Source organism: bacterium, from assembly GCA_035527515.1.
Classification (GTDB): domain Bacteria; phylum B130-G9; class B130-G9; order B130-G9; family B130-G9; genus B130-G9.
This window is the reverse complement of sequence record DATLAJ010000114.1, coordinates 1-57,671: the sequence shown is the minus strand read 5'-3', so window position 1 is coordinate 57,671 and position 57,671 is coordinate 1. Positions and strand designations below refer to the sequence as shown.

The window sequence follows — 57,671 nt, the reverse complement described above, 5'->3', positions numbered from 1 at the left end:
GTCGAGAGCACTATCATCGATGGCGGCCAGAGCGGCCCAGTTGTTGCCTTTTACGGCACGGAGGACGAGGCGTGTTTGCTTTCGGGTTTTACGATCACAAACGGGAAGAACGGCTACGGCGGTGGAATCTGCGGCGCCCGCAAATGGAACGCGCCTCATACGAAAGCCTCGATTACAGGCTGCGTGATCACGCAGAACACTGCGGCTGGGGCCGTTGGCGCGTCAGGCGGCGGCCTGATGTGGTGCAGCGGGACAATAGAGAACTGCACAATCAGGGATAACACAGCGGGATGGGGCGGAGGTCTCGCCGAGTGTTTTGGTGGCAGCCTTGAAAACTGCCTCATAATCGGAAACACGGCGGATGGCAGCGGTGGCGGGCTCTTCAGGTTCGAGGGCAGCATGGTGGCGTGCACAGTTAAACAGAACTCCGCGAGCCATGACGGTGGAGGTCTCCATGATTGCAGTGCAGAGATCGCCCGGTGCTCCATACTCTCGAACTGGACAGAATACGGAGACGGGGGTGGGCTATCCGAAAGCACTGGGAGCATCGATAATTGTGTAATCAGCGACAACGGCATCCAGGGAGCAGGGGGCGGTCTTTACCAATGGAGAGGCAATATCGCCAATAGCCGGATTACCGGCAACGCAGCCGTTTTTACAGGAGGGGGGATGTATGATTGTGAAGGAGACATTCTAAACTGCCTTATAGACGATAACTGGACAGGAAACTTCTCTAGCACGGACGGTGCCGGGATACACGTATGGGTGGGAAACATAGAATACTGCACAATAAGCAACAACACTGGCTCCGGCCTTTGCGATTGCCATGGAATTATCAAGGGCTGCACGATTTCCGGTAACGTGTCGTGGATGGGAGCGGGCTTGGACTCTTGCTCTGGAACGCTTGAAGACTGCGTCATCAGGGACAACTTCGCAGACATGGGTTGTGGAGGCGGTATATACGACTTCGACGGACAGATCAAGAACTGTTTGATAATCAATAATGTTGCTGACTACAACGCGGGAGGTGGCCTGGGCCATTGCCAGGGGATGGTCCAGAACTGCACAATAGCTCACAACTCGGCAGCAGAAAACGGCGGCGGCGTTTACTTCCATACAGGCGCCATCACCAACTGCATTATCTGGGGCAACGGCGATGCAGGGGAAGTGGGGCCGGACCGTTGCACGCCATCTTACAGCTGCATTCAAAACTGGACGCAAGGCGGCGTTGGCAACATCAGCCAAGACCCGGTCTTCGCAACTGGGCCACTGGGTGACTACTATCTGTCCTCCCTGACGGCGGGTCAGGATGCGGATAGCCCCTGCATCGACGCCGGCAGCGACACGGCCGAGAACCTCGGCCTGGACAAGCTCACCACCCGGAGCGACGGAGGCGCCGACAAAGGAACCGTCGATATGGGATACCACTATCCCATCTTCGCCGTGACCATCCAGACCTCCCTTAATGACAACGAATTCGGCCCAGGGGATGACCTCGAAGCATACCTGAGCGTGGAGAACCATGGCTCTGAAGTCGTAGTGGACGTTTATATAGGGTTGATTCTGCCCGACGGGAGCGTCCTCTGTATTGGGCCGGATGGTGCCTATTTCGGCATCTTCCCCTTCGCAACGTCGGTCTTTCTTGACTGCAACGCCACCATAGACCCTCTGAAGATACTGGACCTAACCGTGCCCGGCAATGCTCCCCCAGGAGACTGCGCTTATGCCGCCGCGGTCTCCCAAACGGGGGAGCAGGCCTTCTTACGCACGTCAGTGAGTTCGTTTACGATTAGTGGCGGTTGAGTTCACGCAAACCTAAGAGATAGGAGCAATTCACTATGAAAGCACTTATTCAAATCACTGTGCTTTGCTTATCTCTCCTTCTTGCTTATCCCACACTTGCGGCCGAGTATCACGTCAATCAGGACGGCACGGGCGACTTCACGGTTATTCAGAACGCGATCGATGCCGCCGTGGATGGCGACACCATCATCGTCCACCCGGGCACCTACTATGAGAACGTGGGGTTCAAGGGCAAGAATATCGTCCTGAGATCGATGGATTCTGAGGATTGGGACGTAGTTGAGGCGACGATCATCGACGGTCGGCAGCTCGGCTCAGTGGTCGAGTTCTCGGGCGCGGAGGACGAGGCGTGTTTGCTTTCGGGTTTTACGATGACAAACGGCTCAGCGACCAATGGCGGTGGGATATTCGGCGGATTGGAGGATGGACCCCATTCAATGGCTTCGATCTACAATTGTATCATCTACGGCAACACTGCAAGTTCGGGTGGCGGGTTTTGTGGCTGCGACGGTCGAATCAAGGGCTGCTGGATTGCCGGGAATCAGGCATCAGGCGGTGGGGCCCTCTATGATTGTCGGGGTGAGATCGTTCGTTGCGTCATCTCCGGCAATATCGGCGCGTATGGTGGTGCGATTCGCGCCTGCGATGGCCTATTTGCCAACTGCCTCATCTGCGATAACTCCGCGCCAGAGGGGGGTGCGATTTGGAGTTACGAGAGATCGCCCACAATCAGGAACTGCACCATAGCTGGCAACTTGGCCGAGGAAGGAGGGGGGATTTACGAGTTTAGCGGGAAGATATTCAACAGCATCGTCTGGGGTAACTGGGCCCCTGAAGGCCCCGATGTTTACCCAGATGACTCATCGTTCACATCGTTCAACAGCTGCATTGGCCATTGGGAGGCTTCGGGCGCGGGCAACATCTCCGACGACTCGCTGTTCGTCGATGCTGTTGACGGCGATTACCATCTTTCCGCTTATTCGCCGTGCATTGACACGGGAAGTAATTCTTATGTCGCAGGCCTCAGGGACGTTGAGGGTGGTCCGAGAATAGCCAACCGGATTGTTGACATGGGGGCCTATGAGTACCCTGTCGGCTGCTACGTCTATGTAGAAGCCGACAGGCAGACCTACGGAACTGGCGAGACCGCCAAGCTATCGATCCACGCGGGAAGCTCGGACACTGAGCGGCAGGTTGACGTCTATGCGGCGATCGAAGTTCCCGGCGGACAACTGTTTTTCATCCCATCGCTATCTGCTGATATGACCCCCTGGATTGCCGACGTATCCCTTGGGCCGGAGAGTGCTTTTGTCGATACGTTCGGCTACGAATTGAGTGACACAGCCCTTGAAGGCAACTATACGGTTTATTCGGCGGTTTATGAGCACGGCTCGATGGATTCAAGCGCTATGCTCACCGATCTCTCTCAGACCTCGTTCATATGCCACAGCGACAGGCCGATCACATACGAGGTCAAGGAAAACGGGTCCGGAGATTTCAAGAGCATCCAGAAAGCCATCGACGCCGCCCGTGATGGCGATACTGTCATCGTCCACCCGGGGACGTATTATGAGAACATCCAGTTCGGAGGACGAAATGTGACGCTGAGATCAACGGACCCTAGCGATTCCGACATCGTATCCGCTACGATCATCGATGGACAAGAACTGGGGCCAGTTGTCGCATTCGATGGCACAGAGGATGAGACTTGCCAGCTCGCTGGAATGACGATTACCAACGGTTGGAGCGAATATGGGGGAGGAGTATGGGGCGCCTCCAAGTGGACGCATCACGCGAAGGCCTCGATTCTCAATTGCGCGATAGAATCTAATTCCGCTGAATGCGGCGCCGGTATCGCAGCGTGCGACGGCCTTATCACAGAGTGCGCGATCAGCAATAACTGCGCCGGCGAGTACGGTGGAGGTCTTTACGGCTGCCAGGGCATCATACAACGCTGCAGCGTCTTCATTAACACCGGGCACGACGGCGGAGGGCTAGCGGGTTGTCACGGTGAGATCATATCCTGCGAGATAATCGGCAACGGCGCCTTGTTCGATGGGGGCGGATTCTATCAATGCAGCGGCAGGATCGCGGGCTGCACGATTGATGACAACTGGACCTATGCCGGGGCGGACACCGATGTTGGCGGAGGCGGGCTTGCACGTTGCCATGGTCTGATCGAGGATTGCATCATCTCAAACAACTCGGCAGAAGGGGACGGCGGAGCCTTGTTTGTCTGCAAGGCCACGGTCCTCAACTGTACCATTACCGGCAACCGCGCCGACTTTGGCGCCGGGCTCTATCGGTGCAATGGGACGATCAGCAACTGCATTATTTGGGCCGACAACGCGACTCCAGGCCACGAGATGTACTCCTGTGACGCCACTATTACGTATTCCTGCATTAGGAACTGGACCGGCGAGGGCAACATCTCGGATGACCCGATGTTCGTTCCCGGCCCGTTCGGCGACTACTACCTGCACCCCAACAGCCCCTGCATCGATGCCGGCAGCCAATCGGCGGAGGAGGCGGGCGTATCCGATAGGACGACGCAAGCTGACGGGACGCCCGACAGCGGGACTGTCGATATGGGCTACCACTATCCGATTCCAGGCGTGCCAATTGAGGCGGAGGTGTTCTGCTCGCTGAACGCGGACGAGTTCGCGGCGGGTGATGTCTTGCAGGGCTTTATGAGCGTTGAGAACCGAGGCGCGGATGTTGTGGTGGACATCTTCGCCGCAATCGTGCTGCCGGACGGTTCGATGGTCTCGCTCACCCAAGACGGTTTCGGAGTTGGCATCTGGCCCTGGTATTCCGATCTGATCCTGCCTTCTGGCTTCGCCGCAGGGCCTGAGATGGTCTTCGAACTAGTTATCCCAGCCGAGGCTGCACCTGGCAGCTATACGTTCCTCACCGCGGTCTCCCGCGCGGGCACAGGCTCCTTAGGCATCCTCTCCGTTGACCAGTGCCCGTTTCAGATCTACGAGGCGGTCGGCTCCCACTATTACGTCGATGGCCAGCTGGGTGACGACTCTTATGACGGGTCCGAAGGCTCCCCCTGGAAGACGATAAACCGCAGCCTTCGCTATGGGGGAGCCGAGGCGGATCCGATCACGATCCACGTCGCGGCCGGCTCCTACGCTGCCTCGACCAACGGCGAGATCTTCCCACTCAACATGAAGAGCTGGGTGTCCGTCGTCGGCGATAGTGCGGAAAATACTATTCTCGACGGAGAGATGTACTCCAGACATATATTCTACTGTATCAATGTGACCGGCGCAACAATTGAACGATTGACCATTACGGGAGGCACAGGGAGTCATTGGGACTATGAACATGAAGAAAACGGCGGCGGCGGCATATATTCCTGCAACAGCGATCTCAAAATACTAGACAATATAATAACGGAAAACGGTGCAAGTGAGACGTCATTCAGTTCCGGTGGGGGGATATACTGTAGGTATAGCGCCACTGAGGTCAGAAACAATGTGATTGAGAATAATCATGCTCAATTCGGGGGAGGCATCTCGTCTATAGGAGCAGAGAGCAGAATCGTTATCGAAGCTAACATCATACGTGGCAACAGGGTACAATCTCAGGGAGCGGGGATCAATGCAGCCAATCCGATTATTGAGAACAACCTGATTATTGGCAACAATGTGGGCTGGGGCAAAGCTGGTGGGATATACTGTGGCAGTTTTGGTGGTTTTAGCACAGTAATTGATAACTGCACATTTAAGGGGAATTACTCAGGGTGGGGCGCAGATGCAATAGAGAACGAAGATGGCCGCATTGATGTCCGGGATTGCATCTTCATAGGTCAAACCAATCATAACATCGGAACGCCGACGTATTGCTGCGTCTGGCAGGGATACGGCCTTTATTCCGGCGAGGGGAATATCGAATGCGATCCGATGTTCACGACCGGACCGTTTGGTGATTACTACCTCGACCCGGAGAGTCCTTGTATAGACGCCGGCAGCATGTCGGCAGAAGAGGCCGGGCTCTCCGACCGGACGACGCAGGACGACTGCACCCCGGACACCGGCACGGTCGATATGGGCTATCACTACCCTATCCCGGCAGGCGAACGACCGATCGCACATATCGATTCGATATTGCCCAATCCGGCTACACAACACATGGACACGATTCGATTCGTCGGGCACGGGACCGATACTGACGGGGCCGTGCAGAGGCACGAATGGTCCTCCGACCTCGAAGGGATTCTCAGCACCAACAACCGCTTCAGCTACCCCGCATCGTGGCTGGAATTGGGCTCGCACATCATCTCCTACAAAGTGCGGGACAATTTGGGCGTCTGGTCAGAAGCGGCTACCGAAAAGCTCGTCATTGAGGCTCAGTTTCCGAGACCGGTGGCCTACATCGATTCGATATCGCCGAATCCCGCGATATACGGCAGGGACACAATTGAATTCCGCGGCCATGGCACCGACAAGGATGGGGGAATCGAGGCTTACCAATGGAGTTCCAACCTGGACGGCGTTTTATCTTCTGAGAAGAGCTTTCAAAAACCAGCAGCCGGTCTTTCGCTAGGCACGCAAACTATTTCATTGCGGGTTCAGGACGATGATTCTCAGTGGTCGGAGCCGGCCACTGAAAGGCTTGTGATTTGGGCTGAGGGTACGCAGCACCTCTACGTGAATGGCCAGGCCTGCGATGATTTGGGCGATGGCTCCCTCAACGCACCGTTCAAGACTATTAGCTGCGCCCTGGGTTTAGCCGTGGTCTCCCAAACGAGTCCGGCGGTCATCCACGTTGCGGCCGGCACGTATTCGGCGACCACGAACGGCGAGATCTACCCTCTCACGATGAGAAGCCTCGTGTCCATCTCAGGCGCCGGCGCCGACACAACCATTCTCGACGGGGAGTACTCCGCCTATCATATAATTCGCTGCATTGATGTGGAGAACGTCATTGTGGAGGACCTCACGATGACCGGCGGCTCGGCCTATGGTGAGTCGGAGGCTGATCAGTCCGGCGGGGCAGTGTATTGCGTCAACAGCTCTTTGCGAATCCAGAGCAACATAATAACGGATAACCACGCGGTCAACGGCGGTGCCATATACTGCCGCGACAGCGCACCAGACATCATAAGCAACACAATCAGCGACAACGCATCGCGCGACTACGGCGCCGGCATCTGCTGCGTCGAGAGCTCTCCAACCATCCTCTATAACACCATCTCTTTCAATGACGTGTACGGGTCGGGAGGCGGAGTCTATTGCGAGGGGGACAGCTCGCCCCTTATTGAACAGAACACCATATTAAACAACTGGGCATATCAGTTCGGCGCCGGGGTGTACTGTGAGCAGAGCTCCCCCATAATCTCAAGTAACACCATCACATATAACATTGTTTATCCACCCGGAACGGATATTGGTGGTGGTGGAGGGATATGCTGCAAGTACTCCTCGCCGACAATCATGGATAACACGATCGCCAACAATCACGGGTGCACGTTCGGCGGAGGCATACTCTGCGATGAGAGCTCACCTCTGATCTCCGGCAACATCATCAGCACAAATGACACCGATGCTGGCGGAATTGGTGGAGGTATTTGCTGCGAAAATGATAGTTCGCCGACGATCGAGGCCAACACGATAACGGGTAACTCCTCATGGGGCAACGGTGGAGGCATTTACTGCGAGCACAGTTCCCCGACGATCGTGGAAAACGAAATAAGGAGCAACTCCGTATGGGACGACGGCGGCGGTATGTATCTGAGCCAGAGTTCGCCAACGATCTCGGGCAACACGATCACCGATAACAGAGCGGACAAGCATGGAGGCGGAATACACTGCGCACTCAGTTCGCCAACCATTTCAAACAACTTGATTATCGGGAATGAGGTGTACGGGCGGTTTGGTTTCGATGGCGGAGGTATATACTGCAGCTCTCATAGCTCGCCAAGCATCACTAATAACACTATAGTTGGTAACTCGGCAGCGGAATCCGGCGCAGGCGGTGGTATCTATTCTGAGAGGGAAGGCAATCCAACCATTGAAGCCTGCATCATCTGGGGCAATGATGACGACCTATCCGGATGCTCCACGAGCTACTGCTGCATCAAGGATGGTAACGAGGGCGAGGGGAATATCTATGGCGACCCGATGTTTGTCCCCGGCCCATTCGGGGACTATTACCTGCACCCGAATAGCCCTTGCATCGATGGAGGCGACAGATGGTCTCACGAGGCGGGCGTGGCCGACAGGACGACTCAGGCTGACGGGACGCCCGACACCGGGACTGTCGATATGGGATTCCATTATCCGATTCCGGGGGCGCCGATTGAGGCGGAGGTGTTCTGCTCGCTGAACGCGGACGAGTTCGCGGCCGGCGATCTGATGCAGGCCTATCTTGAAGTCGTGAACGAGGGTCCCGAGATGACGGTGGACGCGTTCGTCGGCTTTATCCTGCCGGATGGCTCAATTATCTGCCTCGTCGAGGAGGGTTTCGGCTTCGGGCTCTGGCCGTGGGCTGTGGATTGGGTTCTGCCCACGGGCTTCAGCTTCGGGCCTGAGATGGTCTTCGAGCTGAGCGTCCCGCACGTTGAGCCGGGCTCTTACATCTACGCCGCGGCGCTCGCCGAATCCGGCGCAATAGGCTCCAACTTCATATCCGTCGATTCAGTGCCTTTCACAATCACTGGCACGGTGAGATAACGCTACATTTTGCTGCAACCAGAGCGGATGGCCGTTGTTGCGTGTTGGCTTCCGACCCTACTGTGGCCGTTCGCACGGCAGGAGCTTGAGAGCGGCGAGCTTCTTGGCGATCTCCCGCGCTATCAGACTGTGCCCGAAAGCAGTCGGATGGCAGATTGAGCATAGAAGCCTCTTCTGACGGTCTAAAGCGTCTTCCTCGGGCCCTGAATTCGTGAATTCAAAGAAGGCAGGGAACATGTCAACGAACGGGACCCGATGCTCCTCGCAGAAGGAGACCATCAGGCCGTGATATTTCGGGACCTTCACATACGGGGGCTTTAACGACTTCTGAGGCAGGATGATCACAAGAGGCGTGATCCCTCGGCTTTTACAGAATTCGACCGATTTGGCCAGCAGCTCCCGATATTCGGTCTCTCCCACCCTGTGGTCTTTGACAACCATCCCTCCTAGCTGAACAGTCCCGAACTCCTCGCACATCTGTTCAGAGTTCTCAATAACACGAGGCGGCGGCTCCTGCGAGAAGAGACGACCGGCCCTGAGCAGTAACTTCTCGTAGAGCAGAAACACTCTGCTATTCCGCAAGAACTCCTTACACCTTCCCAACCAACTGTGGCCGTTCGCGTAATAGACCGAATCGGGATGCTCCGCTGGGAGAACATCGTTGAAGCCGAATGCGAAAGTCACGACATCAGGTTGGAACTGAGGCGCGTGCAGATTCAGAGATATCCAACCCTGGAATAACGTATATCCCATTATGCCCAGATTAAGGACCTCAACGTCTCTATCTCCTTGACATTGTTCATCGAGCAATCGTTCGAGCTTCTGAGAGTAGCTGTCCTCGTCAGAGACACCCAAACCGAATGTTCGGGAATCCCCCAGAGAAGCTATTCGGAATGTCGAGGCGGGCTTCTCTGCGGTGAATTCCGGGCCGCGGAAGCCCCTGGAATTCATTGACACTGGTATGTCGCGTCCGACGACTCCCGTCCAGTTGGTGTTCGGTCGGCCTTTCCAGAAGAGGTCGTTATCCCGTTGGTAAATATACTTGAAGGCGCCCTTATGGTCTAGATTGCCAGCGACGAAAGTCTCGTAGTCCAGCCGCAAGGCGGGCTCGATCTCCCAGGGACCGATGCGCAAGACCGCCTCCCCACAGAGAAACAGAACGACCGGCAGCGACAGCGTGGCAACCCACAGCCATAGTTTTTTTCTGGCAGCGGGCTCTTCTTTGGGGTCACTCTTGAGGGTCATATATAGGCCGTAGGCAGCCAGAACCATGATTGCTGGCATTAGTTTCATGCTGTGTCGCCCCGCCGCCTCCAAAAAGGTCTCAGCCAGTGTCAGCACGACGACAGCGACGAATATCGGGACGGCCTGTCTCCGCCAGCGGCCCTTGTAGCGGAACACCGCGATGAAGGCGAAGAATAGGAGAAATAGGTTAGGGAATAGAAGAGCATAATTGACATTGTGGTTACGGCTTGTGGTCGGATAGTAAAGGAAGTATCGCGAGGACCAATCAGTCGCATTGAGCCACATCTTGTTGATCTTACCGGGCGCGCCGCTAAGCCATACGAGCGGGTTCTTCAGGGCATATTTGACTGCTTCCCGGACCAGGACATCATTTTTGCTTATGTCGTCTAGGTCTTTAACACGCGCGATAACCTCCGGAGGCATGAGAGGCGCTATGCCTAATTTGGGATCGACCGTGGACATGTAAAGGCCGGTGAGCATCACACGGCCGGTTAGCGTTGTGCCTGGAATGAAACGGCCCAGCACCACAGCGTTCCGTATGACCCATGGTGAGATTGCCAGCCAGAAGCAAACTAGTATCGCTAAAGATGACCAAACCGCACGCCTCCAGCTCTGCTTGCCCTTCCTGAGAACGAAGAGAAGCACAATTGGGATGGCCACACTAAGGGCAAGCGCATCAGGCCGAACAAGCGCACACGAGCCAAGTAGGAGGCCCGACAAGGCGAATAACCAGACCCTGTTGTTTGAGAGGGCCACGATAAGGGCAAGGAAGAAGAGAGTCATCAGAACGGTCCCGAGGCTCTCGCTCATTAGGACGATATTCTGCTGAAAGAACGGAGGGTAGCATGCGACGAAGCCGGCTGCCAATAGAGCGACTTCGGCACGCTGGAATAGGCGACTCGCAATCGCGAAGGCGGCGAGCATCGTTACGACGTCGAACAGACACTGCAGAAGAAAGATGATTCTGTATCGCTCGCCAAATAGCGAATAAACGAGAGAAATGAGCAGCGGATAAAGCGGCGGCCTTCTTGCCGTTGGCGTCTTCAGACGCTCACCGAGATTCGTCATGGGGTGTTCCTTTATCCCCACGAAGCGGTAGCCCTCTCCCGAGGCGAGGTTCTTGGCCAATTGGTTGTACTCGGAGGGGTCTGCCTGCTGAGTCACTGGAACGAAATAGGGCATGGCGAACATCCACACGACTCTTGCGATGAGGCCCAACGCTATAATTCCTATCAGCCACGCACGATGTCTTGAGGAGAGGTCCGAGAAAATCCTCACGTCATCTCTTTACTGTAGGCATAGACTCTCGCTTGAGCACACAGGCTGTACCGCTCGGCTTGCGTGACTATCGCCAGCTTCCTCTCGACATTTAACGGCATGCAGGACTTACATATATGCATCGTACCAAACTGCAAAATTGAGAAGTCCCCACAGTGGGCGAGCATTGTTGCGGCGATTAGCTCTATGGTCCTCGATCAGGTTCTCCACGAAGCCCCAATCGAAAAGGTTTGCCTCCCTGAGCTTCTGCGTCCTGAAGGCGTCCATCATGAAGTCATAAAACTCGCGCTTCAGCCATTTGCTGAACGGCATATCGAAGCCGACTTTTTTCTTCTTGACGATCGCTTTCGGAAAAACCTCTCGCAAAGCCCTTCGCAGTAGGAACTTCCTCTGAAGGCCCCTTATCTTCACGTTCCCCGGCACGCTGCTCAGGAAAGAAACGAGGTCTGGATCGGTCATAGGCACCCGCGCCTCAATGCTATGAGCCATGCTCATCCTGTCGTTCTTTACGAAGAGGTCGTCAGGCAAAAAGACCTTGCTGTCTATGTAAAGAAGCCGGTTGAGAGGGTCCTCTGCGTGACATGATTCGAAGAGCTGCGCGAAAATCCTGTCAGAGGTGGCCAGCCCTTTTTCGTCTCTCAATGCGGGAGAGTAGAGGCTCAGCTTCTCGGCCTCGGACAGAACAATACGCCAGAAGAGATGCGCCTGGGGAATTGGCAGCGAGACGCCTCTAATGAACCTCTTGGCTTTGAATTCAAAACTGATCTTCTTATGGGATACTGGTAAAAGGTCGATCAACGGGCGCAGAATGTGCTCTCTGAAGGCTTTCGGGACCTTTCGAAAGGCCGAGGCGAACCGGTAGGCCGCATGTGTGTCGTATCCCGCGAATATCTCGTCCCCTCCCTCGCCTGAAAGAACCACTGTGACCTTCTCACTTGCAATCTTGCAGGCGTAATAAGTCGGAATTGCTGCTCCGTCCGCGTAAGGTTCATCTATAAAGCCGACATGAGAGGGCAGCACGTCGAGGACATCCTTTGCGCTAACTACCATCTCGTGGTGCTCTGTGCCCAACTCCTGTGCCACTATTCTGGCATAGGGAAGCTCATTGAATGAAGAGTCCTCAAAGCCAATTGAGAAAGTCTTAATCCTCTCCGAGGCGTGTGCAACCATGTAAGCCGCGATCGCACTCGAATCCATCCCACCAGAGAGCAGGACACCAACAGGAACCTCACTCATGAGCTGTCTGCGAACCGCTTCGGATAGGAGCTCCCGTACACGCTCCTCGTAGTAATGCAGGGGCTTCGGTTCGACATCGGGATTATAGGACAGGTCCCAATAACGAGTGGTTCGCATGTCCCCTTGCTCGAAAACAGCTATGCATCCCTGCTGGACCTCTCGGACCCCCTTGAAGATCGTCTGTTCTCCGGGGATGTAGTCAAAAGTGAAGTAATCGTGCATGGCCTGCAGATCAAGTTCCCGCGGAACGCTCGGGTCACAGATAATCGATTTTATCTCGGATGCAAAGACGACGCGGTCTGTCAATTGCATATAGAAGAGCGGTTTGATGCCCATGCGGTCTCGGCATAGAACAAGTCGATGCCGTTTCTCATCCCAGATGGCGAATGCGAACATGCCGTTCAATACTTCGGCGAAATCTGGACCTCTCTCCTCATAGAGGTGCAGGATGACCTCTATGTCTGTGTCAGTTGAGAAGTTGTGGCCCCGGCCTATCAGATCACTCTTGAGAGTCCTGTAGTTGTAGATCTCTCCGTTGGCCACGAGAACGCACGTCCCCTCTTCATTCGATATCGGTTGGTGCCCATTTGAGAGGCCAATTATGCTCAGTCTTCTCGCACCGAGCCCGACGTTGCCCGCAGCATTGATCCAGATGCCGCGATCATCCGGCCCTCTATGCCGCATCAGGTCGGTCATATCATCCATTAGCGCCGGATCAACCTTGCATCCTGAGTCCTTGACAATGCCGCAGATACCACACATGGGGAGGGGATTACTTCCTTCGCCTTTCGAGGAACAGGGCCAGCTCCGCCAAGAAGCCCAGACCCCATATCTGGATGGCGGATAGTATCAGCAGCACGGAGGTTGATGATAGTCTATCATAGATCAGATAGTCCGTGGACAACTTCGCCGCGCCCACAAGAAATATAACGAGCCCAATAGGTAGGAAGAACTTGAGCGGATTGAAGAACATCACGGTTCTGATGATGAGTATCAAGAATGAGAAGGCGTCGCTGGGGACTATCTTGGACTTGCCGGCCCGCCTGTGATAGTCGATGGGCATGTACTCCACCGACTTCCCGTCCCCGAGCATCAGAAGCGTTATGGTCGAGGTGAATGAGAACCTGTCCGGCAGGACCCGCAGATAGGGCAGGGCAACATCCCTTCTGAAGGCTCGCAGCCCGGAGTTGAGGTCAGGAATCTTCACCCCTGAGAGAAAGCCCGCAAGCTTCGTCAGAAGCCATTTGGCCGGCCTCCTCGTGATCGGCACGCAGGCCCCGGCCCGCACTCTCGCCCCGACGACCATGTCGGCAGATTCAAGCCCCCGTGCGAGCGCAGGAATCACCTCCGCCGGATACGTGCCGTCCCCATCGATTATCGCGATTGTCCGTCCCCTGGCCGCCTTGATCCCAGTCTTTAGCGCCGCACCATAGCCACGCCTCAAGCCATGCGAGATGACCCTCGCCCCGGCATCCTCGGCCAACTGGGCACTGTTGTCAGCAGAGCCGTCATCGACCGCTACTATCTCGTAGCCTCCCTCGTGGCAATCGAGCGCGGCCTTGACGGAGCTTATGACCGAGCCAATAGAATCTGCCTCGTCCTGAACCGGGATGACGATGGACAGGGCGGGAAGGTCCCTATCAGGCATCAGGCGCCTCCAACGTGAAACTCATGGCGCCTCTTCTAGCCAGCGCTCCTTGCGACGGACCCGCTTTATGGCCTTCATGGCACTGCCCATTAAAGTTCATTCGCAGCTCACCTGCCCGGAGGCATTTAGCCCATCATGGACGCTCTCAAGATACCTGAACGCCTCGCTCTCGATCTCCTGAAGAGACCTTATGCGCTGGACTGCCCTTCCGCAGGAATCACCATCGGCCATCGTCTCCTCCGTGAAGTCCGTCGAGAGCAGCATCTCAAACGACTCCGAGAAGCGCTTTCTGGCTCTCCCCACGTCAGGCCCAAGCTCCCGGCCAAGCTCCGTCTCAACCCACCTGAGGAAGCGTTCCAGAGAGATGCGGGAATCTATCAACGTCTTCCGCAACTGCTCATGCGCCGCAAGGTCGTTTGCCGATGCTCTCTCCGCCAAAAGCTCAGCCCATGCGCTCAAAGCTAGCGGTCCGGTAAGCGGCCCGCTGCCCGCATCGTCGCAGATGCCACGCCCGATCTCCAGACCAACCTCGATCGCTTTGGCTATCATCTCCAATCGTGGGGGGACGCTCTTTTCTTGACCGAGCACTATGATCTTGGATGGCCACAACTCATTCCGGTCATAGGGCTGAATGCGGTCAATCAAGCCGCTCGAAGACGTCTTGTTGTGGATACTCCGACACAGCAGCCGACCGTCCGAAAAACCCGCTATTACGTCCCACTGAGGCCCCTTAAAACATGTGAACCCAAGACACGGCCGCCTCGACTCGAGGCTCTCCACGACCTCCTTGCCAAATGCCTTATAGAAGTGTGCCTCGGGGTCGCGCGCAAACAACGTCTCTTCCGTATCGACGAGCCTCAGCTCCAGACCGACAGCATCCGAGACGATGTGCAACCATCGCTCCCGCATCGCCTCGCACCATTTGGCCGCAACCGGCTCCTTGGGGTTGACGTAGAACAGGAAGCCAGCCCCGGACATACCCATCAAGTAGTCGTAGTCAACCTTCTGCCCAAGGTATCTTAGAACTGTCTGAATCGCCAGAACAAGTGTGCAACGGCCCCGGTCGACCGACATCATAGGCACTCGCTCTAGCACGACCGATCGCCCTTCAGGTTTCAATCGCAACCCCTCGTCGTTTCTTGATGTAAGGACAGAGCTTGGCAACAGGGCAGAGAGCGCACCTGGGGTTTTGTGCCTTGCACGTCTCGCGCCCAAAATCGGAGAAGATGTGCGCCAGATGGGACCATCTGTTCTCTGGCAGCATTCTCATCAGCTCCCGTTCAGTTCTGTCACGATCCGTTCCGCTCGAAAGATCCAACCGCTCACAGATGCGCAAGACATGAGTATCGACAACGATTGCAGGCTGGCCGAAGGCGTTTGAAAGCACCAAGTTGGCTGTCTTTCGGCCAACTCCCTTGAGCGCAGTCAGCGCACCGACATCGGCAGGCACCTTGCCGCCATGCTCCGCCACCAGGGACTCGCACGCTGCCTTGATGCTCCGGGCCTTACGCCTGAACATGGGAAGGCTACCGAGCTCCGCCTCGAGCGTCTCGACGTCGGCGTCCGCGTAGTCCTTAGCCGTCCTATAATCCGCAAACAGCGACGCGGTCGTCCTGTTGACAACTTCGTCCCTGCACCGGGCAGCCAGTATGGATGCCACCAGCAGGTCCAGCGGAGTTCTGAAATCGAGCCGCAGCCTCGCGTCAGGATATCGCGCCTCAAGGATTGCATAGACCTCTCCAAGACGCTCGGCCTTCATTTTGCTGCTCTCGCTCATTGCCCCTCGCCAGTTAAAGTCTCATTGAGCACACTATCCGATGCCTCAAAAGCTTGGATTGGGCGAGCAAAAAGTCAAGTGTGCCCCCTCGCGGAAAGTTTTCGTAATCGTACCCGGACCTGCTCGACTGACGACGTTCTTCCTGCATGCCCTTGCGGGGATTCGCAGCGCCTATCAAGCCCCGTGAAACGAAAGCGATGCCATGAACCATTCCAAGACAGAATGGGGAAACTCATCATGCTTGTTTTCTCGATCTTCTTTGTGTGAATTGTCTGGGGTAGTCGAGCTCGGCACGGTGCTGCTACCGGCCAAGGAAATGTGCGGCGACTTTCTTGACAGTGTCGAGTGGGGCAATCCTCAACCGGTCTCGCAGGAAGCGAAGGTTATACGTGAGCTTCTGTTTTTTGACCATCATCGACATGACCTCATTGACAGCCTTGGTGGCAGTCTCGTAATCGATGTTCCTTGTGAACTCTGAATCGACGGGGAACCTCTTGTTCAGGCCGATCTTGTAGTTTTGCCACAGGTTGGGCGAGATGATGTCATCCATGTGGTGCATCTCCCAGACCCTCGTGCCGGGGTACGGGACCAAATAAAGTATCTCAAAGTATGCCAGCCGCTCGAAGTTTCGGCGAATGAACTCCACGGTCATTCTGCTCTCTTCGGCAGTCTCGGTTGGCACTCCGGTCAGAAATGTCGCGAGCGCCCGGACATTGAGGCGTTCCAGCCGGTCGAGCGTGGCCTCGTTGTCTTCAGGGGTTACGCCCTTGCCTTTGAGGAACTGAAGCACTCGTTTTGAGGCGCTCTCGAAGCCGAACTCCATCTGGGCCATGCCCGCCTTCTTGAGGAGGTTGATGAAGGAATCCTCGCACCTGCTGACGATGTTGGCCCGTCCGTAACACGGCCACTTGAGCCGTCGTGCGATTCCTGTCTGGAGCATTAGCTCGGCGATGCGCGAGGCCCGCTTCCCGTCAAAGATGAAGGTGTCGTCGATTATACAAAGCCCCTCAAGGTTGTAGTCCCGAACCAAGCTCTGCATCTCCTCTATGACGTATTCGGGCGAGTGTTCGCGAAGCTGGCGCCGATGCACTGAGATGCAGTATATGCACCTAAACGGACAGCCTCGCGACGTCATTAGCGTCGTGTTTCTGGTGATCATGCTCCGGATAGCGGCGTTGCGATGGAGGTAGTGCGTAAGGTCGAGCAGAGACCTGTCTGGGAAGGGGATCGTATCGAGGTCATCGATGAACTTCGGCGGCTCAGTGAGCACAATCTCATCGTCAGACCTGAACGCTATGCCCGGAATCTGCCGCAGCACGCCGCTGTCGAGCGCAAAGCCCGAGGCGGCAAGAGCATCGACCAGGTGTGTGAAGGAGCGCTCCGCCTCGGAGACGACAGCGATATCGAAGAAGCCCTCCTTGATGACCTGCTCTGGCAGAGCAGTCGGATGCAGCCCGCCGATGACGAGAGGTGCATTTGAGAACCTTCGCATTTTTCTGGCCAGCCGGGTGGCTCTGTGATACTGGGCTGTCGCGCTCGAAAAGCCGATAATATCAGGCTCAAACTGTCTCGCCACCTTGATCGGATTGTGTCCAGCGTATTCATCGGCGAGAACAGTCTTGTATGTGTTGGTCCCATACTTTTTAAGATAGGAACTCAAGTAGCAGACACCCAACGGCGGCATGTCGTAGATACCCCGGCCGGGGTTCACAAAAAGTATCCTAATATCGCGATTCTTCACCTGTCTAGTCTCATCTTTAAGTGCTCTGATGTGTGCTTGCGAGAGCAGTTTATAGCGAGTCGGCAAGAATGTGTCAACCTGGCATCTGGGATGAGTTTTCGTAATCGTGCCCGGGCCTGCTCAACTGACGGCGTTCTTCCCGCATCCCCGCAAGGGGATGAACGTGAGTAGCCGTAGGTGAAACCTACGGATCAGGGTCAGAGGAAGAAAGGAAAATAGCCCTGAAAGGGCTAAACATAGCCCTGTGGACGGGCTGTTCGACCCATTCGGGGTCGCGAGGATACCGGCGTGGTCGCTAATGCAGGAAAATGTACCTCAAAAGGAATATGCCGGCCAACACATAGACCAGCCAGTGGACTTCTTTTGACCTGCCGGCCGCCACTTTGACGAGGGGATAGCTGATGAACCCGAGCGCGAGTCCGTTGGCGATGCTGAACGTTAGCGGCATGAGTATGATCGTGAGGAAGGCTGGGATTGCCTCGGTGAAGTCCTCCCACCTGATCTTCTTGATGTTCTGCATCATTAGGCAGCCGACTATGATCAGCGCAGGCGCCGTAACGCAGCCGGTTGCGAACGCTTTTGCTAAAGGCGTGAAGAACATGGCGACGAGGAATAGAAGCGCGGTCATCACGGACGCAAGCCCGGTCCTGCCGCCCTCGATGACGCCTGCGGCGCTCTCGATGTAGCTCGTTACCGTTGACGTTCCGCAGGCCGCACCGGCCATGGTGCCGACCGAGTCGGACAGCAAAGCTCGGTTGATTCTGGGCAGCTTGTCGTTCTTGACGAAGCCGCACTGCTCGCTCACGCCGATGAGCGTTCCGATGGTGTCGAACATATCGAAAAACAGAAGGACGATGATGGGGACGACATAGTCGAGACTGAGTGCCCCAAGGATGTCGAGTTTGAACATTACTGAGCTGAAGTCCGGCGTGCTGATGACGCCCTCAAACGTCGTGATGCCCGAGATGACGGCGACAACGCCGGTTGCGAGCAGGCCGAAGAGAATCCCGCCCTTGACCTTCCTTGCGACGAGCATAGCTGTCAGAACAAGGCCGAACAATGCAACGAGGGCCGGCGCCTTGGAAATGTCCCCAAAGGTAACGAAAGTGTTCGGGTTCCGGGCGACGATGCCGGCGTGTTGTAGGCCGACGAACGCGATAAACAGGCCGATGCCCGCGGCCGTGGCGAGCTTCAGACCTGCGGGAATCGCATCGACGAGCATCTCTCTCACCTTGAGCAGGGTCAGGATGGTGAAGGTCAGGCCCGACAGGAACACGATACCCAGCGCTATTTGCCACGGGACGCCCATTGCCCCGCAGATTATGTAGCTGAAATAGGCGTTCAGGCCCATGCCGGGCGCAAGTGCAATCGGATAGCGGGCGACAAAGGCCATCATCAAGGTCGCGAAGAATGAGGCGATGCAGGTCGCAACCAAGACGCCTGAGAAACTCATCCCAGCGCCATGGGGGTCGGATAGTATGGTCGGATTGACGAACACGATGTAGGCCATTGTCATGAACGTAACCAAGCCGGCCGTAATCTCGGTCTTGACCGTGGTGTTGTTCTCCTTCAGTCGGAAGTAGCTCTCTAGCACTTGCGACTCCTGTTACTCATCCCATACAAATCGGTAGGCTCTCCGGCGCCTCGGATGAAGCGGGGAGTGCGATTTTATGTAGTCTGCCAGAATGTCGTTCAGGGTCTTGCCCGTCAGGATGCGATTCTTGGCCCGAGCGAGCTCCATGTAGCCGTCGCCGCCCCCAGCGAGGTAGTCGATCGTGGCAATGAGGTAGTTCTCACGCTCGTCCAGCGGCTTGCCACCTACCGACACGCTCACGATTCTCTCCCCCGGCCTGACGGGCTTGCCTTCCCTCCCGACCAACACGGGCCGCCTGGCGAGCCGAACCGTAACCTCAAGCCCACTTAGTTGAAGGAACCCACCGCTCGGCCGTGGCAGCGCCTGGACAGAGCGCTCGAGCATCGATTCGAGCTCCGAGCCTGAGACCCAGACAAGCACGATCTGGTTGCGAAATGGCAGTATCTCGTCAATTCGGGACCTGGTTATCGGGCCTGCTGGCTGAAAATCCCCTCGGATGCCGCCCGAGTTCACGGCGACGACGGCCGCGGTTGGGAATTGCTCCGCAATGGCGTCGCAGACAAGGGTGCCGACTGTTGAATCCGTGGCCAGAAGCTCCGCTCCGAAGAGCTTGAGATCGGCCTCTATGATGCCGACCTGCTCCTCGTCGGCGGGCCGAAACGGCTCGAGGAAGGACGCTACTCGCACATCGTCCTCGACGCTCTCATCTACGTTCAGAAGCGACCATTGATATGACGCGATGCCATCAGGGGAGCACTCAAGTTGAAGCTTGCCGACGAACCTGCCGTAGCAACCGGACTGGACAATCAGCGTCCGTTTTCCGGCCGGATTCGTAACTTCGATCGGCTTTTCTAGCGCGTCGTGTGAGTGGCCGCCGAAGATGACGTCGATGCCGCTGACGGAACGGGCGAGCTTGACATCCTGACGAAGGCCGATGTGCGTCAGAGCAAACACCAGGTCGGCCCTTGGCCTCAGGTATGAGACCATCTCTACGACCTTGGCCACGAGATCGCTGTCAACCTTCACCTGCTTACTGGGGCTGGAAATATCGTGCAGATTAGGCGTGATGAGGCCGAATATGCCGACTGTGTGACCGCCCACGCTCTTGATTACGTAGCTTTGGACCTTTCCGGCAAGCGGCAAAGACTGGCTGACGTCCATGTTCGCAGACAAAAACGGGAACTCGGCCAGATCCAGCGCCTCGCCAAGCTGCCCGTCGCCGAGGTCAAACTCGTGATTGCCGACCGCCGAGCAATCGTAGCCGATCAGGTTCATGGCGCCGATTTCGGGCCGGGCACGCCAACGGTTGAGTGAATAGGGGTAGAAAATGTCGCCCGCGTCGAGCAGCAGAACGTTCCGCTCGCGTTCCCGGACCTGGCTCACGACTGTGGCGATGCGCGCAAGCCCGCCGACCTTGACTGCTGTTGACGACTTAGGCTTATATGTCCAGGGGAACAGATGGCTGTGAACGTCGTTCGTCTCCAGCACAGTGATCGTGCCTGCCCGGTAATGCCGGCCAGTGCCAGTGAGAGAGCAGCCACAGGAAACGACGAGAGCCAGCAGTATCAGCGCGACCGCTGTCCAGACTGTTGGCCGAGACCAAAGCCTTCTACTCAACCTGATACTCCCTATTGCCCACGTGATACTCGGTGAGGCCAGTCATGCCGACTCGCACGTTCAGCAGGCTTAGAACTGGCCTGCCTAGATGATGAAATATGTTGTAGTGCTCGACGTTTGAAAAGCTCCAGACGTCCTCATCACTCCGGGCCCTGTTCTTCTGCACAAACCGGCGAGCTCTAAGCAATTTCGGCAGCTTGCCGAGGACGAAGGCGACGGCACGGGCGTGAAGCAGAAACGCCCTGAAGTCATGTCCTTTCATGGAGGCGACGGCGGACTTCGCGATGTAGCGATAGAAGGCGTAGGGGAAATGGCGGATGAGGCTTTTCAGCGAGTAGTTCTTCAGAAAGACGTAAAGGTAGTTTCGCATGAAGAAATAGTGCTGCCACCTCTCGTGAAACGCAGACTTTGCTGTCGAGCGGTACTTATGCCTGACGACCGCTTGAGGGGCGGTGACGAAGTGGTAGCCAAGTATGTTGGCTCGATAGCACAGATCGAAATCCTCACAGTAGGAGAACATCGTCTCGTCAAACATGCCAATCTTCAGGAACATATCTCGCCGGAGCAAGACCGCCGGGAAGATTGACCCGAACACGCGCTCGGAGTGTGAGAACTGGCCCAGGTCTATCTGGCCGACACGGGCGTCGCGCCAGTGGCAGTGGGCGTGCCAGGTCGTGCCAATGGCGTTTATGATATGGGGGTCGGAATGAAATACTACCTTGGGGAAACACCCAATGCAGCGCTCGCCCTGCTCTCGCAGGGCTTTGACCATCTGCTCAACGCAGCCTGGCGCGATGATGGTGTCGTTGTTGAGCAGAAAGAGCAGCTCGCCGGACGCCTCGCGCGCCCCCTGGTTGTTGCTTGCACAATAGCCACGATTTACATCGTTTTCTATCAACTTGATTTCGGGGAAGTCCGCACCAATCAGCTCGACCGAGCCATCAATCGAGGCGTTATCGACCAGCACCGTCTCGATACTTGGGTATGTCTGGGCCTCGATGCTCGCCAGACACTCCTCAAGATGAGAGGTCCCGTTCCAGTTGGCGATGATGACGGAGACAAGGGGCTTATCTGCCATTGCTGGGCAATTGTGCATCAGAAGGCCAATCGCTGTCAAACGCCGCGGCTGAAACGGTCTCGTAGCTATAGCGCCTGATGATCGCCACCTGAGACGTTCAGCCCGGCCGTCCCGTTTATTTGCTCTTGAGCTTGTCCAAAAGCTCCTTCGCCCTCGTCCTGGTCTGCTCTTCGCTAGCCTTCGAGGCGAGCTCGAGATATCTAGTGCAGTCCGCTCTGAGCGAGGGCTCCCAACTGAGCTTCTCCACCAGGTCCAAGTCGTAGGCCTTCGGCAGGTGCCCCTGCTCGCTATCCTCGGTTGACGCTCGGAGCCAATAAACAGCCTTGTAGAGGTCGCCTTGCTCCTGCGCGACCAGGCCAAGCAGCGTTGCGCAGTGGTTGCGCATGGACGCCACACCCTCTCTGTATGCGATGCTGGCGAGCTTGTCGTCCGAGATGATCGCCTGATATTGGGCCCAGACGTCCAAAAGCATCTTTCGGGCTTTCTCCAGGTCCCCCTCTGAGAGCAACTTTCTTGCATCCTCGCACTTGGTGGCGATGTTGATTAACCGCTTGGGGACGGTCGCCTCAAAGGAAACGTCCGGCAGGTCCTTCTTCGTGATACCCGGGCTGAGAGCCTTGAGCATCGCAAACGCCTCGTCCTTCATCTTGTCGGTTCCGAGGACGCTCGCCGCCTTGAGATAATCGATGGACTCGGGCTTCAAGGCTGGCACGGAAACCGCCTTCTCGACCAGCCGCATGTCGTAGCCCTTATACTCCATGAACATGTCGAACGTGAGCGATGCCTTCAGCCAGCGCCTCGCCTCCTGAGGATCTCCCTGCTTGAGGGCAATCAGGCCGAGGCTGGTAGCACAGCGGTTGCGAGAGAGGTCAACGATGGGCACGCCCGCGAATCCGAGCTCTTCCTTCTTCTTCTGAAGACGGTCAAGCGCGTCCCACGCCTTCAGCAGTTCCGAACGCGACTCGTCAATTTTGCCCTCTTTCAGATGTATGTCGCCCATGCGCTGGGCCTTTGTCGCCTCGGCCGATATGGCCCACATCTCGCTCGTGGGGCTCTTGTCCTCATCTTTGATCACATCAGCCGCGCCGGCGAGGTCCTTCATCTCCGTCCGCAGCTTGATGACGGCATTTCGGATGATAACGTCCTTCGGGCACAAGGTGTAGGCATCCTCAATGGCAGCCTTGGCGGCCTTCTTCTCTCCCAAAGCGAGCCGCAAGTTGTAGGTGTCGTAGTGCCGGATGGCGGCATACTTGAAGCTCGTGCCAGGATTTTCGATCAACCTCAAAATTATGCCACAGAACCACTTATCTACCGGCTCCATTCTGCTCGCGGTGAGGCCGATCTCAATGTTGTCCGGGTTCTGTGTCATCGTCTGCTCAGCGGCCTTGAGCGCGATCATGAGCAGCCTAGCTCGCGTTCCAGCATCCTCTTCCCTATCCGCCAAGAAACAAGCCGAGTTGAAGAGGCGCGACGAATCGAACCAGTCCTTTGTCTCGACCTTTCCGTCAATGTAGCGCTGGTCTATAAACTTCGTGATCTCCTCGTCTGTGAAATCGTCGAACGACTTGACGCCGCCTTCGCGGGCGATGTCGTACCAAGTGGTCGATGCACAGGAGACTGGCGTCTCATCCCATTTGCAGTCTTGCGTTTCAGCGAGGGCCGAGGGTCCGGTCATCGCCAGCAACACCAACACAATCAGGAATCCGGCTTTTCGATACATTCTCATCTCCTCCTAAAGCTCATAGCATCCCCAGCACGAACAAGTTGTGACAGGTGCCGTCGCGATCATGGCCTACCTATCGCGACTCATATTCTCCCAATAGGGAACGCATTTCAAGCCGGCGCTCATCTTTTGACAAGACCGCAGTATCGCCGCCCAATTCTACCTACCCGCTCTTTGAGGCGCGCGACTTCGCGAGCTTCCGCCGCACCAGGTAAACCACACCGATGGCCGCCAGAACGAAGGGGATAGCATATATCGATTTGTCAGGCCAAAAAAGAGGAATCTCGAACGTCTTCCACGTAAACGGGAAAAACCAGAAGTAGGCAGAGGTGAGATGCCGCTGAAGCATGTCCAGGAAAATGTGGACCGAGGCGCCGACTAGGAGGTTCCTGAAAACCGTGGTTCTGATTGGCGGCTCAAAGAGAAAGGTTATCAGATATGCGCCGAGCACAACACCCATGGGGGTGTGTCCTGGACTGATGAACCAATAGGACTTCTTGTAGAAAACCATAGGCAGCCGGCCGAGCAGGTCTGGCAGGATGAGCCCGACGAAAAACAGCTCGCGGTAGCGACTCGGCCGCGTCGTGAAGTAGCCCACAAGGGCATGGGTCAAGAGGTCTGGCATTGCCGCCTCTCCTCGAAACGAAGCCGGCGCGGATTGAACCTGAAACGGCGTAGGAAGAACAGGGCCACGCCGACGAGGGCGACTGCGGAGACGATGAGCTTCAAGGTGTCCGAGCTATAGATGTGCCATTTCTTGCCCAGAACCAGGTAGCCGGGCTTTTTGAAAAGGGCCTCGAACGAGATGAAACAGCCGCTCTGCCCGGGCGGTATGGTTCCAGCAACCTCGATCCTGTTGCCCCAGATGTCCTGCACGGTGAATCTGTTGGGGCCGTCGTAGCGCTTGATCTGGGTGAACTGAACTAGGAGGCTTGTCCCGTCGAACCGAGAAGGGTCCCTCAGGTAGTCCGCGAATCTCGGCATGCGCTTTGGGCCGGCGGTGGCAGAATAGATGCACATCGCGAGCAGCAAGGCGCCGGGCAGGCCGATCTTGAGCCACCTGTGCCTGTCTGAGAAGAGCGCAGGGACTTTACTGGGCAACGCGCGTCGGGACCCCGCTACCCTACAAGCCCTCTAATTGTCCCGACTAAATAGGCGAACATCAGAACGAATACCGCGGCTCCCAGAGCTCCCACCAGGATGAATGGCAAGATAACGGCAAAGAACGACCTTCCGCCAGAAATCTCATAATAATTTTTGACGGCAATTATCTGCAAGACAAAGCTCCACACCCACAGCCCAATGGCACACAATGTCCAGACCGCGGTCGCAGCGGCCGACGGGAGTCCATAAACCAGAAGTGTAATCGGGGCGAAGAATATGCCCGGCAGAAAGCAGACCGCGATCAGCAAGAAGAGCACCCTGACGTCGCCGAGTTTGAACTCGTTTGTAGCGGCGAAATGATAGATGCTCGCGGCTGCGATCGCGAAGATGACTGTAATGAAAAACTGTGCTATGCAGAGCAGCGCAAACAGCGAGCCAGCGCCGAATACAAGGGGACTGGATGGCGAGAGAAGTCCAGCTGTCATTCTGCTCAACACGGAGAGAACTATGACGAAGAACGCAAGCCAGTAGGGCCTTCTCTCGGAGAGCGCTTGAACGGCTTTCTTGGGCGAGACCAGCTGGTTGTAGAGTATCGTAAGCGCCCCCTCAGGCTTCTCCAGCGGACTCATATTATCGTAGGGCAGCGCGAATTCACTTTGCATCGCATACCTCCTACTGTTGGCTATTAGTCGGATAGGCAAATGCCGCCTGGGCAGAGCCGATGTTGGCCCGATACTGTATCGGAGAGTCGCACTCGCCCATCACCATGTCCTTGAGCGATGGGGTCTTTCCGAACTTGGCGTCGATAAACTTGAAGAACCGCTCAAATGGCTCGATCGTGGGCCTAATGATACTTGGCTTGCCCTTGATCTCAGCGAGCTCGGCGGCGAGGTTGATCGCGTCATCGAGCGTGCCGAGGCTGTCGATAAGCTGATTGTCAAGCGCCTGCGTGCCCGAGAAGATGCGCCCGTCAGCAAGCGGCAGCAGCTTCTCTATCGGGATGTTTCGGCCCTCCGAGACAGCGGTTACGAACTGCTGGTAGCAGTCCATGACAAGCGTCTGGAGCAGATTACGCTCCTCGTCAGTCATGTCTCGCCAGTAGGCAAGTATGTCCTTATGCTCTCCGCTCTTGAGCACGTTGAACTTGATACCGATGATGTCGAACAGCTTCTGCAAGTCCGCCCCGACGATGATCACGCCGATGCTGCCCGTCAACGAGCCAGGGTTGGCCACGATCTTGTCGCAGGCCGACGCGATGTAGTAGCCGCCCGAGAAAGCCATGTCGGCGACGGAAGCGATCACCTTCTTGCCCGCCTTCTGAGCCATCTTTATCTCGTGGCATATCTCTTGAACGCTTCCCACCGTCCCGCCGGGGCTATTGATCTCGATTACGATCGCCTTCACGCTGGGGTTTTCCCTGAGCTGTCTAATCGCACGGATAGTCCGCAGCGCGCCTCGTGGGTAGGCCTCGAACATGCCCTGAGACTCCGTGAACGTTATCGCGCCAAAGATGCGGACAAGGCCCACGCTCGGCCCTCTTCTGGGCTCAAACTTGGCAAATCTCCTCTCAAATGTGCTTGCCAGACGGTCTAGCGCGCTCATCCGGGGACGAGCGCTCTCCTTTCGCAAGAGCATTATCCCCACCACGACCGACGCAATACACAGCAGCAAGATCAGCAGCATAAAAAATGACTTCTTCACCGAAACACCCTCCCGCAGAAGTGCTCATCTCCAAATCAATCTATACTCTGGCATTGTTGCCACCGATGAGGCAGAAACGCAAGTCGCGATCGCACGCGAGAATGACATCTCCGCTGGGCGTGTTCAGGCAGCCCCTAAATAACGGCGAATAACATTTGCCCGCAAGAGCATACCACTGGTAGCCGCAGGCGCAGCCTGACGGTGCGAGGAGACCGAGGACCCAATCCCTCCTCTCCGTTTCCGTTGCGTTGCACGCACGGCTACCCGTCGTACCCCCTTGCGGGGGTTGCAGCGCGTCCGTTGATGTTCATTCGTGGCCGCGTCACTGGGTGGCTTGCGGGGCCTGTCTCCGCCCGTCCATTCTTATGTGGCAGCAGCCGCGTGGGCGCGATGCGACCGGGGTCTCCGACATCGACTTGGCAGTTGTTTCAAGAGGCGAGGTTAGCCCGCTCGATGAGATCGACAGGATGATAGATATTGTTGCCGATCTGAATCTTGAGCACAACGTCTTGATGTCGGTCTATCCTGTTTCTGAGGACAATTATTCATCGCTGAATAGCCCAATCCTCTTGAACCTGCGGCGCGAGGGGGTGCCTGTATGATCGAGGTCCATTGAAGAGGATAGAGGGGAGGTCTCGGTGTGCCGCACATCCCCCATCTGAAGATGGGGGTTAATGAAAATGGTAACCGTCTGCATCGCCTCGGCTGAAGCCGGGCGATGTGGCCTCAAGTGTCGGTTGCGCCGGGCGATGATGTGCTCGCGCGTGTCGGTTGCGCCGGGCGATGTGGCCTCAAGTGTCGGTTGCGCCGGGCGATGAGGTAGCCCTCACATGCCGCTTACTCCGGGTGGATGAGCTAGCCAGCGTGACCTCCGCGAAGGAAAGGCAGGCTAGAAAGCCCGCCCCACACCTCCCGCTGGCCTAATCACTGCGTTTTAACGCGGTGATACAGATGGCTCTCATTGTATTAGCACCCGACTTCAGTCGGGTGATCTGAGGAGGCCGAGGCGCCCCCCTCCCTCTCCTTCCTTCCCGGAATCCTCATCTGAATGGGATAGAGGCGAGGTCTTTGTGTGCCGCACATCCCCCATCTGAAGATGGGGGTTAATCAAAATGGTAGCCGGCTGCATCGCCACCGCTTGCGCCGGGCGATGATGTGGCCTCTCTCTCTCATCCCCATTGACCATGCCCAGCCGGGGCTATAGATTAAGGCTGCTAACTGATTTTAGTCGAAAGCCATAGAGCCGGGACATGCGAAAACTCAAGATATTCTCTGACGTTCTCAAGTCAAAACTGCTGCACAAGCCGTTCTACGTGCACTACTACATAACACGCCGGTGCCTCTTCAAGTGCAAGATGTGCTCAATATGGAAATACGGCAACGTGGCCGAGGAGCCGCCGGTCGAGAGCGTCGCCAAGATCGCAAGCCGCTTGCGCAGAATCGGTGTGCCGAACGTCGTCTTCACCGGTGGCGAGCCCTTCGTGCGCGAGGAGTTGCCCCAGATTACGAGGGCGTTCACTGAGGCGGGCATCGCGGTTCGCGTCCAGACGACGGGAGCCAAGACCGTAACGCCTGCGCGGATCGATGCCGTGATAGATGCTGGCGCAGAGCATTTTACCGTCTCACTCGACACGCTCGACGCTGCAAAGCAGGACGAAATATGTGGCTCCAACGGCCTGTGGGATTCCGCCGTGAGCACCATCAGGCACGTCGTCAAGCGGCTGCCCAACTCGGTCAACGTCGTCAACACTGTCGTCTCGAGGCAGAATATCAAAGAGCTGCCTCAGATCGTCGAGTTTGTCGATGGGCTTGGCGCGTATTCGAGCCTTGTGCCAGTGCATCTGCTCCCGTCAGACAAGCAGGAGAACCTCATCCGCAGCTATGCCGAGGAGATGACCTTCGGGCGGGATGACGCCCCACTCATCGATGAGGCGTACGACGCGGTGATCGAGATGAAGCGGCGAGGCAAGCGCGTGGGCGCCTCAATGAAGTTCCTCGAGGCTTCAAGAGAGGCGTTAAAGACGGGGGACTATAGCTTCGCGTGCGACGCTGGATGGCTCTACTTCGTGGTCTTTCCGGACGGGTCGCTCTCGCCGTGCGATGAGATTGAGCCATTCTGTAACGTGCTCGACGACGATTTTTTGACGTTCTTCGGTTCCAAGGAATACAGCCGAAAGGTTGCCGAGCTTGTCAGGCCGTGCCGGGGCTGCATTTATGGGTGCTGGCGGGATACGTCATATCTTGTGCGAGACAGCCGAGTGCTGCTAGAACGGATACTGTCATTCATAAGATGAGCTCCAGGTTCAAGGTTCCAGATTCAAAGTTGATTGATAAGAGCTCGTCTGTGCGCTGTTGGCGTCGCTTCGTGGCCCTTCGTGTTCTTCGTGGACAATTCTTGCTGCTGCTTCTCGCCTTGGTCCTGAGGGTGGGGTTCGTCATAGCTCTGCCATCGAACGAATTCATCCCCGGACCGGACCAGCTTCTGCACGATTCGCTTGCGCGGAGCTTCCTCGCTGGACGGGGCCTCTCGATATCCGCGGACCTCCTATATCCGCCGGACGGTCAGCCGGAGTGGGTCAAGAAGAAGTTCGAGCTGTATCGCGAGCTCGGCGGGCTTTGGGGCCTAGTCCGTCCGGGGATACCGCAGGTTACCGTCCCCCCACTGAACCCGCTTATTCTCGCCCTCTCCTACTACCTCCTTGGCCCCGGCAACCTCCTCGTCTATCGTCTCATCATGGCGCTTCTGGGCGTGGCAACCTGCTGGCTCGTGTTCGACGTGGCAAGAGGCATCTTTGGAAAGAGAGCCGCTCTCCTTGCGCTGTTGGTTCTCGCGGTCTATCCGGCGCTTATCTATTTTTCTGGCGTGGTGCTCACCGAGACGCTGTTTCTGTTCCTCTTCGCTGCATTCATCAACTTGATCATTCGCTTCAGGGAACGGCCCCAGTTGTGGCTTGCCGCGCTTGCAGGCGCGGTCTGGACGCTCGGATTTCTGACCAAATCGACTATGGCGGGGATGCTTCCGGTCGGCATCGTGGCGATTCTCTGGCCGCGGCGAGGCGATTTCAGGCTCAAGGAGACGCTGGTTTTGCTGGTGGCAATCGGCCTCTGCCTCGTGCCCTGGGTCGTCAGGAACTATGATATATTCGGACGCGTTGTGATCATGCCAACGAAGAGCTGGAATCTCTGGGAACGGAACAACTATCGCTTCAATGAGCGATTCTACAACGAGGAGAAGGAGGCTCGCGCCTACGAGTGGCTCATCGGCAAGCCACCGTTTTCAGTGAACCGTCCCGAGACGGTGCGGTTCCCACGGTTTGCGCCGGACGAGGATGAGGCCCAGCGCAATGCCAAATACGTCAACCTCGCCAAGCAGTTCATACTCGCTAACCCTGGGCTTTACGCACGACTCTGTTTGGTGCGCTTCATCGAGTTTTTCAGGGTGCTTGGCCGCACGCGCACCTCGGCGCTAGTAACTGTTGCGAGGCTTCTTTCCTACGGCCTGATTCTGCCGCTTTTCGTAGTCGGTTTCGTGCTGTCTTTCAGGAGATCATCAAGACTCTCCAGGCAGAAGTGGGTGCTCATCGCCGTCGTGTTACTCTTCGTCTCGGTGCATGTGTTGACAACCGCTGAGCCTCGGTACAGGCTGCCCATTGAACCCTACATGGTTGCATTCGCTTCATTTTTCGTGGTGAGAGCGTGGGACAGGATAAGAGCGCGGACCGCGAGAGCTTGATGCGGGAAGTTGAACACGTCCGCTGCCCGCTATGCGGCACCGATGACGCCCGGCTGCTCTCGGTTCAGAAGGAGGTTTACGGCGTCGTACGATGTCGGGTCTGTGGCCTGACTTACCTAAGCCCGAGACCCACCAAGGAAGGCATTGCCGCAATCTACGACGAGAGATACTACAAGGACGCAACCGTTGGCTATCCCGATTACCTCAAGACGTTTCACGAGTACCATGAGACGTTCATGGAGATATTCGACGAGCGGCTCCGCGCTATCAGCCAGTTCAAGAAGGGAGGCCGGATACTTGAGGTCGGCTGCGCCTATGGGCTCCTTCTCGACTACTTTCGAAAGCGCGGATGGGAGACCTACGGCGTGGAGCTCTCGCAGACCTCGGCGAGCTATGCGCAGCAAGTGATGGAGCTAGAGGTCCAGAACGTCCCGCTCGCGCGTGCGCAGTTCCCAGAGATGTTCTTCGACGTGATACTGATGCTGGACGTCGTCGAGCATCTCGATGACCACAAGTCAGCCTTCAACGTCGTCCGCCGCATACTGAAGGATGACGGCGTTCTCGTCGTTCAGGTTCCCTACGAACTCTTCCACTGGGAGAAGGTTCTGAACGCCATAGCGAGCGGCAAGCGGCCTGGGGCAATCGCTCCCGACGCTGTGCCCGCACACCTGTGCTTCTTCACGCCCAGCACGCTTCGGCTCATGCTCGAGAAGCATGGGTTCTGGGTGCTGAAGCGCGAGAGCGGCAACTACGGGCGCATCAGGGAGCAAGTCTTCCCGCCATCAACCGACAGCAAGTGCCCCATCTGCCGTCTCCTCAAGGTTATCTACTACCGGCTGGGCGTCCGCAAGTTACTACGCTGGCTTGCGCCGAAGCTCAAGGAGGGCAGCGGCATCATCTTCTACGTCCGCAAGCGTAGCTAAGCGCCAGCCGAGACGGGTTGGACTTACAATCTAAGATTCCATGCTGCACCCGCGCAGTAGCGAGCGTCATCTGTGCATAGTCGGTGTAAGAGCCAGCCGCAAAACCTCGATAACTGTTGAAATTCTGAACGCCGCGCTCGCCAAACTGCTGTCTTATCTCGTGCAGGCGCAAAAACTCAACTGGTGCGCCAAAAGCGACCCCGATCGCCACACCCAAGATGCAACCACGGTATCCTGATTCTAGTTGTCCTAATCCCACCTTTACCCCGAAGCACATCCGGCGTGCTGACGATGTGCTCGCAGCAGTTCACGTCCATCATTGGTAATCAGGCAAGTATCTCACGAACGGCAATCCTGATTTGACCGCGTCGTAGAAAGCCTTGTCCGCCGTCCAGAACTGGCACCCCTGTAGTTTAGCAAGTGCTGCATACGTTGCGTCGTAAACAGAGCGCAGATTGAAGCGCAGCGCGATTTCCCGGGCACATCCACGAAGGTCAGGATGCGCCATAACCTGAACAGGCACCCTGTCCAATCCAGCGAGCGCCTTCTTTGCATCGGCAAGACTAAGCCTCCCCTCGTATGCTCGCCTACGAATAACTGTATCAACCTCGCACTCATACAAATGAGGCGCGACAAGCGAGATATTGTTGACGAGGCAGTCCCTCAACAGCCGGCGTGCTGTAGCACGATGCATCTCCCCCTTGAGAACCAACTTGACTACAACGCTGGCGTCAATGCAGAGCTCTTTCACAGACTATCGGCCCTTTCCCTGCGAATCTTCTGCACGTCCTGAGCCGAGTCGAACTCCCCCTCGATGCTGTCCGCTATTGCGTCGAGTTCCCTCAGCAAGGCATCGGCTCTTATCTCGCCACGCTGCGCCGTCGCCTCAGTCTCGTCAGAAAAAATGACCATGACATCAGTTTGTTCTTTCCTTGGCATGCTTTCTAATAGCCTGACTTTCCCATTCTCATAAATGCCCTTGACCGCCTTCATTGGTATATCTCCTTAACGCTTGCTGAATGATCTGACTAGACCTTGGCCGTCCTTCCTGATGCAGCCACGCAGTCAGCGAATCGCTCTAATCGCAACCCAGAGTCTATAGCTGTGACCTCGCTACGTCAAGCGCGCCCGGCCTTGTGCGCCTCATCGACCGATTTCGCGAAGAGCTGAATAGTGCGAAGGGTATCATCAGTGAAATAGGTCCTCTGCGTCTTGAAAGCAGCCGCGATTTCTCTCAATACTTGGCGGAAATCCCATAAGATGATGTCTTCCCGATCAGCCGCTTGCTTCGCGTCGTCTGTCCAGCCCCAGGTCACGATAACCTTCTGATAGTTGTGCCGATCGGCGCCGAAACCGTATTCCCTCAATTTGTCGTGCACCTCTTGCTGACCGAATTTCCGCTCAATGAAGTAACCGATTGTTCTCCTCTGACCTGCCTGTTGAATGCGTTTCTTGAGGTCCTCACGAGAGAACTCTTTAGCAGTCAACTTTGAATAGGAGCCTGAGATAGAAACGCCGCACTCGATGTGGTAGCGCTTGATCCCCTCCGGACCGGAGATATCAACAGCCAGGAGGTCAATCTCGTATTGGCTCTTGCACTTGACATTAGGGATTGTGAACCAGCCCTTCACATACCGACAGTATGAGTCCACGATTTTTTCTGTTGTTTCCACCTTATAGCCTCCTCTACGGCACCTCGATGCTGTCCAGGATCGTCTTCACGATGTCATCCGTCGTCTTCTCCTGCGCCTCGGCCTCCACTGCCCCAGCCGGCCCTCTACGGCGCAACATGTAGCGCCGGCCACGGCTCGCTAGATAGACCCAAAGCGTCCCACACGACTATCTGAAGCTCGTATTGTCCAGCGATAACCCCTGTCGGGACCTCGAGCTCGGCCGAGTATATGCCGTCCCCCGCCACGCCGTCTCCCAAGAGACCATCATCGTTCAGAGACACGCCCAGATGTATTCCCCCAAACTGAAGCTCAACACGTTCGACAGCGTTAGTCTCGCCAAACGTCTTCGGCATTGCGACCACCTTCAGGGTCTCGCCGACGGACAGCACCTGCGTCTGCAAGAATCCGCCTGCGAGAATCACTGGCGCACGGGCGGATGCGGTGCTTGTCTCAAACCAGTGCGTATCGTCCGTCAGGCAATTGCTGGCGAAATCGCACGCAGATATCTGGATTTGGTAGAAGGTCTCCGGCTCAAAGCCACCGGGCGGGGCATAGGACACGGCCAAACGATGCTCGCTCTCGAGGCGCGTGATCTGGGTGGAGACGGCGGAGCCGTTGACCAAGAGTTCCACTGTGCTCTGGTCAACACCAGTGTCGCCATCAACTACTGAAAACGATATGCTCGTGTCCGGCGGCACGGTTGCACCCGTACGGGGGTTTACATCGGCGAGAACCGGCGGGGTGGTGTCCCGAACGTAGTCAGAAAGGTAATAGGCGCAGTTCTCTATCAACTGCGCTCGCCCGCCCTGCTCGTCTGAAACGTAAGGAATTGCGAACGTCATATAGACTATCTGGCCTCCGTTTGTGTCGTCCCCATCCTCGTCGAAGTATATCAAGCCCGGCTGGGAATACCGCGACCAATCGTAGAGCACGTTTCCGTCGGCCGCAGGGACGCATACGTCCCTTGTGGCGAGAAACTCGCCCTGAAATCCGACCGTCGCCTCGAGCACGTTCGGCGCAGTCGCAAGCTGCGCCTCGGGCTTTTTGAGTATGAGTATGTCCCCGTAGTCTGCCTTCCAGGAGTCTATGTGCAGGACATAGCGCCTTAGGTCAGAGAGCTTGGACGGGTACTGCTGGCAAGCGCTCCATGCAAGGTCCCCCGACTCGATCAGGAGCCGCCCACCGCCGAGCACGTACTCAACGAGGCCCTCGTAATATGCTGGGAGCGGCTCCGAGGCATCGCCGAGGCAATATATCACAACGTCAAACGGTAGGTCGGGCAAGCTCTCGCCTGGGTTGTGGGTGTGGACCACGTATCCAGCGGCCTCGAGCACGTCAAGAAAGATGTCGGCAGAGCCACCTGAACCATCGTCTATTAGGAGCACTGAGCCCAGCGAGGGTATGATCGAGAAACTGAAGTAGCCAGCCTCCGGCAAGAGCGCCCTGTTGGGGGTCTTGGCGATGTCAGATGCCTCGAGGCGATACGACACGCGGTCGCCGGGGACTAGGCCAGCTCCTGGAATCTCCGCGTAGTAAGTCGAGTCGCCCTGCTTCGTGAGATGGACAAAAGCGTCGTCCTCGTTGGAATAGTGGTAGTAAAGCTTGACGCTCTGCTCGTCCACGCCGACGCTGTCGCGAACGATGCAGGTAACCTGAAACGAGCCACGGGCAGCAGGCTGGCTGACGAGCGGCGTGTGCTCGATCGACGGCGGGACTGAATCGGTTCGCACCCAAAAGCTATGCACCTGGTCGGGAGCGTCGGCAGGGCTAGTTGAGTAGCTTCCGGCGATATTCTCGGCGTATAGATAGTAAAAGACCTGTGTGTTCTCAGGCTGACCGGGGAGAGTCGCCACGTACTGTTCGGGCAGGACGCCGGGCGCCAGAGCGGTGGCCGTCCAATCAAAAGCGGACCGAGCCGCACTCCCTGTCCTGTAATAGACCAGGACCTCCCCCTCTACAAGAGGCAGCTCGGAGTGGATGAAACAGCTGAGTGTGATGTCCTCGTCGAAATCCTCCGTGTCCGGCAGCAGCTCGAAGTCTATCTGCGGCGACACCGAGCCAGGGTTGTAATAAGACCTCAGGACCTCATCCCAAAGCGTGTCGGCAGTAAAGTCCAGGAAGCCCTGGTTACCGTCGTAGCGCTCGTCGTAGCTATATTCTTCCGACTCGAAGTAGATCGATAGTCCATAGCAGTAAGGAAGGCCCGCCCCAGAGCGGTGGTAATAGACTACGTCGTCGTGCCTCGAGGCAACCTGCTGCGCCGCGGCAGATATTGCCTCGGAGATGTTCTGAGCGCTCAGTGCAAGCATGAAGTCCTTGAGATCAACGTAATACCAGTAATCTTCCATCCTGTAGCTCGAGAGGTAGGCATCGTAAACCTTACTCTTGCTGTGCTCCATCGAGCCAATGAGCAGCTGGGCGAGGCTGCCAAGGGAGGACAGGAAGCCGTCGTCGAACTTCGCCTCGTCAATAGCGGAGAGCACCACGTATGATTCGTCGTCCGGGTCTGACTTGCCGTCGGTGTACGAGTTATAGAAGTAGTTGACGATATGCATGGCAAGCTCCTTGGGTGTGAGGTCTGAGCCGGGCTCGATCTCGCTCAGGAAGCCGTAGTCCCAGCCGTCCCAGGGAACCGTTTCTTCGGAGGCCACCACCACCTTACACAGGTCCTTGATCTGGTATGCGACCTCGACCATCCCCATCAGGCAGGCGTCCATCCCGACAAGGTCGAAGGTCACGCCGGTCTCCTGCTTCAGTGCTGCGAGCGCGGACTTGAGCTCCAGCATGTCCATAGAGGCATAGCCATCGTAGCAGATGTCTTTCCGCGGTTTGCTCGGAGCGAGCTTCTTCCTCCAGCCGTCCCCATGGTCCCAAAGGACAAGTCCGAAATGATCGGCCGGGTAGTTCGCGACCGCCCACTTGGAGAAAGCAAGCAATGTATCTGGGTTGGCGAGGTCTAGCTCAGTCAGGCCGTCCCAGCCGCTTTCGATGTCGCCCAGCGGGACTTCGTCCGAGACAATAGCGCTGTTCTGCGGTCCGGCAGGATCGTATCGCGCCCGGTAGGCGCGTGTGTCCGCGTTGCTGAATTGGTCGATCAGGATTACCACATTCGCATCGACCGATTCGATCGCTCCCTCGATCTCATTGAGGTCCACGGGCGCGGTGCTGGAGAGGCTGTTGTCGGCGCTCATGTAAACGACGAACGTCCACGATTTCTCGTCGAGCGCGGACGGCTCTTCACCCCGGAGCTCGTTCACTGAGCACACTGAAAGCAGCAGTATGGCAACGAATATGAATAAGCTTTTCAAGGTCATTCCCTCAATCGCCAAGCCCAGCCCGACCGAGCGCTGCGAGCAGATCCTCCTCCGTCATCGCTCCCTCGCTCCGCAGAACGAGCTTGCCGCGCGCGTCGAACACAATGAAAGTCGGCAAGTTGTTGATCCTAAACTGTTTGGCCAGATCAGGATCGTCAGCTGGGTCGATCATGCGAACCTGAAGCCTCTCGCCGAACCGAGCCTTCATCTTGTCCAGAAGCTCTCTCATCTCGTCGCAGCCGTAGCGCCACTCCGCGCAGAAGCAGCCAAGTATGGGGCGCTTTGCCTGACCAGGCTTGGTCAGACTGGCCTGCTCGGAGCTCGGCGCCGGGCTCTCGACCTGTTCTGCCGCTGAAGACGGCTGAACGCTGGGCCTGGCCCTTTGCTTGATCTGCTCGAACCTGCGATTGAAGTGCCAGACGAACAGGACAACCACGACCATAGTAATCGCCATGGTCAGAACGCTTCTGTTGGCCTTCTTTCTCATTTCTATCCGCCTCCCTCAACGATGAAATCGCCGATGGCCAGATAATCCATACCCGTTACCTTGAACGTCCTGAGCCCCTCGGCTGGCGTGCATACGATCGGCTCGCCCTTCGTGTTGAAAGACGTGTTGAGCACTATCGGAACGCCAGTCAGCTCCTCGAACTCCGCTATCAGCCTGTGATAGAGGGGGTTTGTGTGCCTGCTAACGGTCTGAACGCGCGCGGAGCCATCTGTGTGCACAACGGAGGGGACCTTGTCCTTGACGGCGTCCTTGAAAAACAGGTTCAGGTTCATAAACGGGCTTGGATAGGCGTTCTCAAACCACTCGCCCACCCTCTCCTCCAGTATCGAGGGCGCAAGCGGACGCCAAAGCTCACGCATCTTGATAACGTTCACCTTATCCTTCATCTCGGGCGACCTGGGGTCCGCCAATATGCTCCGCGCGCCCAACGCCCGAGGCCCGATCTCCATCCTCCCCTGAAACCACCCAACTATCTTCTGGTCAACCAAGAGCCGCGCAACCTCCTTGCAGATGTCCTCAGACCTCCGATATCGCAGGCCAGCGCGAACGATCTCCGCCTCGATCTCGCTGTTTTTGAACTCCGGCCCCCAATAGACGTGCGGCATGTGGGATTTGCTCTCAAAGCCCATCCGAGCATAGCCCTCCATCGCCGCCCCAAGCGCCGTCCCGTTGTCCATCGCTGCCGGTTGAACGTAGATATGGTCAACGTAGGGCGAGTTCAAGATCGCCGAGTTCATGCAACAGTTGAGAGCTACGCCCCCGCCGAGGCAGAGATTGCGGTAGCCTGTCCGCTCGTAAAGCGTCTTCGCCAGCGCCACTCCGATGCGCTCAAGCTGGGTCTGAAGCGTCATCGCGATGTCTTTATGAATCTTCAAGAGCTCCCCATCATATCTGGCGTATTTCCCCAGCCTCTTGATGGCATTCAGGTCAACCTTGTATCCTCCGTCGCTAACATTGACGACGTTGGCGAACTTCTCGTCGAACTGTCCGTAGGCGGAGAGGCCCATCGTCTTGCCTTCCTGGAAATAGCCAAAACCTAGATAGAACGTGATGTTCTTATACATAGCCCCAAGCGACTGCGTGTAAGTGTACTGCTTAAACGGCCTGGAGATCACGTTACCCTCGCCAACATAAAGCGACGTCGAATAACGCTCACCAAGACCATCCACAACGATGATATTCGCCTTGTCAAAACCAGACAGCCGAAACGCGCTCGCAGCATGCGCCAAGTGGTGCTTCACGTCGAAGAATCGGGCGTTCGGGAACTTGCCCCTCATCTCTCTCAAAAACCTCTTGCGCTTGACGAAGTAACCGTAGCTCAGCCCCTGCAAGAAACCCGCGTTAAGGTCTTTCTGGCCGAAACGCAGCTTGAGAATGTTCTTGAGCGACATCTTCTTGTAGCTGAAGATGATGCTCTTGGTCAGCTGTTCCAGGGCCAGATAGGCGTTCATATCGACCGAGTAGGCGACAGCGTCGATCTCCTCTGGCTTGACGTGCGCCTCGTTCAAACACCAGTCGATAGAGCCGTACGGCGGCTCCCCGCCCCAGCAGAGGCCTGGCGTGTGCTTGATCCGGTCGAGGCGCTCGTCCTCTATGGAGCAGACGAGCTCGCCGTCGCGCACAAGGGCAGAAGAATTATCGTGAAAACACTCGTTTACGCCCAGAACAAACATCTATCTTAACTCCTCAAACTTGAAGGCTACTAGAGCACACCGACTTTGTAACTTATCAGTATAACAGAACACCCGGCTCAAAGGCTAAAATATAATCTCAACGCCCGCAAGACTATTCGGACAGGGAATAGTGTTGGCCATCTCGCATTTATTCCCAGCTTTCAGCTCTATCAAGACCCGGAGCCTCCCGGCCAAGGTTACTATTTCGGGATCAGTTCTAACACCCGGACTGCCCGCGCTCGCCCTGACCGCCAAGACACGTACGCCAGAGGCGTTTGACGCCATACTCCCTCCTTTCCAGATAACCAGATGGATATCGGCTACCACCCAACTAGAGAGGCTGTCTAGTAAGTGCATCTGCATGGAAGAATCCCTGTGTTGAAGGATGCCTGGCCCTGGATGTAGGGGCGGTTCACGTCCCGCCCGACCTCAGCGCCACAACATATTGTGGGTGATTCGTGAATCGCCCCTACAAAAAACACGCCTGGCCCCTTCATTGGACAACCTCCGAAGATGGGGGCTAGGGCAATGATAGTCTCTCGCATCGCCACCGCTTGCGCCGTGCGATGAGGCCGCCCTGGGTCGGGGAGCGCCCCTTCCTCTCACAAAGACTGTTTGACAATAGCGTGTCGTGTTGCGAATCTTCTGTGCTACTGTATTTGGGCACAGATAAAGATATGGAGGTCATTGTGATCGATGGCGTTAAGGTTAAGAAGTTGAAGGTGATGCCCGACGAGCGAGGGCGGCTGATGGAGATACTCAGGAGTGATGATGGCGAGGAGTTTTTTGCGAACTTCGGCCAGGCATACATGACCACAGGCTATCCGGGCGTCGTGAAGGCCTGGCACTACCACAAACATCAGAGCGATCACTTCGCGGCGGTTTCAGGGATGATGAAGGTGGTGCTATACGACGATCGTGAGGATTCGCCCACAAAAGGAGAGATCAATGAGTTCTTCATGGGTGAGCACAACCCGATTCTGCTTGTCATCCCACGGGGCGTGTATCATGGATTCATGTGCATCAGCGAGAAGGAGGGCATCATAATTAACATCCCTGACAAGGTGTATAACTATGAGAACCCGGACGAATACCGCCTGCCGGCGCACGGCTCCAAGATACCTTACGACTGGGCGAGAAAGGACCGATAATGTCTCAAGAAGGCTTGAAGCTGCTGGTAACCGGCGGCGCTGGGTTCATCGGCTCGAACTTCATCCGCTACATAATGTCTAATCATCCGGATTGGTATGTGTGCAACCTGGACAAGCTGACATACGCCGGCAATCTCGAGAACGTAAGCGACGTCGAAGGCCAGCCCAACTACCGCTTCGTGAAGGGCGATGTCGCTGACAGGGCGCTGGTCGATCCGCTGGTCAAATGGGCGGATATAATCGTGCACTTCGCGGCCGAGACGCACGTCGATAGGTCCGTAATGGACGCCGGCGACTTCGTCACCACTGACGTGTTCGGGACATTTGTCCTTCTCGACTGCGCCAAGGTCCACGGCCTTCAGAAATTCATCCACATCTCAACCGACGAGGTCTATGGCGAGGCGCACGGCAGGCCGTGCCTGGAGAGCGACCCGCTGATGCCCAAGAGCCCTTATGCGGCGTCGAAAGCCGGCGCGGACAGGCTAGCGTATTCCTACTGGGCGACGCACAAGGTCCCCGTCTTGGTCTCGCGCTGTTCTAACAACTATGGCCCGTTCCAGCTGCCGGAGAAAATGGTTCCGCTGTTTACGACTAACGCCATCGAGGACAGGCCGCTGCCGGTCTATGGCACTGGCCAAAACAAGCGAGACTGGATACACGTGCTGGACCATTGCCGCGCTCTGGAGCTTCTAATACTTAAGGCCGACTGCTTCGGCGAGGTGTTCAACGTGAGCTCGGGGCATGAGGTTACGATTCTTCAGATGTGCGACCACATACTCAAAGCGCTCAGCAAGCCGAAGGAGCTCATCGAGTTCGTCGTTGACAGGCCAGGGCACGTCCTTAGGCACGCGGTCAACAGCGACAAGTTGCGGAATATGTTCAATTGGGCGCCGAAGGTCGAGTTCGAGGATGGGATTAGGGAGACGGTTCTGTGGTATGAGAGTCACCCTGAGTGGTGGCGGAAGATCAAGCAGCGCCTCGCTAGATATTACGAGAAGCAGTACGTTGAGAGAAGATAGCGTTGTTTATGTATGAATACTTAGGAGGACACAGATGGATTTGGTTGAACAGCTGAAAAGGCGAGCACGCGCGAGGAAGATGCAGATCGTTCTCGGCGAGGGGCCTGACCCGCGAATGGTCGAGGCGGCCGCTACTCTTGTCAAGGAGGAGATATGCGGCGTTACAATCCTCGGCCCGAAGGACGAGATATTGGCCGAGGCCCGGAAGCAGAACCTGAACTTCAGCGGGGTCGAGATATTTGATTTTATGAAGAGCGACAAGATCGAGGATTTCGGGAACGCGCTCTATGAGATTCGGAAGGCCAAGGGCATGACGCCTGATGAGGCGAGAGGTCTTCTGACGAGTGCTGAGCTTGGCAGCCTTTACTTCGGCGCGATGATGATCAGGAAGGGCATGGCGGACGGAATGGTAACCGGCGCATGTCACAGCACAGGCAGCGTCCTGAGAGCCGCAATCCATGTGGTTGGCACACGGGCGGGCTGCAAGGTGGTCTCGAGCTCCATGATCATGGTGGTGCCCAAATCCTCGTGCGGCGAGGACAAGATACTCATCTTCTCTGACCCGGCGTTTGTGCCTGACCCCACAGCAGAGCAGCTGGCGGACATAGCCGTCTCCTCGGCGAGCACATACAAGGCTCTCATCGGCGTCGAACCAGTGGTCGCGATGCTCTCCTTCTCAACCAAGGGAAGCGCCAAGCATCCAACGGTCGATAAGGTCATCGAGGCGACGAAGCTCGCTCAGGAGAAGGCGCCAGACCTTGCCATCGACGGCGAGCTTCAGGCTGACGCCGCCATTGTCGAGAAAGTCGGAGCCAAGAAGGCGCCCGGCAGCACGGTCGCTGGCCACGCCAACGTCCTCATCTTCCCCGATCTCAACGCAGCTAACATCAGTTACAAACTGGTTCAGCGCCTCGGCGGCGCGGAGGCGTTCGGCCCGATTGCGCAGGGGCTGGGTGCACCGGTGAACGATCTCTCGCGGGGCTGTTCAGCAAACGATATTGTCGTTCTGGCCGCGATCACATCTTTGCTGGCGCAGAGCTAGAAAAAAACCGACGGATTAGCCGGCGCCTCGGACGTCTTCGAAGTTACTTGAATGAGCTCTCTCCCAAGGGAGACTCCCAAGGGAGAGAGCAGATTCAGACTAAACTGGCCGTTTAGACACCGTTTTTGCTTGTTCTGATAGAATGGCAGCGTGTGAGATTTAGACAACACCCCAAAATGATCTGCTGACACGCCCGGAAAACCTGATACAGTTAGCCCCGAGTATGAGCGCTATTGACGCAAGACAGAAGTGAAGAGGTTCGACAGTGAAGAAACTCCTCTATATCAAAGACTCACAGCAATTCTGGAAAGTCTTCAGTGAGGAGAGAGACAAAGTAAGGAAGCAGCTGTCTAGGCTTCCTTTTGCCGAGAAAATCGAAATAATGTCGAAGATGCGCGAGGCATTTCGCCGCCCACCTGCAAACAAGGACGAATAGTTGAGCAAAAAGATCGTAATCGTTGGCGCGGGGCCGACGGGCATCGGCGCCGCCTACCGGCTCAACGAGCTGGGCCACGAGAGCTGGGACATCTACGAGCAGAACGGTTACCTAGGCGGCCTGGCGGCGTCTTTCACGGATGACAAGGGCTTCGTCTGGGACGTCGGCGGCCACGTTGTGTTCTCCCACTACGACTACTTCGACCGCTACGTTGACAGCGTTCTGGGCGACGATTACCTCTCTCACGAGCGGCGAAGCTTCATAAGAATCTACGACAAGTGGGTTCCATATCCGTTCCAGAACAACATCCGCTACCTGCCGAAAGAAATCGTCCTCGAGTGCCTAGTCGGCCTGTTCGAGGCGTCCCGAGACAGCCATCGTTCCTCTAACTTCCGTGAATGGATCGACGCAGTCTTCGGAAGAGGCATTGCGAGGCATTTCATGGTCCCCTACAACAACATGGCCTGGAAGTTTCCGTTGGAGAGAATGTCGAAAGACTGGATAGCGGAGCGCGTCAGCGTCATCGATTTCGAGAGGGTACTTGGCAACGTTGTCCTTCAGAAAGACGATGTGGGCTGGGGTCCCAACAGCAAGTTCAGGTTCCCACTGAATGGCGGCACCGGGGCCATGTTCGAGGGCTACCGACAGCACGTCAAAGAACACCTCCATTTGAACCATCGCCTCATCGCTCTGGACCTCAACTCGAGGACGCTCGAGTTTGAAAACGGCGTGCGAACCACTTTTGACGCCCTGCTGACCAGCGTACCTCTGGACGAGCTCGCAGCGATTACTCGAGTCGCGCCTGACGCTGTGCGGGACGCCGCCTCAAGGCTCGGGACCACCGCGGGTGTCATGGTCGGTCTGGGCTTCCGGAACCCATGTCCAAGCGACAAGTGCTGGATGTATTTTCCGGAGGACAATTCACCCTTCTACCGCGTTACCTATTTCTCAAACTACTCCCCGAACAACGTCCCCGATGCAGACCACCACTCCCTCGTCTGCGAGGTCTCCTGCCAACCACACGAGCTCGATAATGTCGCTCGCAGCGCCGTTGAAAGCGCGCTCGATGGGCTCATCGCCGCCGGCCTCATTGCGACTCAAGATGTTGACGGCCTAGTCAGCACAAAAGTCATCAAACTGAGCCACTCCTATCCCGTCCCGACGCTTGACAGGAACCAGAATCTCAGGACGGTGCTCGAGTTCCTTGAATCACACAATATCCTGTCGAGGGGCAGATTTGGCGGCTGGCGCTACGAGATAGGCAACACCGATCACTCGTTTATGCAGGGCAAGGAGGCCATCGACAGGATCCTTCTTGGCAGGCCGGAGCAAGTCTGGACCGAGCTCCAATGAACAGGACATATCCTGATTCTGCTTCTGAACCCACCGACTCGAAAGCGTATCGAGGGACATGCTAATGACCCTCTTACTGACATACGCAGCGGTCTTTGCGACCGGCGTCGCCGTCTCTCTCGTGCTCACGCCCATTGTCAGGGCGCTGGCGAGGCGCATTGGCGCCATGGACTTTCCTAGCCATAGAAAGGTCCATTCAAAACCTATCCCGTCGCTCGGCGGCATCGCGATAATCGCCGCGTTTGGCATCTCGGCGCTGCTCGGCCTTCAGCTGTGCCCTGATCCCAGCAACGCGCTCGCACGCAAGCTGACCGGCATGTTCATCGGATGCCTCATCGTGATGGGTGTGGGCATCTACGACGACATCAAGGGTTTGCGACCTACCTTGAAACTCGTGGGGCAGATTATCGCATCAATCGTGCTCATTCTCTACGGGTTCGGCATAGAGAAGTTCACCTCTCCGCTTTCGCAGACCGGCTCAATCGCCGTCCCCGCTGCCGTCGGAGTGATGCTCACCGTGCTTTGGGTTGTCGGTTTGACTAACTCGGTGAACCTAATCGATGGACTCGACGGTCTCGCAGCGGGCGTCGTCTTCATAGCGTCGCTGACTTTGATGTCCGTTACAATTTACAGGGGTGATTATCAGATCGGCTTGCTCTCCGTCGCGGTCGCAGGCGCCGTCCTCGGCTTCCTCAAATTCAACTTCTTTCCCGCAAGCATCTTCATGGGCGATACGGGAAGTATGTGCCTCGGCTTCATCTTTGCGGCCATGTCCCTGCTCGGAGCGTCCAAGAGCACCGTCGCTGTCGCCCTGCTCGTCCCAATCACCTCAATGGCGGTTCCGCTGATGGACACGGGACTCGCCTTTCTCAGAAGGCTCTTTCGCGGAACTCACCCCTTCAAGGCCGACCGCGAGCACCTACATCACAGGCTCCTTACGCTTGGCCTCTCCCAGCGACAGGCCGTTGTCCTTATCTACTTTGTCTCAGCATACCTCGGCGTTATCGCTTTCATAACGGTTCTCATTCCGTTCAAATACAGTTTTTTAATCCTCATCATTCTTGCAATGGGCCTCATCCTAGCGCTGAAGACGCTTGCCTACCTTGAGAAACATGTCGCCGCGGTCCGGGACAACTCACCAAAAGAATCGGCGGAGCACCCTTCTAGTGGGGCGTTCTGATAATAGCATAGGATTCATGTGAGTGCGATTTCGTGCATCTTGTAGCGCCAGCGAGTTACTCCCGACCCTTGCGCCTCGCCAGTTCCAGGACCTTTATTCTGGCGTTCCGAACGCTCCCGCTGCGCTCTGGAGGCGCATATCGAACAAACAGCTTATAGGCCCGAATAGCCTGATCAATTTCCCCGATCGCCTCATAAACCGTGGCCATGTTGAAGTAGGCATCAGCGAACGTCGGGTTCAACTCTACCGCACATCCGTAGTCCTCGAGCGATTCCTTCACTTGCCCCAGAGCGGCCCTGGCGAACCCTCGATTGTTGTATGCCTCGCTGCACTGAGGGTTAAGCTCGATTGCCCTGCCGCAGTCTGAGACCGTCGCCGCAAACTCCCCCTTCTCCAGATGACACGAGCCACGCAGCTGGAACGCCTCCCAACTGCCCGGGCTGATCTCGATAGCCTTGTCGCAACTCCTGATCGCCTCGTCGTTGAGGCGCAGCGAGGCGCAGGCCTGGGCACGGCCCATGTAACACTGGTCACATTGGGGATCGATCTGTATCGCAACGTTGTAATCCGCGACGGCGCGTTTGAACTTTCCCTGTGTGAAATAGACGAACCCTCGCCTGAGATACGCTTCTGAGCAAGTTGGTTCGGCGGCTATTGCGCTCGTGTAATCCGCGATTGCAGCCCCAAACATTTCCCGGTCCTCGTAAAGGGGCCCGCGGGCCAGAAAAAAGTCCGCTCTGTGCGGGTCAAGCGCGATCGCCCCGGCGTAGTCGGCGAGTGCCTTGTCAAGGAGGGCGTGCGCATAATGAAGCTTGGCCCGGTGAAAGAACGCCTCCGCGTAGCCCGGCTTGAGCGCTATCGCCTTGTCGTAATCCGCAAGCGCCTCTTTGTATTGGCCCATCTCAGCATAAACGTTGCCTCTGGCGTCGTAAGCGTGGGCGCTTTCGGCATCGAGCTCGATCGCTTTATTGGCATCGAGGAGACCGGCGTCGAACTTCCCGATCGCTGCGAGACTCTCTGCCCTGTGAATGCGCGCGCTGACGAGGTCCGGCTTTAAGTCAATTGCCTTATCATAGTCGGCTATGGCCTTCTCGTGGTGGCCAAGACCGGCATAGGCGTAGCCCCTCGTGTCTAGGGCGTCAGGGTCCTGCGGATCGAGCTCTATCGCCTTGCTGGCGTCAACCAGCGCGTCCTCGAACTTGCCCGACAGGCACATCGCCCAGGCGCTACCCATGTATGCCGTCGCACGCTGCGGGTCTATCGAGATTATCCTGGAGTAGTCAGCAATGGCGTCGTCCAGTTGACCTGTACTAGTGTAGGCCAAACCCCGATTATCAAGCGCTGTCAGGTATTGGGGGTCGATCTGAAGGGCGCTGGAGTAGTCTCTGATCTCATGCTCAAAATCACCCTTCTTGTGATAGGCCACACCTCGATTCAAAAAGGCCTTCGCACTACGAGGCTTAAGCTCTATCGCCTCATCGTAATCCGCAATCGCCTCGTCATATCGCTCCATGCGTCTTAAGGCGTTTGCCCGTGCCTGGTAGGCGTGAAACGAATCGGGCTTGAGTTCAATCGCCCTGGTCAGATCGGCAATAGATTTGCCATACTCTCCTTTCTTGCGATATGCGACGCCTCGGTTGATGAGACAATCCACGTCCGAAGGATCGATCTCGAGAGCTTTCGAGAGGTCCGCTATGGCAAGGTCATACTCCTTCTTCTCCATCAAGTAGAGTGTGCCCCGCATCCGATATGCTGTCTTGTGCTCAGGATTCAGCTCTATTGCCTTGCTGTAATACCGGATAGCATCGTCGATACGACCTTTGCTCTCGGCGGACATCCCCTTCTTCCACTGGCTATCGGCCATCCTTGCTGCGCAACCCAATAAGACCCCAACGAGAGCAATCGCAACGATCGCCGCCAAAGCCGTGTGCCTCCTCATAACGCTTGTCATCTCCGCCTCCCTTTTATTTACTCCGCTGCACTCTGCCCAAACCACTCATGTCCCTGCCTCAACCTTATCATATCGCCCCCTGCTCAACTGTGCAAACCAGGTCGCAAGCAAGGATGAAGGCGGAAGGATGAAGGATGAAATCAGCCGTAGGTTGTAAGTTGCAGGTGTATTGCCCCCCTGCCGCCTCTTCGTCCCCTTGACCGGTGAGGCTGTCCAATAAAGGAGCCAGGCGTGTTTTTTGTAGGGGCGATTCACGAATCGCCCACAATCTGTTGTGGCGCTGAGGTCGGGCGGTTCGTGAACCGCCCCTACATCCAGGGTCAGGCATCCTTCAACACAGGGATTCTTCCATGCAGATGCACTTATAGGACAGCCTCCTGTGTCAGGGCCAACTGCCAACTGCCAACTGCCAACTGCGTTAAGGGAGGATAATGGTAGCCCATATCCACGATCCCCGTGTCGGGCGTGCCGTCCGCCTGGGTGGTCCGGTCAGAAAGGCCCGCGGCGCTAACCGATATGCGCCCGGCGTCTATGCACAGACTATCCGGGTGCAAATAGTATTTCCCCAGGGGACCTGTAACGAACATCGGGTCGTCGTGGATGTTACCCTCGCCCGCATCCTCGCCCTCAATGCAGCAGTAGGTTGCCGAGCAGTCATAAAGGTCGTCACCGTTGCCCCAGATGATGCAGTCGAAGATGACCGGCGCACTGTAGTGCTCGCAGCATATCCCGCCGCCCCAAGAGGCCGAGTTGCTAATGATCGTGTTGTTTTCAATCCTCGGCGAACTTTTATAGCAGTATATTCCACCACCATCGTCGTCGGCAGTGTTGCCCGTGATTGTGTTGTTTGAGATACTCGGCGAACATTTATAGCAGTATATCCCGCCGCCGAACCAGTTGGCACTGTTGCCTGTGATTGTGTTGTTCTCAATCATCGGCGAACTGTTCTCGTAGCAGAATATCCCGCCGCCGCGGTAGGCACTGTTATCCGTGATTGTGTTGTTCTCAATCATCGGCGAACTGTACCAATAGCAGGCTATCCCGCCGCCGCGGTCGGCACTATTGCCCGTGATCGTATTGTTTGAGATAGTCGGCGAATCGTTCTCGCAGCATATCCCGCCGCCGCAGTAAGCACTGTTGTCCGTGATTATGTTGTTTTCAATCGTCGGCGAACTGTTAGAGCAGTATATCCCGCCGCCCCAGAGGTTGGCACTGTTACCTGTGATCGTGTTGTTCTTGATGGTCGGCGAACCGCCCTCGCAGTATATCCCGCCGCCATAGGTGTAGGAGCCGCTGGTTCTGTTGCCCGTGATCGTATTGTTCTTGATGGTCGGCGAACTTCCGTAGCAGTATATCCCGCCGCCGTCGCCGGCCGAAACAGTGTTGCCCGAAACCGTGTTGTTCTCGATCATCGGTGAACCACCCCAGCAGCATATCCCGCCGCCGGTGTAGTCGGCCGAGTTGCCCGAGATCGTGTTGTTTGAGATGATGGGCGAACTGTCCGAGCAGTAAATCCCCCCGCCGCCGGTGTCAGTAGTGTTGTTTGAGATCGTGCTGTTTGCGATCGTCGGCGAACTCTTATAGCAGAATATCCCGCCGCCACTCCAATCCGGGTATGAACTGCCATTAGCATTGCCACCAGTTATTGTGACATTCTCTATGGTGAGGTTGTTTGCACCATCGCAGTAGATGACGTGGTAGGCCGAGCCCTCCGCGTCCAGAGTCGTGGTGCTAGGGCCATCACCTGTAAGGGATACATGACTACTCATGTTGAGGGGGAACGTCTCGCCATTGGTTGAGGTGGCATAGGTGCCATGGACGATATGAATCGTCACGGGATTGTCCTCGGAGCCCTCAACCGACGCCAGGGCGTGGGCTATCGTTTTCCAGGGAGAGCCGAACGATCCCTTGCTGGAGTCGTCACCTGTCGAGCCGTTGACATAGTAATGCGATCCTGTCGCATTCACTGTGAACGGGGTCAGGCTGGCCGTGCTCACATAGGTGAATGTGCCTGGGTAGGTTAAGAGCGCAGCAAAGGCATAATCGCCTGCATCTCCTACAGGTGGTACTTCGCACGGCAGGTTGAAGGTCCAAAACGGGGTAGTTCCCATCTCGAACCAGGCGGGCACGTAGATATCCGGGACCCACGGCTCGATGAGATGCCTCCAGCCATCGTATTGCGTGGACCAGATGTCCCCGTCTGGCAAGATGATTCCCACATATAGGTCAACGGCCATCCCTTCACCGTCATTCTCAGCCGAAAGGCTCACCTCAATCGTGTCGCCGGACTGATACGTGTCGGCGTCCGTGTAGATCGTGATTGTAGGGGCCGCGGTCGCTGCCAACGGCAGCAAGGTAAAGGCCGCAAGGATGACACATACAAATGCTGTTCTCATGTCCCGCTCCCTTTTCTGGGGTTAGCGTTATCTGCGCTGTGCCCTATAATTGAAGCGCAGCAATACCCAGAAAACCAACCCAGAGAAGAATAACACGGAACCGCCCGATTCTCAAACGGCCATTGGGGTTTGGTCACACTCTGTCATGTCCGGCTGTCTATGGGGAGGTAGCACTTGAAACGAGAGCTCGGATTCGGATACAATGATTTTTTGAAATGCGCCGCGAGAGTTTACATGAGGCTATGATTTAAGGTGTCATTTTGAACAACATTCTGAGGGAGGCTAGCTCATGAGAAGGGGATCACTTGTTCTGTTGGCGTTGATTGTCATTGCTGGTGCCCTGTGTGCCTGCTCCGGAACACATCTTCAGAAAGCGCAGTTGTCGGGCGCTACGGCGAAGTCCGTGGAACGGGAGATTCACGTGGAGAGGCTGCTTGAGGGCAGCCAGGCGCAGAGGCTCGGCATCGCACCGGGAGATGTTATCGTTGAGTACGACGGCAAGAGGGTTGAGACGCCGGCTGAGCTGAGAGAGGCGATTGCTGCGGCATCCGAGCCGGAGATCAAGCTCGTCATTAGGCGTGGAGAGAAGCTGATAGACATGACGGTGCAGCCCGGCAAACTGGGTGTTTATCTGAAAGTGATAGCGCGAGTTCACAGAATGCCTGATGCGAAGGTCATCGAGGGTATCGAGCCGCTGTCCTGGGAAAGCGGTGAGCTGATCAGCTTCGTGGCATGTGTTCGGCGGGTCCTGGCCCATTATGGCGAGCAATATGACTACAAGTATCTGATGGGTATCTCAGGCACGGCTTTCAGGATACAGTTTTTCGACAACTGGTGCCCGAGCTCGCCGGACCCGGGCTGCGGCTTCGACTGTGCGGAGGTTCTGCTTCGCACGCTTGGCCGTGGAAGTGAAAACTATTTCATGAAGACGGCATTTCAGAATATGCCAAACGCTCTGGACGAGGCGCAGATGAGGCAGAAGACCATCGAGAGCATAGACAAGGGCTTGCCGGTCGTCGCCATCGATATCGTGAACGTGCCCGAATGGGGCGTCATAACCGGCTATCAGAACAACAAGCAGGACTTCTTCTGCCGCTCCTACTTCGACTACGGAATGACGGACTACAACATAGTAGAAAAGACCCCCTGGATTGCCATGACGATTGGCGAGAAGGGCGAGTCGCTCTCCGGCGAGGCTGCGGTGCGGCAGTCGTTGGCTGTCGCATACAAGGTGGGCACCACGGAGACGTTCGACGGATACTTCGCAGGTCCTGCGGCGCTTAAGGCATGGATAGCGGCGATTGAGAACGAGGCCTCGTTTGCGACTATCTCGGCCAAGACGCCGGCTGAGGACGACCGTTGTTCGACCAATGCTTGGATATACGAAACCTTTGAGGCGAACAGGGCGGTTGCGTCCGATTTTCTCAAGACCTATGCAGATGTGTTTGGCAAGATGCGCGACGCGACATTGCAGCTGGCGGGAATCTACGACAAGCAGGTTGAGCTCTTGAAGTCAGGCGAAGAGAATGTGGTCTTGCCCTTCGCGGGCGATATGAGGCCGTGGACACAGGAGCTTCGGAGCAAGGAGGCGGCCACGCTGAAGGAGGTTCTGACGCTCGAGAACGAGGCGATCGAGCTCATCGGCACCATCATGGAGGTCTGCGAGATTCCGCCATACGAGGACGAAGGCGGAAGGATGAAGGCGGAAGGATGAACGGGCGAGTGTAGGACGGCCTTCCCAGGCTGTCCGCTAGTCCTAGAGCAGGGCGTCCCTCAGGTCTTCGTGGGGCGACGGGATGACGACGCTCTTGACCAGCAGCCCTTGCTCGCTCGGGTGAGCAGAACCAGCCGCAACGGCCGCCTGAACGGCCGCGACCTCGCCCGTCAGGACGACGAATGACTTGCCCCCGATGCCGTTCGCAAGCCGAACCTCGATCAGCTCGACGTCAGCCGCCTTTGCGGCGAGGTCCGCAGCAACGATCGACGAGGCGGCCGAGAAAGTCTCGATGACGCCAACCGCGTTCACCACTTGGACGTCGGTCGCCGCCGCGATGGCCGGGATGACAGAGGGATGAATGTTGGGGATGATGAGATGGTCCACAACGTTCTCGCCGCCGCACTCGCGGCCGGCCTTAACTGACGCACGCACGGCATCGACGCTTCCATAGACCAGCACGATGTATTTGCCGGGGCAGATGGTCGATGCTCGCAAAAGGTCCACAAAAGCTGCCTTCAGCATCGCATCGCCGGTCTGGATGCCGATAGCGATGCTGTTGAGTTCGACCAGTCCGATACTTGTGGGTCGTTTGTGCAAAGGCTAGCTGCTCCTCGTTTGTAACATGAGTTCAAGCAATCGTCTCGTGGCGTCCTTTCGCGGCGCCGTTACGTGGCCAGAGAGGACGCCCATGGCCAGTCGCTCGGTGCCCGCAGTCCCAACGCAAGAGGGACAGCCAGTTGCACAGGGGCATCCGCAGACCACCTTGTGGCACATTGACAGCACGTCCTCGATACTATCCGCGACTCTCTCGGCGAAGCCCAGGCCGCCCTCGAACCTGTCGAAAACGAAGACCGACTGCGCCTCGAGATTGTCGCTGTCCAGCACGACCCCAATGTCGTGCCGGTCGCACATCGCGAGAAGAGGGGCAACAACGCCGATGAGGTTTTTGAGCCCCACCAGACCACCCAGGGCAGACAGACCCTCGAGCGAAAGCGCGTCCCTAGCCTCGTGTGAGATCATAACGTAGGCCGCCATTGTGTCAAGGACAACCGCGTCGAGCGCCAGCTCCTTTGTGCCGAGAATGGCGCCGGTCGAGAAGCGCCGCTTGGCGTAGCCTGCGGTCCTGGAGGTTACGTTGACGGAACACTGCCCGGCCCTGAAGCCCGCGAAATCACGCTGCTCTAGCATCTTCGTAATCCTGATTGAATGGCTCATTATCGGCGTGGTGTAGTACGAGACGTCCACCCTCTCAACTGTAACCGAAGCCCTATCGTAATCGAGGTGAGTTACGCGGAACGTCTCGCCATCGTGGATGTAAATCGCCTCGGGATGCGCGATGAACGGCACGCTCGCGGCGTCTATCTCACCGATGACGTCCCCTCGGTGCTGGCTATCCCAGACTTGTATGACAAGCTTGTCACCGGTAACGGTTCTCAGACTCACGTCGAGAAATGGTTGTTCATCGCTTGACCAATACCACATCTGGCCTATCTGCTTGAGGCGGCCCTCGTCCTGCAATATCTTAACAATCGCCAAGAAAAGCGGGCCGAAATAGGCCTCATCCTCGATGGTGAGAGGTCGCTCGACGGCGGCGCAGCTTATGTGCTGCGACAAGATATAGGGGTTGTCAGGGTCAATCACCGCCTTCTCTGGGCTTTTTTCAAAGATGTAGTCGGGATTGTTTGCAATGTATTGATCGACGGGATCCGGCCCCGCGACGAGCATCACGAGGCTTTCCGATTGCTGCCTTCCTGCTCGTCCCGCCTGCTGCCATGTGGCCGCAATTGTGCCCGGATAGCCGACCATCACGCACGCGTCCAGAGAGCCTATATCAATGCCAAGCTGGAGCGCTGTGGTGCTGATGACTGCCAGAATCTTCCGCTCGGCAAGGCTCTTTTCGATCTGGCGACGCTCCTGAGCGAGGTAGCCTCCACGATAGGGCTTGACGCGGCTCGCGAGTTCTTCCTTTCTCTCTATCAAGTCTTCCTTGATGTTCTTGCAGAGCACCTCCGCACCCATCCTGGTTCTCGTGAAGGCTATCGTCTGGATGTCTGAGCTGACCAGGCCCGCTATGAGCCGTCGAGCCTGACCCATCATGTCAGACCTTGAAACGCTGTCAGCTTCTTCTAGTGGCGGATTCCAGATTACGAAGTGTTTGGCGCTCTGAGGCGCTGCGTCGTCGTCAACCAGCGTCATCCTCCGTCCCGTTATGCGCTCGGCAAGCTCGACTGGATTGCCGATAGTGGCCGAGCAGCAGATGAACTGTGGCCTTGCCCTGACAGAATCGCAGACCCTCTTGAGGCGCCGCAAGACGTTGGCCACGTTTGAGCCGAATATCCCTCGGTATGTGTGTATTTCATCGAGCACGACGAAGCTGAGGTTGGCAAAGAGCTGCACCCACCTTGAGTGATGCGGCAATATGCCTACGTGGAGCATGTCTGGGTTTGTGATGAGGATGTTCGCGCGCTCGCGGACCTTCCTGCGCCAATAGCTGTTGGTGTCGCCATCATATACGCCGCTAAAGACCCGCTCGGCCAGCCCAGGCTGCAACCAAAGCCGCTTGAGAACAGCCTGCTGGTCGTTGGAAAGAGCCTTGGTGGGGAACATATAGATGGCCGTGCGACTCGGCTCCGCTAGCAGCGACTCTAAGACCGGAAGGTTGTAGCAGAGCGATTTGCCGCTCGCAGTCCGCGACACGACCACTATGTCTGCCCCGCTTCTTGCCAGACTAAGTGCCTTTACCTGGTGAGCATATAGTCGCTCGATCCCAATCGTCGAGAGCGCCGCGCGGAGCTCCTCCCCAAGGGGCGGCCTAACGTCGGCATAACGCGCCGCCCGCGGTGGGACCTCACGCATCTCCGCGACGCAGCGGCTCTCGTCCGGCGAGGCAAGTATTGTCTCGAGAAGAGACCTAATGCTCATCAGTGGCCGTCAAGTGAAAGTCTGGCGGGCGGACTGGGTCATGAGTTGCCAACCGCATCTCGGAGAGAACCCACGCATCGGCGCTCGACATCACCGGAGACGGACCAGCTGCTTCAGCATGTCTGCTATCAGCGATCTATACGGTATTTCGTTTTGCGCTAGCTTGCCCAGCAAGTCGCGGTTGTGTGCGAGCTTCGAGACGCCCTTGAAGACCAGCTCGGGACACTTGTAGGCGAACCTCCCGAACCAGAGCGCTCTCCTAAGCTCCGGTAATACTTCCTGCTTCAAGAGGCCAAAGTAGGCAGAATGCAGGTGGCGATATGACCTGCTGCGTTTCCTTGTGCTCAGGATAGCTGACGCGGCGAGCTGCCCGCTTCTGATTGCCCAGCTCAGACCCTCGCCGACAAAGGAGTCAATGAGCCCGGCCGCGTCGCCCGCGAGAATGCAGCCGCCATTTCCCAGCGCATGCTCTCCAGTCCAGAAGGGGACCACAGAGCCGCCACGGAAACGCACGTCGAATCCCCCAGAGAGCGCCTCATCCTCGGCCACGTAGGACAGAATCCTGCTCTTGGGGTCGCTCACGCGACATCTTGACGTTACAAGCCCCACCGAGAACCGCTTGCCCCGAGGGAATATCCATACGTATCCGTCCCTCACCACACCGAAATCGAACTTGATCACGTTCTCGGCGAGCGTGGCCGGCCCGTTCGGTTCCAGCTCGAACATCACCGTTACCCCGTGATGCTTAAGCCGTTTCAGGCCCAAACTCCGCCTGATCACGCTTCTCGCACCGTCGGCCCCGAGCACTGCCCGTGAGCGAAATGTCTCGCCGCCTCCGCACGTCAATTTGGCGTCCGAATCGGCAAAAGTGGCCTTCCTGACCTCGGCGTTATCAATGACGACGCAGCCGGCCTTGCGCGCCTCATGCACAATAATGGAGTCAAAACGCCGCCGGTCCACAATTGAGCCGAAGAGCGTAGTCGATTCCTTGCGCAGTCTCAGGCGGTGATGACCTAAGAGCTCCAGCGCCTCAACGTGGTTCAGAATCGCCGCGGAAACATCGAGGCCCAGGTGCCGCTGGGCACGCCTGCTGAGCCCCCCTGCGCAGAGCTTGAATCGTGGGATGCTCTCCTTCTCCAAAAGCGCAACTTCGACCCCACTGGCCGCAAGGTTCAGGGCACAAGTTGCCCCAGACGGGCCGCCGCCGACTACTAAGACCTCGAATTCATTCGCCAGTCCCACTAGGCCCCTATTGCCTGATGTTTCGCCTTGAGCTCGTCGAGGAACGACATGGGCACGTGCGCGGAGCCCATCTCTTGTGCCTTAACCGAGAGTCCGTGAAAGTCAGACCCGCCGCTCCTGGCGAGCTCATGGTCTGTGGCTATCCCTCCCATCATTGAGCACCTGAGAAGATGTTCCTCCAGGCTCAGCCCGTAGTCTGCGTCAAAACCGCACAGCACCTCAATCGCGCCCAGACCCGCTTTGCACAGCACCGGCAGGAGCTTTTTTAGGAGGGGCTCACGTATGAACACAGGATGCGCGAGCGACGCGATCCCGCCTGCTTCCTTGATAATGCCAATTGCCTCAAAGGGGCTCGGCTTGAGCATCGGGACATAGTAAGGCGTGCCGCGCCTCAGATAATTGTTGAAACCCTCGCTAACTGTAGCCACAACGCCATTCTCGGCAAGAACTCGCGCAATGTGTACCCGGCCCAATGTCCCGCCCTGGGCCACCTTTAGGACTTCGTCCATTGTGATCGGAAGGCCGCCCGCACCAAGCCGCCTCACCATCTCAGCGGCCCGAGCATAACGAGCCGAGCGCTTCGATCTGACGAAGTCCGCCAAGGCCTCGCTTTGAGGATCGATGAAGTAGCCTAGAATGTGAATCGATCTCTCCTGGAAGTAGGAGCCGATCTCTAGCCCGGGGACGACCTCAATGCCCAATTCGCTGCCCTCGCTGATTGCCTCGTCAAGGCCGGCGAGCGTGTCATGGTCGGCTATGGAGACGGCGGCGAGGCGCAGATGCTTTGCCATGCGAACCAGCTCTTTAGGGTGGTGGATGCCGTCGGAGGCCGTCGAGTGCAGGTGCAGGTCAATCTCAGGCAAGAACACCCTTGCTCTCTCCTCTTGCCCAGGAATGCGGAAGGAATATCTCTTGATAGCAGGCGATAGCATAGTCGTCAGTCATGCCCGCCAGGTAATCGCAGACCACCTGGTTTCGATTGTCGGGCCTCTGTCCGCAGGCAGGGACTGGGACCTTATCGGGGTGCTCAAGATAGTAGGCGTAAAGCTGTTTGAGGACGTATTTGGCCTTCTCAAACTCAGCAACCGACGCAGGATTGCTATAGACCTCGCGATGCAAGAACGCCCGAAACTCCTCGGTAGCGCGGCGGACCTCATCGCTCATGGCGACGAAGTCCATGTTGACGTCGCCGGTTGCAGTGATGACGTCTTTTACCATTGTGCCTATTCTGCCGGAATGGGTCGTTCCGAGAACGGACGTGATCTCGCCGGGTATCGAGCGTTGCGTGAGAATCCCCGCCCGGACAGCGTCGTCGATGTCGTGATTGACGTAGGCTATGATGTCTGAGATGCGGACAATCTGGCCTTCCAACGTGGATGGGAGGTCGCTGCGGTCGCTTGGCATGAGCTCCTTCATGCCCTTTGAATGCTTGGCAATGCCGTCCCGGACCTCGAACGTGAGGTTCAGCCCCCTGCCATCCTTCTCAAGGACATCAACGACACGAAGCGATTGCACCGGATGGCTGAAGCCGCCCGGATGCACCTCCTCCAGCGCAGCCTCGCCGGAATGACCAAACGGCGTGTGGCCGAGGTCGTGCCCCATCGCTATCGCCTCCACTAAGTCCTCGTTGAGCCGAAGTGCCCTAGCGATTGTCCGGGCTATCTGCCCAACTTCCAGCGTGTGCGTCAACCTCGTTCGATAGTGGTCATCCTGGGGCTTTAGGAAAACTTGCGTCTTGCGCTTGAGCCGCCGGAACGACTTGCTGTGGATGATACGGTCCCTGTCGCGCTGAAAGCAGGTTCTAATAGGGCATTCAGGCTCGTCTCGCTCCCTACCACGGCTCGCCGAACTGAGCACGGCCTTCTCGCACAGAAAGCCCCGCTCTCGCCCCTGGGTCTGTTCCCTAAACGTCGTCATAGCACCCATCTTTAATGCAGCAGCCGCCTCTTGCCTCCTATCCTGTAATATACCACGAACCACGAGCCAGTCACGTCCCCTTCGTCCGCCAGATTGTCCAGACCACGCAGATTGCCCGAACCGCTCAACTGAGACTTAGAGGCCGAAAGGCATCAGGTCTGGCCAGGCTACTCTCCTCGTCCCTTCATCGTTGACAGCGCCTCACGAATCACCGGCCGCCATCTGCGCAGCCGACGGCCAAGCTCAGCTCGCGACAGCTGGCCGATCGCTAGGGTCAGAATCTCCAGAGCTAGATGAGAAAGCGTGGTCAGCAAGACGGCTGCGCGGACAGTGATGTTTGCCGCAACGCGCTTGTGCTTGGAGTAGTAGCGCATCATGCTTATTCGCTTTGCGATGGCGGCGCCCAGAAGGTTTGATCTTGTGCTCGCCCCGACCTCGTGGATGGCCTGGGCCTCTGGAACAAACATGGTCCAGAAGCCCGCATCGTGCGCCCGCTTACAGAAGTCCTTTTCCTCGTAAAACAGGAAGAACCTCTCGTCCAGGCCGCCCAATATCTCCCAAACGCTGCGCCTCACCAGCATACACGCCCCAACGATAGTGTCCACGCGACGGCGCCTAAGATGCGGATCAAACTGGCCGAACCTGCTCGCTAGCAGGCTGCCGAACGCCCATCGAAACGGCCTCGACGTCAGGAGCGGTTTCAGTCTCAGTAGGAAGGCGAGCTCCTGAAACACGGTCGGGAAGCGAAACGCGGACGGCAAGAGCTCGCCATCGAGGCTCGCCAGTCTTGGTCCGACAATACCAATATGCTCATCTGAGTGAATTGCGGACTGAAGTTTACTGACCGCATCAGTTCTAAGCTGCGCGTCGGGATTGACGAGCATTATCAGGTCGGCGTCAGCTTCAGCTGTACCTTGATTGCAGGCTGCTGCGAAGCCGCGGTTTGTGTCGTTTAGGATCAACGTCAGGCTGGTCTTGGTCTTCCTGATCTGCTCGACCGTGTTGTCCCGGGACGCGTTGTCAATCACAACTATCTGCCGTCGGGATATTCCCTGCGAGGTGATCGAGCTGAGACAGCGCTCGATACTTTGCCCGGAGTTGAACGTTACGATCACGAACGCGACACTATCTCCCACGGGCTACCTGCTTCCGATGTTGGGGTTTAACTGAATGGACCCAGAGCAGAAAACAATGTCTCTTATTGAGCTGCATTTTAGCCTGTCAGAAGAGCTCGCACCTATTACAGCCTCGCTCGAACGCACAGCCAGAATATCCTCATATAGCCCTTCA

42 protein-coding genes (1 of these 42 running past the window's edge) are annotated in these 57,671 nt (G+C 56.9%); 13 read left to right on the top strand and 29 right to left on the bottom strand.

Annotated features, from left to right (window positions below; genetic code table 11):
* Both VM163_08915 and VM163_08910 read left to right on the top strand, forming a co-directional pair.
* Nucleotides 1-1,803, top strand: partial view of a right-handed parallel beta-helix repeat-containing protein gene (locus VM163_08915; GenBank protein ID HUT03995.1) — the 3' portion only. The gene continues 246 nt to the left of window position 1, outside the view; 1,803 of the gene's 2,049 nt are visible here — the last part of the coding sequence; the start codon falls outside the window, past its left edge; its stop codon occupies nucleotides 1,801-1,803.
* 35 nt (nucleotides 1,804-1,838) lie between these two features.
* Entirely contained in the window at nucleotides 1,839-8,489 is a 6,651-nt protein-coding gene (locus tag VM163_08910; protein ID HUT03994.1) for a right-handed parallel beta-helix repeat-containing protein, read from the top strand.
* Nucleotides 8,490-8,546: 57 nt separating this feature from the next.
* Here VM163_08910 and VM163_08905 read toward each other — a convergent pair whose 3' ends face one another.
* The 14 genes from VM163_08905 to sppA all read right to left on the bottom strand — a co-directional run bounded on the left by VM163_08905 (nucleotide 8,547) and on the right by sppA (nucleotide 26,231).
* Nucleotides 8,547-11,012, bottom strand: a complete 2,466-nt coding sequence (locus tag VM163_08905) for a GDSL-type esterase/lipase family protein (protein ID HUT03993.1) — start codon at nucleotides 11,010-11,012, stop codon at nucleotides 8,547-8,549.
* 108 nt (nucleotides 11,013-11,120) lie between these two features.
* A complete protein-coding gene (gene asnB, locus VM163_08900; protein HUT03992.1) occupies nucleotides 11,121-13,010 on the bottom strand; it encodes an asparagine synthase (glutamine-hydrolyzing) in 1,890 nt (629 codons plus the stop codon).
* 10 nt (nucleotides 13,011-13,020) lie between these two features.
* The gene (locus VM163_08895; GenBank protein ID HUT03991.1) at nucleotides 13,021-13,896 is read right to left on the bottom strand and encodes a glycosyltransferase family 2 protein; all 876 of its coding nucleotides are present in this window, start codon (nucleotides 13,894-13,896) and stop codon (nucleotides 13,021-13,023) included.
* A gap of 96 nt (nucleotides 13,897-13,992) precedes the next feature.
* Nucleotides 13,993-15,015, bottom strand: coding sequence for a hypothetical protein (locus VM163_08890; protein HUT03990.1), 1,023 nt, complete (start codon nucleotides 15,013-15,015; stop codon nucleotides 13,993-13,995).
* Entirely contained in the window at nucleotides 15,005-15,673 is a 669-nt protein-coding gene (gene nth / locus VM163_08885) for an endonuclease III (protein HUT03989.1), read from the bottom strand. The genes VM163_08890 and nth overlap by 11 nt, the downstream gene beginning before the upstream one ends.
* 301 nt (nucleotides 15,674-15,974) lie before the next feature.
* Nucleotides 15,975-17,414 (bottom strand): radical SAM protein, encoded by a 1,440-nt coding sequence (locus VM163_08880; protein ID HUT03988.1) that lies wholly within the window; start codon nucleotides 17,412-17,414, stop codon nucleotides 15,975-15,977.
* Nucleotides 17,415-17,709: 295 nt separating this feature from the next.
* A complete protein-coding gene (locus VM163_08875; protein ID HUT03987.1) occupies nucleotides 17,710-19,008 on the bottom strand; it encodes an NCS2 family permease in 1,299 nt (432 codons plus the stop codon).
* A 12-nt stretch (nucleotides 19,009-19,020) separates the two neighbouring features.
* Entirely contained in the window at nucleotides 19,021-20,625 is a 1,605-nt protein-coding gene (locus VM163_08870) for a bifunctional UDP-sugar hydrolase/5'-nucleotidase (GenBank protein HUT03986.1), read from the bottom strand.
* The gene (locus VM163_08865) at nucleotides 20,618-21,742 is read right to left on the bottom strand and encodes a glycosyltransferase family 2 protein (protein HUT03985.1); all 1,125 of its coding nucleotides are present in this window, start codon (nucleotides 21,740-21,742) and stop codon (nucleotides 20,618-20,620) included. Before VM163_08865 ends, VM163_08870 begins: the two co-directional genes overlap by 8 nt.
* Nucleotides 21,743-21,818: 76 nt before the next feature.
* A complete protein-coding gene (locus VM163_08860; GenBank protein HUT03984.1) occupies nucleotides 21,819-23,423 on the bottom strand; it encodes a hypothetical protein in 1,605 nt (534 codons plus the stop codon).
* Between the two features lie 166 nt (nucleotides 23,424-23,589).
* Nucleotides 23,590-24,051 carry a hypothetical protein gene (locus VM163_08855; GenBank protein ID HUT03983.1) on the bottom strand — a complete coding sequence of 154 codons (462 nt, stop codon included), beginning with the start codon at nucleotides 24,049-24,051 and terminating at the stop codon, nucleotides 23,590-23,592.
* Nucleotides 24,036-24,527 carry a hypothetical protein gene (locus VM163_08850; protein ID HUT03982.1) on the bottom strand — a complete coding sequence of 164 codons (492 nt, stop codon included), beginning with the start codon at nucleotides 24,525-24,527 and terminating at the stop codon, nucleotides 24,036-24,038. Before VM163_08850 ends, VM163_08855 begins: the two co-directional genes overlap by 16 nt.
* Before the next feature lie 17 nt (nucleotides 24,528-24,544).
* Nucleotides 24,545-25,192, bottom strand: a complete 648-nt coding sequence (locus VM163_08845) for a YIP1 family protein (GenBank protein ID HUT03981.1) — start codon at nucleotides 25,190-25,192, stop codon at nucleotides 24,545-24,547.
* A 10-nt stretch (nucleotides 25,193-25,202) separates the two neighbouring features.
* Nucleotides 25,203-26,231 (bottom strand): signal peptide peptidase SppA, encoded by a 1,029-nt coding sequence (gene sppA / locus VM163_08840; GenBank protein HUT03980.1) that lies wholly within the window; start codon nucleotides 26,229-26,231, stop codon nucleotides 25,203-25,205.
* Between the two features lie 365 nt (nucleotides 26,232-26,596).
* Between sppA and VM163_08835 the strand changes: the two genes are divergently transcribed.
* The 4 genes from VM163_08835 (at nucleotide 26,597) to VM163_08820 (ending at nucleotide 30,887) form a co-directional block, all read left to right on the top strand.
* Nucleotides 26,597-26,833 carry a hypothetical protein gene (locus VM163_08835; protein ID HUT03979.1) on the top strand — a complete coding sequence of 79 codons (237 nt, stop codon included), beginning with the start codon at nucleotides 26,597-26,599 and terminating at the stop codon, nucleotides 26,831-26,833.
* Between the two features lie 648 nt (nucleotides 26,834-27,481).
* Nucleotides 27,482-28,525, top strand: a complete 1,044-nt coding sequence (locus VM163_08830; protein ID HUT03978.1) for a radical SAM protein — start codon at nucleotides 27,482-27,484, stop codon at nucleotides 28,523-28,525.
* Nucleotides 28,526-28,575: 50 nt separating this feature from the next.
* A complete protein-coding gene (locus VM163_08825) occupies nucleotides 28,576-29,964 on the top strand; it encodes a glycosyltransferase family 39 protein (protein ID HUT03977.1) in 1,389 nt (462 codons plus the stop codon).
* Entirely contained in the window at nucleotides 29,964-30,887 is a 924-nt protein-coding gene (locus VM163_08820) for a class I SAM-dependent methyltransferase (protein ID HUT03976.1), read from the top strand. Before VM163_08825 ends, VM163_08820 begins: the two co-directional genes overlap by 1 nt.
* Before the next feature lie 316 nt (nucleotides 30,888-31,203).
* On the opposite strand, the gene VM163_08815 is transcribed toward VM163_08820, so the two are convergent.
* The 7 genes from VM163_08815 to VM163_08785 all read right to left on the bottom strand — a co-directional run bounded on the left by VM163_08815 (nucleotide 31,204) and on the right by VM163_08785 (nucleotide 38,340).
* Nucleotides 31,204-31,638 carry a type II toxin-antitoxin system VapC family toxin gene (locus tag VM163_08815; protein HUT03975.1) on the bottom strand — a complete coding sequence of 145 codons (435 nt, stop codon included), beginning with the start codon at nucleotides 31,636-31,638 and terminating at the stop codon, nucleotides 31,204-31,206.
* Nucleotides 31,635-31,880, bottom strand: a complete 246-nt coding sequence (locus VM163_08810) for a hypothetical protein (GenBank protein HUT03974.1) — start codon at nucleotides 31,878-31,880, stop codon at nucleotides 31,635-31,637. Before VM163_08810 ends, VM163_08815 begins: the two co-directional genes overlap by 4 nt.
* A gap of 125 nt (nucleotides 31,881-32,005) precedes the next feature.
* Entirely contained in the window at nucleotides 32,006-32,560 is a 555-nt protein-coding gene (locus tag VM163_08805) for a hypothetical protein (protein ID HUT03973.1), read from the bottom strand.
* A gap of 104 nt (nucleotides 32,561-32,664) precedes the next feature.
* Nucleotides 32,665-35,868: a clostripain-related cysteine peptidase gene (locus VM163_08800; GenBank protein ID HUT03972.1), complete on the bottom strand. Its 3,204-nt coding sequence runs from the start codon at nucleotides 35,866-35,868 to the stop codon at nucleotides 32,665-32,667.
* A gap of 10 nt (nucleotides 35,869-35,878) precedes the next feature.
* Nucleotides 35,879-36,361, bottom strand: coding sequence for a thioredoxin family protein (locus VM163_08795; protein HUT03971.1), 483 nt, complete (start codon nucleotides 36,359-36,361; stop codon nucleotides 35,879-35,881).
* A 2-nt stretch (nucleotides 36,362-36,363) separates the two neighbouring features.
* On the bottom strand, nucleotides 36,364-38,055 hold the full coding sequence (locus VM163_08790; protein HUT03970.1) for a carbamoyltransferase C-terminal domain-containing protein: 1,692 nt from the start codon (nucleotides 38,053-38,055) through the stop codon (nucleotides 36,364-36,366).
* A gap of 84 nt (nucleotides 38,056-38,139) precedes the next feature.
* Nucleotides 38,140-38,340 carry a hypothetical protein gene (locus VM163_08785; protein ID HUT03969.1) on the bottom strand — a complete coding sequence of 67 codons (201 nt, stop codon included), beginning with the start codon at nucleotides 38,338-38,340 and terminating at the stop codon, nucleotides 38,140-38,142.
* Nucleotides 38,341-38,744: 404 nt separating this feature from the next.
* Here VM163_08785 and VM163_08780 point away from each other — a divergent pair, with 404 nt between their 5' ends.
* The 6 genes from VM163_08780 to VM163_08755 all read left to right on the top strand — a co-directional run bounded on the left by VM163_08780 (nucleotide 38,745) and on the right by VM163_08755 (nucleotide 44,236).
* Entirely contained in the window at nucleotides 38,745-39,206 is a 462-nt protein-coding gene (locus VM163_08780) for a dTDP-4-dehydrorhamnose 3,5-epimerase family protein (GenBank protein HUT03968.1), read from the top strand.
* Nucleotides 39,206-40,225, top strand: a complete 1,020-nt coding sequence (rfbB, locus tag VM163_08775; GenBank protein HUT03967.1) for a dTDP-glucose 4,6-dehydratase — start codon at nucleotides 39,206-39,208, stop codon at nucleotides 40,223-40,225. Before VM163_08780 ends, rfbB begins: the two co-directional genes overlap by 1 nt.
* Before the next feature lie 34 nt (nucleotides 40,226-40,259).
* Nucleotides 40,260-41,267: a phosphate acetyltransferase gene (pta, locus tag VM163_08770; GenBank protein ID HUT03966.1), complete on the top strand. Its 1,008-nt coding sequence runs from the start codon at nucleotides 40,260-40,262 to the stop codon at nucleotides 41,265-41,267.
* Nucleotides 41,268-41,532: 265 nt separating this feature from the next.
* Entirely contained in the window at nucleotides 41,533-41,703 is a 171-nt protein-coding gene (locus VM163_08765) for a hypothetical protein (GenBank protein ID HUT03965.1), read from the top strand.
* Entirely contained in the window at nucleotides 41,704-43,056 is a 1,353-nt protein-coding gene (locus VM163_08760; GenBank protein ID HUT03964.1) for an FAD-dependent oxidoreductase, read from the top strand.
* A 64-nt stretch (nucleotides 43,057-43,120) separates the two neighbouring features.
* The gene (locus VM163_08755) at nucleotides 43,121-44,236 is read left to right on the top strand and encodes an MraY family glycosyltransferase (protein HUT03963.1); all 1,116 of its coding nucleotides are present in this window, start codon (nucleotides 43,121-43,123) and stop codon (nucleotides 44,234-44,236) included.
* A gap of 55 nt (nucleotides 44,237-44,291) precedes the next feature.
* On the opposite strand, the gene VM163_08750 is transcribed toward VM163_08755, so the two are convergent.
* Both VM163_08750 and VM163_08745 read right to left on the bottom strand, forming a co-directional pair.
* On the bottom strand, nucleotides 44,292-46,187 hold the full coding sequence (locus VM163_08750) for a tetratricopeptide repeat protein (GenBank protein HUT03962.1): 1,896 nt from the start codon (nucleotides 46,185-46,187) through the stop codon (nucleotides 44,292-44,294).
* A gap of 362 nt (nucleotides 46,188-46,549) precedes the next feature.
* Nucleotides 46,550-48,583 carry a right-handed parallel beta-helix repeat-containing protein gene (locus tag VM163_08745; protein ID HUT03961.1) on the bottom strand — a complete coding sequence of 678 codons (2,034 nt, stop codon included), beginning with the start codon at nucleotides 48,581-48,583 and terminating at the stop codon, nucleotides 46,550-46,552.
* Nucleotides 48,584-48,872: 289 nt separating this feature from the next.
* Here VM163_08745 and VM163_08740 point away from each other — a divergent pair, with 289 nt between their 5' ends.
* Nucleotides 48,873-50,297 carry a PDZ domain-containing protein gene (locus tag VM163_08740; protein ID HUT03960.1) on the top strand — a complete coding sequence of 475 codons (1,425 nt, stop codon included), beginning with the start codon at nucleotides 48,873-48,875 and terminating at the stop codon, nucleotides 50,295-50,297.
* Nucleotides 50,298-50,339: 42 nt separating this feature from the next.
* Here VM163_08740 and VM163_08735 read toward each other — a convergent pair whose 3' ends face one another.
* The 6 genes from VM163_08735 to VM163_08710 all read right to left on the bottom strand — a co-directional run bounded on the left by VM163_08735 (nucleotide 50,340) and on the right by VM163_08710 (nucleotide 57,517).
* A complete protein-coding gene (locus VM163_08735) occupies nucleotides 50,340-50,897 on the bottom strand; it encodes a BMC domain-containing protein (GenBank protein HUT03959.1) in 558 nt (185 codons plus the stop codon).
* Nucleotides 50,898-50,900: 3 nt separating this feature from the next.
* Nucleotides 50,901-53,222, bottom strand: coding sequence for a DEAD/DEAH box helicase (locus tag VM163_08730; protein HUT03958.1), 2,322 nt, complete (start codon nucleotides 53,220-53,222; stop codon nucleotides 50,901-50,903).
* A gap of 90 nt (nucleotides 53,223-53,312) precedes the next feature.
* Nucleotides 53,313-54,464, bottom strand: a complete 1,152-nt coding sequence (locus VM163_08725; GenBank protein ID HUT03957.1) for a geranylgeranyl reductase family protein — start codon at nucleotides 54,462-54,464, stop codon at nucleotides 53,313-53,315.
* Nucleotides 54,464-55,333 carry a PHP domain-containing protein gene (locus VM163_08720; GenBank protein ID HUT03956.1) on the bottom strand — a complete coding sequence of 290 codons (870 nt, stop codon included), beginning with the start codon at nucleotides 55,331-55,333 and terminating at the stop codon, nucleotides 54,464-54,466. The genes VM163_08725 and VM163_08720 overlap by 1 nt, the downstream gene beginning before the upstream one ends.
* Complete coding sequence (locus VM163_08715; GenBank protein HUT03955.1) at nucleotides 55,320-56,381, bottom strand: deoxyguanosinetriphosphate triphosphohydrolase; 1,062 nt, start codon at nucleotides 56,379-56,381, stop codon at nucleotides 55,320-55,322. The genes VM163_08720 and VM163_08715 overlap by 14 nt, the downstream gene beginning before the upstream one ends.
* A 167-nt stretch (nucleotides 56,382-56,548) precedes the next feature.
* Nucleotides 56,549-57,517 carry a glycosyltransferase family 2 protein gene (locus tag VM163_08710; protein ID HUT03954.1) on the bottom strand — a complete coding sequence of 323 codons (969 nt, stop codon included), beginning with the start codon at nucleotides 57,515-57,517 and terminating at the stop codon, nucleotides 56,549-56,551.
* Nucleotides 57,518-57,671: the final 154 nt, after the last annotated feature.

Excerpts from the sequence above, each read along its gene's own strand:
- VM163_08830 (HUT03978.1), top strand. The coding sequence starts at position 27,482 with ATGCGAAAACTCAAGATATTCTCTGACGTTCTCAAGTCAAAACTGCTG.
- asnB (HUT03992.1), bottom strand. The coding sequence starts at position 13,010 with ATGTGTGGTATCTGCGGCATTGTCAAGGACTCAGGATGCAAGGTTGAT.
- VM163_08855 (HUT03983.1), bottom strand. The coding sequence starts at position 24,051 with ATGCCAGACCTCTTGACCCATGCCCTTGTGGGCTACTTCACGACGCGG.
- nth (HUT03989.1), bottom strand. The coding sequence starts at position 15,673 with ATGAGCGAGAGCAGCAAAATGAAGGCCGAGCGTCTTGGAGAGGTCTAT.
- VM163_08820 (HUT03976.1), top strand. The coding sequence starts at position 29,964 with ATGCGGGAAGTTGAACACGTCCGCTGCCCGCTATGCGGCACCGATGAC.
- VM163_08845 (HUT03981.1), bottom strand. The coding sequence starts at position 25,192 with ATGCAAAGTGAATTCGCGCTGCCCTACGATAATATGAGTCCGCTGGAG.
- VM163_08785 (HUT03969.1), bottom strand. The coding sequence starts at position 38,340 with ATGGCGTCAAACGCCTCTGGCGTACGTGTCTTGGCGGTCAGGGCGAGC.
- VM163_08715 (HUT03955.1), bottom strand. The coding sequence starts at position 56,381 with ATGACGACGTTTAGGGAACAGACCCAGGGGCGAGAGCGGGGCTTTCTG.
- pta (HUT03966.1), top strand. The coding sequence starts at position 40,260 with ATGGATTTGGTTGAACAGCTGAAAAGGCGAGCACGCGCGAGGAAGATG.
- VM163_08790 (HUT03970.1), bottom strand. The coding sequence starts at position 38,055 with ATGTTTGTTCTGGGCGTAAACGAGTGTTTTCACGATAATTCTTCTGCC.
- rfbB (HUT03967.1), top strand. The coding sequence starts at position 39,206 with ATGTCTCAAGAAGGCTTGAAGCTGCTGGTAACCGGCGGCGCTGGGTTC.
- VM163_08795 (HUT03971.1), bottom strand. The coding sequence starts at position 36,361 with ATGAGAAAGAAGGCCAACAGAAGCGTTCTGACCATGGCGATTACTATG.
- VM163_08740 (HUT03960.1), top strand. The coding sequence starts at position 48,873 with ATGAGAAGGGGATCACTTGTTCTGTTGGCGTTGATTGTCATTGCTGGT.
- VM163_08730 (HUT03958.1), bottom strand. The coding sequence starts at position 53,222 with ATGAGCATTAGGTCTCTTCTCGAGACAATACTTGCCTCGCCGGACGAG.
- VM163_08895 (HUT03991.1), bottom strand. The coding sequence starts at position 13,896 with ATGCCTGATAGGGACCTTCCCGCCCTGTCCATCGTCATCCCGGTTCAG.
- VM163_08750 (HUT03962.1), bottom strand. The coding sequence starts at position 46,187 with ATGACAAGCGTTATGAGGAGGCACACGGCTTTGGCGGCGATCGTTGCG.
- VM163_08810 (HUT03974.1), bottom strand. The coding sequence starts at position 31,880 with ATGAAGGCGGTCAAGGGCATTTATGAGAATGGGAAAGTCAGGCTATTA.
- VM163_08910 (HUT03994.1), top strand. The coding sequence starts at position 1,839 with ATGAAAGCACTTATTCAAATCACTGTGCTTTGCTTATCTCTCCTTCTT.
- VM163_08835 (HUT03979.1), top strand. The coding sequence starts at position 26,597 with ATGTGGCAGCAGCCGCGTGGGCGCGATGCGACCGGGGTCTCCGACATC.
- VM163_08860 (HUT03984.1), bottom strand. The coding sequence starts at position 23,423 with ATGTATCGAAAAGCCGGATTCCTGATTGTGTTGGTGTTGCTGGCGATG.
- VM163_08755 (HUT03963.1), top strand. The coding sequence starts at position 43,121 with ATGACCCTCTTACTGACATACGCAGCGGTCTTTGCGACCGGCGTCGCC.
- VM163_08745 (HUT03961.1), bottom strand. The coding sequence starts at position 48,583 with ATGAGAACAGCATTTGTATGTGTCATCCTTGCGGCCTTTACCTTGCTG.